This is a genomic window from Thiovibrio sp. Mzg5 (genome assembly GCF_055379285.1).
The window spans coordinates 1,370,911-1,427,808 of the sequence record NZ_AP022872.1 but is presented as its reverse complement, the minus strand read 5'-3'; the positions used below and the strand labels follow the sequence as shown (position 1 = coordinate 1,427,808).

Genomic DNA, 56,898 nt, shown 5'->3' with positions numbered 1-56,898 from the left:
GACCATTGTTTTCGGGGGCAAGGCCGCACCTTCGTATTTCAAGGCAAAACTGATCATCAAGCTGATCAATTCGGTGGCCGAGGTGGTCAATCATGATTCACGGGTGGAAGATCGGCTCAAGGTGGCGTTCATTCCCAACTACGGCGTCTCTGTCGCCGAAAAGATCTTTCCGGCCTCCGATCTTTCCGAGCAGATTTCCACCGCAGGCACCGAGGCCTCCGGCACCGGCAACATGAAATTTTCCCTAAACGGCGCCCTGACCATCGGCACCCTGGACGGCGCCAACATCGAGATCCGCGAGGAGGTTGGGCCTGAGAATATCTTCATCTTCGGCATGACCACGGAAGAGGTCGAGGAAGCCAAGCGCAATCCCCGCCGCAACGCCTTTGACGTGTATCGCGACAATGCAGAGATAAAGCGCACCCTGGACAGCATCCGCAGCGGCTATTTCAGCCGGGGCGACACCTCCCTCTTTGCCCCCATCGTCGAGGGGTTGCTCAATCTCAACGACCCCTACCTGCTGTTGCTTGATCTGGAGGATTATCTCCGCTGTCAGAAAGAGGTGGGCGATCTGTATCGCGATCAGCCGAACTGGATCCGCAAGTCCATCCTCAATGTGGCTCGCATGGGCAAATTTTCCAGCGATCGAACCATCCGCGAATATGCCCGGGATATCTGGGGAATCCCCGTAGATTGACGTAACTGTCCAGCAGCACCGCATCTGCGTTGTCATCGGCCTGCTTGTTGCACCAGCACACTTCGCAGACCTCTTCCTAGCAGCTGCACCACTGCTGAACAGTTACGGTTTTTTCGTGTTTCGTGGCGAGTCATTTTACAGCGGTCACGGGATGCGCTCTCCCCAAAATACATTGACTTTTCGCCCCATTGTTGATAGCTAACAGGATGCTAAAAAAGCTGTATTTTGCTTTTTTAGCATCCTGTTTTGCAATCAGGCGTACAACACGCGCCATTCCCGAGACTGGACAAGACTATGACTCAAGACAACCTATCCTCCCGCTTCCAGGCAAATGGCCTGGCGACCCTCATCGGCAGCCTGCCGGTTACCGATCATAAGGAGGCGTTTGCCCTCATCTTCGCGCACACCCCGGACATTCCCCTGTGGCCGCAATTGCCGAGCAACCCCAAGGAAGGGATGCTCAGTCAGTTCAGCGAAGGGATGCCCGGCATCATCGAAGAGGGGGGACGGACCTATTTCGATATCGAGACCGAGACCTTTGCCGAGGAGATGCTGGCCTATTTTGAGCAGTATCTTGCCGCCCTCGAGGACCCGAGCCTTCTGTCGGACTCGCCCTTTGCCGTGAGCCCGGATAGGGCCCAGGGCCTTTTTGCCCTTAAGGAGGCGGTGGCCGGCAAGGCCGTGACCGCGGTCAAGGGCCAGATGACCGGGCCGTTCACCCTGCTCACCGGGCTCCACGACCGGGAGGGAAGGGCGGCTTATTACGAGCCGACCATCCGGGAACTGGTGGTGAAGGGGCTTTCCCTTAAGGCTGCCTGGCAGGTCCGGTTTCTCGCCCAGTCCCAGGCCCCGGTCATCCTCTTCATCGACGAACCGGCCCTGGCCGGTCTTGGCTCCTCGGCCTTTCTCAGTGTTTCCCTGGACGAGCTCGGCCAGGAGCTCAATGAGATCATCGGCGCGGCCCAGGCAGCGGGCGGGCTGGTGGGCGTCCATGTCTGCGCCAATACGGACTGGGAATTTCTCCTTTCCACCTCCCTGGATATTGTCAGCTTCGACGCCTACGGCTTTTTCGACAAGCTGGTCGCCTGCAAGGAGGTGCTGTACGGATTTTTGGAACGGGGCGGCATTATTGCCTGGGGGATCGTGCCCACTTCGGAGAAGGAATATATAGAACAGGAAACAGCAGAGTCTCTGCTGGCGCGCTGGGAGGCACAGGCTGCCCAGCTGGTCAACGGCTCCTGGGATTATCAATCCCTGCTGCGGCAGACCCTGATCACCCCAAGCTGCGGAACCGGCTCTCTGCCTCTGGTCCACGCCAAAAAGGTGCTGGCTCTGACCCGGGATCTTTCCAAGCTGTTGCGGGACAAGTATCTGTAGACGCGGGCATTGGTCGGCCTTTTTTTATCCAACCACTATTAAAAAGTTTGAGTATTGATGCTATGGAAGAACTGAATCAGGTGTTGACGCAGCGTCGTCAAAAGGCCCAGGAGCTGGCAGAGCTGGGCGTTAATCTCTATGCCAACGATTTCAAGCCCGCCCACCGGATCTGCGATGTGCTGGCTAAAAACGACAACCCGGACGCGCCCTTGGAAGAGGGGATCAAATCCGTGGCCGGCCGGATCATGGCACTACGCAAGTTCGGCAAGGCCGCCTTTGTCCAGATCCAGGATGAAACAGGCCGCATCCAGGTGTATGTCAAGCGCGATGAGCTCGGGGTGGAGGTCTACCAGATCTTTAAAAAACTCGATGTCGGCGACATCGTCGGTTTCGGCGGGGCACTGTTCCGCACCCAGACCGGCGAGCTCACCATCGATGCGGCAACCCTGAAGCCGATCACCAAATCCCTGCGGCCCCTGCCGGAGAAATTCCACGGCCTCACCGATGTGGAAACCCGCTACCGGCAGCGTTATGTTGATCTGATCATGAATCCGGAGGTGCGCGACACCTTTCGCAAGCGGGTGGAGATCATCCGACTGATCCGCGATTTCCTGGTGAACCGGGGCTTCATGGAGGTGGAAACTCCGATGATGCAGGCCATTGCCGGCGGGGCCACGGCCAAGCCCTTCAAGACCCATCACAATGCCTTGGGCATGGATCTCTACCTGCGGATTGCCCCGGAGCTCTATCTCAAGCGGCTGCTGGTGGGGGGGTTTGAAAAGGTTTTCGAGATCAACCGCAATTTCAGAAACGAGGGCCTTTCCACCCGGCACAATCCCGAATTCACCATGCTCGAATTCTACCAGGCCTTTGCCACCTACGAAGATCTCATGGACCTCACCGAGGAGATGGTTTCCTACATCGCCGCCGAGGTCACCGGCTCCATGGTCGTCAGTTACCAGGGGCAGGAGGTTGATCTTTCCCCGCCCTGGAAGCGCTACACCATGGACGAGGCGCTCATCGAGGTGGGCGGGGTTGACCAGGGTGTTCTCGTCGATCCAGCCCTTACCCGGCAGCTCGCCAAGGAAAAGGGCATTGCCCTTGAGCCCATGGCAGGGCACGGCAAGGCCAAGACCGAACTGTTTGAACTGCTGGTGGAAGAAAAGCTGATCAATCCCACCTTTGTGACCCAATATCCCACCGAGGTCTCGCCCCTGGCCCGCCGCAACGAGAAGAACCCCGAGGTCACCGACCGATTCGAGCTTTTCGTGACCGGCCGCGAAATAGCCAATGCCTTCAGCGAACTCAATGATCCCATTGATCAGAAAGAGCGGCTGACCAAGCAGATTGCCGAGCGGGGCAATGATGAGGAGATCTTCCCGGAGATGGATGAGGATTTTGTCCGGGCCCTGGAATATGGCATGCCTCCCGCGGCAGGGGAAGGAATCGGCATCGATCGCCTGGTCATGCTGTTGACCGATTCTGCCTCGATCCGGGATGTTATTCTCTTTCCGCATCTGCGCCCGGAGAGCAAATAATCCGTGTAACCGTCCAGGAGCACGTCATCTGCTTTGTCATCGGCCGGCTCATGTGCACCAGCACACTTCGCCGGCCTCTTCCGCGCATCTGCGGCGCTCCTGAACGGTTTACACCTCCCGAGGAGCCGGGAACCTCGCCGATCCGTCTTTTTGTTCCAGAGAGAGACGGCGTTACCCGCTGAGACATTGCCGAAGGCAAAAAAGTCCCCTCTCCCCTTGCGGGAGAGGGATAGGGTGAGGGGGAAGGTGCATGAGGTGATGCTGTCGGCAACGTCACCCACCCCCAACCCCTCCCGTCAAGGGAGGGGAGATACAGAATCTTGACCGGCCACTACTGGGAAAAAGAGGGAAATTGTGAATTTTGAATGGTTTGTTTGCCTGCGATACCTGAAAGCCAAGCGCAAGCACGGTTTCATCTCGCTTATTTCCTTGATCTCCATTGCCGGGGTCATGGTCGGGGTTATGGCCCTTATCGTGGTGCTGGCGGTGATGACCGGTTTTACCTCCGAGTTCCGGGACAAGATCCTGGGCATTAACTCCCATGTGGTAGTCCAGGATTACACCGGCAATATCAGCGACTACGAACAGGTCGCCGCCAAGGTGCGCGCTGTTGAGGGGGTAAGCGGCGTCACCCCCTATCTCTACAGCCAGGCCATGATCACCGGTGGCGAAGGCGGCACCGGCGCCGTGTTGCGCGGCCTTGATCCTGCCACTGCTCAGGGAGTGCTCAATCTGGGAAAGAATCTGCGCACAGGCTCCATCGCGGATTTGTCGCCTGTTCCGGGTGATGGCGCGAGAAGGCTGCCCGGCATCATCCTGGGCAAGGAGCTTGCCGCCCAGTTGCATGTCTCGGCCCATGATCGGGTGCGGCTGATCTCGGCTTCAGGCCCCCTCACCCCCATGGGGATAATGCCCAAGGTCTCCACCTGTCAGGTGGTCGGGATTTTTGAAACCGGCATGTACGAGTATGATTCCGCCCTGGCGTATGTTTCCCTGGAAACGGCGCAGCGCTTCTTTGACCTGCCCGGCGCGGTGCATGGCCTGGAGGTGAAAACCACCGATCTCAATCAGGCGGACCAGGTTGCCAAACGGATCGAGCAGGCCCTGGGGCCGAATTATTTCGCCAAGGACTGGATGCGGATGAACCGGAACATCTTTTCCGCCCTCCAGCTGGAAAAGACGGCTCTCTCCGTAATCATGGCCCTGGTGGTGATGGTCGCCGCCTTCAATATCGTCAGCACCCTGATTATGGTGGTCATGGAAAAGAACAAGGATATTGCCATCCTGAAATCCATGGGCGCCACCTCCGGCAGTATCATGCGGATTTTTATCTACGAGGGGCTGGTTATCGGTCTTGCTGGCACTTTTCTCGGGGTGCTGGGGGGCTTAGGCCTCTGCGCGATCTTGAGCCGCTACCAGTTCATCAAGCTGCCAGACGTCTACCCGATTTCCACCCTGCCGGTGCTGGTCCTGCCTTCGGACGTCATTCTCATTGCCCTATCGGCAACGGTTATTACCCTGGTCGCCACCCTGTATCCTTCCTGGCAGGCGGCCAAGGTCGACCCGGCCGTGGCCCTGCGTTATGAGTAGAGGAGACCACCCCATGGCCAGTGACGCCCAAGAACAAGCTTTCTTTTTTGAAGCGCGGGATATTTACAAGGAATACAGCGATCACGGCAGCCTGCAGGTGCTCGCCGGGGTAAATCTGCGGCTGGTTGCCGGGGAAATGGTTGCGGTGGTCGGCGCTTCCGGCACCGGAAAAACAACCTTGCTCCATATCCTGGGCGCCCTTGATCAACCCAGCCAGGGGCAGGTTTTTTACCGGGGCGAAAATGTTTTTGAGAAAAACGCTGACCAGCTGGCCCTGTTCCGCAACCAGGTTATCGGGTTTGTTTTTCAGTCCCACCATCTGCTCCCGGAGTTCAACGCCCTGGAAAACGTCCTGCTGCCCGGGCTCATCGCCGGGAAGAAACGGGCAGAGCTTACTGGGTATGCGGAATATCTCCTGGAGCGGGTCGGAGTATTGAATCGCGCCACCCACAAGGTGGGCGAGCTTTCCGGCGGCGAACAGCAGCGGGTCGCCCTGGCCCGGGCTCTGATCATGAAGCCGGCGGTTCTTCTGGCTGATGAGCCCACCGGCAACCTTGATCCTAAAACCGGGCTCAAGGTTTTTGAGCTTATTCAGGAGTTGAGCGAGACCCTCTCCCTGGCAACGGTCATGGTGACGCACAACCTGGAGCTGTCCCGGCGGATGAGCCGTTGTCTCACCTTGCGGGACGGGGGCTTACACGAAACTCGGGATGAGAGCAAAGATTCTTGACAGTAGGTTCAATGCCTGATAATCCTGATACGCTCAATTAACAGATCGCCGACACGTCCGCATCCTTGGGGCGGTCACTCAAGTCTCCTTTACAGCAAAAGCGAGAGTATGAAACAAAACAACTCAGCCCGGCACATAGCACGCTCCTGCGGTTTTTCGAGGTCCATGAAGATTGTGGTTACCGCCCTTGTCCTCGTTGTGGTCCAGAGTTTTCTGCCTTTGGCAGGGGAGGCATTTGGCGCGGGGACCGAGTCGAATACGGTCATGGTTCCCCCCAAGATCAATGCCCAGACAGGGGTTGATCAGCTTCTCGCCTTAAGCGACAAGACCTTGCAGGAGGTCGTGCAGAGCAAAGGGTTGGCGATGCTCTCCAGGGAGGAAGTGCAACGAAAGCTCGGCTATGCGCAGTGGCCTCCCAAGGTAGAGGCCCTGAAACCTTTGATCACCTCCCCGGCGGTCAACTATGTGGCGGTGGGCAGTATCACCAAACTTGGCGAGCAGCTCAGTCTGGATTTCGTCGTCCATGACATCCTCGGCAATAGCCCGCCCAAATTTTATTATCAGGTCAGCAATAACGAGACCGAGCTGCAGAAATCCCTGAATCAGATGGTCAACGATATTCTTGCCAGCACCGGCCAATATTTTCTCATCCAGTCCATTGGCGTTGCCGGAAACACCCGCGTAGATTCCGGGGCCATCATGCGTCAGGTAAAAAGTCAAGCCGGGGAGCGTTATGCCCCGGAACTTTTACGGGCGGACCTGAAAAATATCTTTCAGATGGGCTATTTTGACGATGTGCAGATCCTGGTCACCGATACGGAAAAAGGCAAGGACATCATCTTCCAGCTCACGGAAAAAGCGGTAATCGGCCAAGTTCTTATTAATGGCGAGAAAGAGCTTGACGAGAAAGATGTAAAAGAGGTGGTGAGCATCTCCCCCAATACCATCATCAACACCAAGGAGGTGCAAACCTCCGTTGAAAATATCCGCAAGCTCTATAAGGATAAGGGCTTTTACCGGACCACCGTCGCCGCCAAGCTCAACTATGCCACGCCTGACAAGGTGGATGTCACCTTTGACATAGAAGAAGGCATCAAGATGTATATCAAGGGCATCCGTTTTGTCGGCAACAAGGCCTTCAGCGAGAAGGAATTGCGCAAGGAGATGACCACCTCGGAAAAAGGGTTGCTCTCCTGGTTTACCGAGTCCGGTAAGTTGAAGCGCGATCTGCTTGAGCAGGATCGCTCCCGGATCGGCGCCATGTATCACAACAGCGGCTACATCGAGGCCAGGATCAGCGAGCCGGAGATAAGCGATGAAGGCGACTGGCTCTACGTTACCTTTGATATTCAGGAGGGCGACCGTTACCGGGTCGGCACCATCGAGATCGAGGGGGATATTGTTGGTGATAAAAATGAACTGTTCAGCCTGATCGAGCTGAGCAAGGAGAAATTTTTCAGCCGCAAGATTTTGCGGGATGATGTTCTGCGCCTTACGGACCGTTACGCGGAGAGCGGTTACGCTTTTGCCGAGGTGGACCCGAAACTCAGCAAAAATGATGAAGACAAGCGCATGGATCTGTTGCTCAAGATTTCCCAGGGAACCTTGGTGCACATCAACCGGATCAATATCAAGGGCAACACCAGGACCCGGGACAAGGTCATCCGCCGGGAAATGCAGGTCAAGGAGGGCGGCCTGCTCGATGCAAGCGCGGTGAGAAAGAGCAGCGAGCGCTTGCAGCGGCTTGAATTTTTTGAAGAGGTGAACGTCACCCCCGAGGCCACGGTGCAGGACGGCTTGATGGATGTCGTGGTCGATGTGAAGGAGAAGGCCACCGGTACCTTCAGCATCGGGGCCGGATACAGCTCGGTGGACAATCTGATGTTCATGGGTGAGGTCAGTGAAAACAACTTTCTCGGCAAGGGCCAGCGGCTCTCCCTGCAAGCCAACATGAGCTCCCGCAGCAGCCGCTACAACTTCAGCTTTACCGAGCCCCATCTCAACGACACCAAGCTGCTGTTCGGCTACGATATTTACAACTGGTCCAGACAATACGACGATTATACCAAGGATTCCACCGGTGCTGCCCTGCGCTTTGCCTATCCGGTCTGGAACAAGTGGAGTCTCGGTTGGGGGTATGGCTTTGATGACACCAAGATGACCGATGTGGTGGTGACTAATGTCCCACAAAGTTTACTGGATTCCATGGAGATTGAGACCACAAGCTTTGTCCGGGTCGGTCTTTCCAAGGACACCCGGAACAAGATCACCGACGCCTCAAAGGGCTGGCTCACCAACTACTCCATCAAGCAGGCGGGCGGCCCCTTGGGGGGAGACAGCGCCTTTACCAAGTACGAGGCCACTTCCGGCTGGTACTATCCCTTGCTGTGGGACACAACCTTCCATGTCAAGGGCTCCATTGGCTATGTTATTGAAAACGAAGAGAAAAAACTGCCGGTGTATGAAAAGTTCTATCTGGGTGGGCTCAACACCATCCGGGGCTTTGACAGCGGCAAGATCAGCCCTCTGGAAAAAAATCCCGATGGTGTTACCTATTCACGGGTGGGTGGCGAAAAGATGTGGTACGGCAACGTGGAATGGATATTCCCCATTGTCAAGGATATCGGCCTGAAAGGCTTGGTGTTCTTTGATCTGGGCAACGTCTACACCGATTCGGAGACTTGGAGTGTCTCAGATCTGCGCTACAGCACCGGCCTGGGTTTCCGCTGGATGTCACCCATGGGTCCTCTGCGCCTTGAATGGGGCTGGAATCTTGCTCCGGAAGAGGGAGAGAAACAGGGCGTCTGGGATTTCAGCATTGGCGGGGCTTTCTAAGAAATGGCTGCATCCGCAAATGTGTCGGTTTTCCCCTGCTTTTCCACCCTCCTCAAGATAAAAAATGGACAATAGGTTGACGGCCCTCTTCACCGAGGGCCGTTCCGTTAACATCATCGGCCTGCGGGGAAGCGCCCCTGCCTTTCATCTTGGCCGCACAGCCCGGCTTGGGCAACGCCCCATTCTCTGTCTCGCGCCAAGCGAGACCGCGGCCCAGCATCTTGTCCAGGATCTTGCTCTTTTTAGCGACACCCCGGTTCTCTATTTCCCTAGTCAGGAAATCCCTCCTTATACCCCGTTGTCGCCGGACAGCCGGACCGTGGCCGAGCGCCTTGCCACCCTGTTTCAGATCCACAGCGCCGACAAGCCATTTATCCTGGTCATGTCCATTGAGGCCTTACTGAGAAGGGTTCTTCCCCGCGCCTCCCTTGCAAATCTGGCCGAGCTGGTCATGCGCGGCGAAGATACCGATCTTGACGGGTTGGTCGCCTCGCTCACCGCCTCTGGTTATGATGCGGCGGCTCTGGTGCAATCCGTGGGCGAGTTCAGTCTGCGTGGCGGTATTCTGGATATCTTTCCCACTGGTTTTGAGATGCCGGTTCGTCTCGATTTTTGTGGCGATACCGTCGAATCCATCCGCAAATTCGACCCCATCAGCCAACGCTCGGTAGAGGATCTCGAAGAGATTGTTCTCCTGCCGGTAAGCGATATTCTCTATCCTGCCACGGAGCAGGAATTGCGGCAATTGGTCGATCGCTTCCATGCCTTTGCCGAGAATCTCGTCTGGGATAATGAGCGGGCCGGGGTGATGGCGGATTGTCTCCAGCATCGCCAGCGCTTTCCCGGGGTTGAATTTTTGTTGCCGCTCTTCTACGAAACGTCGACCGTGCTTGATTATCTGCCGGACGATACCATCGTCTTTTTCTCCTCGCCAACCGCCATTATGGAAAGCCTCGCCCTCTGCCGGGAAAGGATTGAGGCTAATTTTATCGAGGCCGCCGGTGCTCGTCTGCCCGTCTTGCCGCCGGAACAGATCTTTCTGCCGGAAGATGAATGGCAAGAACGGCTGGCCCGTTTCCAGCAGGGGCGGTTCTACGATTTTGCCCATCCGGACATGGAAGAGGGCGAAACCCTGGAGATAGCCTGCGGCAATCATGTCCTGCTCAAGCAGCAGCTTGAGCTGCAACGGAAGAATCAGGGGATGATGCCCGAGCTGGCCAGGCAGCTGCACACCTGGCTTGAGGCCGGAGATGCGACCTTTTTTGCCTGTCGGACCAAGCGGCATGCGGAGCACATGGCGGAGCTGCTCCATCAATACGATCTGCCGGTTGCCATAACCGAAGCCCCGGTGCTGGAAGCCGCTTCTGCCAGCCGAGAGATTATCCTGGTGGATTCGCCGCTGGCCGCAGGTTTTGATCTGCCGGGCGCGCGGCTGCATTGGGTTTCGGAAAGCGAGCTTTTCGGCGAGCTGCGCCTGGGTGCGGGCAAAAAGAAAGGCGTGCAGCGAAGCAGGCCAGCGGTGAGCTTTGCCGAGCTTACGGTTGGCGATATTGTGGTGCACACGGCCCATGGTCTTGGCAGGTACGAAGGGCTGATCAATATCGTGTTGGGCGGCATCGCCAATGATTTTTTCCAGCTGGTTTACCGTGACGGCGACAAGCTTTACGTGCCGGTGGATCAGCTCAAGGTGATCAGTAAGTACCAGGGACTCTCCGACACCGAACCGAAACTCGACAAGTTGGGCGGTAAAGTCTGGCAGACCCGGCGGGAAAAAGTCAAGGAAGAGGTCTGGAAGGTGGCCCAGGACCTGTTGGGTCTTTATGCCCGGCGAGCCATGGTGGAGGGGTATGCCTTTTCGCCGCCGGACGAGTTGTTCCATGAGATGGAAGAGTCTTTTCCCTATGACGAGACAGCAGGGCAGCTCAAGGCGATCAACGAGGTTCTCGACGATCTGACCTCGCCCAGGCCGATGGACCGTCTGGTCTGCGGGGACGTGGGTTACGGCAAAACCGAGGTCGCCATCCGGGCTGCCTTCAAGGTGGTGGCCGACAATTTCCAGGTCGCCATTCTGGTGCCGACCACGGTATTGGCCGAGCAGCATGCCGCCACCTTCCGTGAACGGTTGCAGGGTTTCCCGGTTCGGGTGGAAAGCCTGACCCGTTTTCGCAGTCCGGCAGAGCAGAAACAGATTATCCAGGAACTGGGCCAAGGGAGGGTCGATATTGTTGTCGGCACCCATCGGCTGTTGTCCCAGGATGTGGCCTTCAAGCGTCTCGGGCTCCTGATTATCGACGAAGAGCACCGATTCGGCGTTTCCCACAAGGAAAAACTTAAAAAACTCAAAAGCCAGGTGGATGTCCTGACCCTGACCGCTACCCCGATTCCCCGCACCCTGCAACTCTCCCTGCTCAGTATCCGCGACCTTTCCGTGATCAGCTCACCGCCCGAGTTTAGGCGACCGGTGAAAACCTTTGTCGCCCGCGATGACGAACTGGTGATCAAGGAGGCGGTGGTGAAGGAGCTGCAACGGGGCGGCCAGGTTTTTCTCGTCCATAACCGGGTGCACTCCATTCAGGAAATGGCTTCCCAGGTGCAGAAGCTGGTCCCGGAGGCGCGGCTGGCCGTGGCCCACGGTCAGATGCCGGGAAAGGCTCTGGAAGAGATCATGGTCCGTTTTGTTAAGCGGGAGATCGATGTGCTGGTCTGCACCACTATTATTGAATCAGGCCTGGATATCCCCAACGCCAACACCATTGTCATCACCAGGGCGGACCGGCTTGGCCTGGCGGAAATCTATCAGCTCCGCGGCAGGGTGGGGCGTGGGCGGGAGCAGGCCTATGCCTATTTGCTGGTGCCCTCCCTGGACGGCTTATCCAAGGATGCCCAGCAGCGTCTGCGGGCGCTCATGGATTACAACGAACTCGGCGGCGGCTTCAAGCTGGCAATGAGTGATCTGCAGATCCGGGGGGGAGGTAATATCCTGGGGATCTCGCAAAGCGGCAATATTGCCGCGGTGGGCTATGATCTGTACCTGGAGTTGTTGCAACAGACGGTTCTCGACTTGAAGCGGAAAGGCGCCGCAGTGGAACAACCGCCTGAGCAGATAGAGCCTGAAATCAATCTCAAGATCTCGGCCTTTCTGCCGGAGCGCTATATTCCTTCGACAGAACAGCGTTACATCGCTTACCGCCGCCTGACCAATGCCGAGCAGGTGGAAGAGCTGCTGGATCTGAAGGATGAATTTGCCGACCGCTACGGCCCGCTTCCCGAGGAGGCGCTTAACCTGTTTGAGGTGCTGGCCCTGAAAACCTTACTCAGGCGGTTGTGGATCAGCAAGCTGGAGCAGGGGCCTGCTAACCTGGTTTTCTCCTTTCATGAGAAAACGCCGGTGACTCCGGAGAAGATCATGCGTCTGCTGGGAAAATATAAAAATCGGGCGCGCTTCACCCCTGAATCCCGGTTGATCGTCATGACCGAACCCGGTGCTTTGCCGGGGCAAACATTCCAGAATGCGCAAAATATCCTTGCCTTGCTCACGGAAGATGACATTTGAAAATGACTGTGGTAGAATTTGTCGGCTATAAAGTCGTATAAGATTAAAAACAATATTTTCAACCTGTTATGAGTGGATCGGTGAAATTTTCCTTACATGTTTTATGTGTGGCCCTGTGTCTTCTTGCTTTTTTCCATCCGCCTGTTGCCCGGGCGGAGATGGTCGACCGTATCGTCGCCATTGTCAACGATGATGTTATTACCTTCTCCGATCTCAATCGGGAAGGGGCGGCGCTGTTCCGCCGGATCACCCAAGAGGCTCCGCCGGAACAGGTTGAGCGAACCCTGCTCAAGGCCAGGGAGGAGATGCTCTCCAGCCTCATTGACAAGCTCATCGTTGCCCAGCGGGCCAAGAAACTGGGGATTTCGGTGGCCGACGCCGAGGTGGACACCGCGATCAGCAGAATCATCGAGCGCAACAAAACCACTGCAGAAAAATTCTGGAAGCAGATGACGCTCATGGGCTCCAACGAGCACGACTACCGGGAGCTCATCCGCAGCCAGATGCTGCAGGAAAGATTGATCGATTACGAAATTCGTTCCCGGGTTGTGGTGAATGAGGAACGAATACGTGAATTTTACGAAAAAAATTATGCCCAGAAAATGAAGGAAGATGCCTATCATGTTTTGCAGATGGGTTTTGCCTGGAAAGAAAACACCCAGGCGGCAAAGGATGATGCGCGGCGACGGGCGGAAGAGGCGCGGCAGCAGGCTCTTGCCGGGCAGGATTTTCGCACCCTGGCCCGGCAGGCTTCTGACCTGCCTTCGGCCAAGGATGGTGGCGATATCGGGGTTTTCAAAAAGTCGGAAATGGCTTCCTACATGAAGGCCAGCATTCTCGGTCTGCAGCCGGGACAAATCAGCGCCATTCAGGAGACTTCGGCCGGGTACCAGTTTTTCAAGCTTCTTTCCGATCGGGGAGATGTAGGCCTGCAGGCTTCCTACGAGACGGTGAAAGAGCAGATCAGGCAGCGTCTGTATGAGGAGGCGTTGAACAGCCAGTTTCAGAAATGGGTAAAAGAGCTCCGCGATCAGGCGTATATCAAAAAAATACTATAAGTCTAATCTGTCCCAATAACCTCTGGATAAGGGATGTCTCTCATGACCAAGGACTCGCCATCTGCTGATGATGCAACCGGCCAACCTGCAGCCTTATCACGATCCGATGAAACCCTTGGCAGTTTTCTGAAAAGGCATCGGCAAACCCAAGGGAAAGACCTCGAAGAAATTGCGAAAAAGACGCGCATTCATGCTTCAACTCTTCGGGCTATTGAGGAAGACAATCCCAAGGCTCTGCCCGCGGAGGTTTTTGCCCGGGGGTTTGTGAAAAATTATGCGCAGTATCTTGGTCTTGATCCCAACGAGGCCTTGGCCTGGTATATCGAACAGAATGAAGGAGAAGCCAGGCCAACGGAAAAAATCAATGTCCAGGAGGTTCTTGCCGGCGAGGCCATGGCCGAGGCACGGACTTTTCCGGTGGGACGGTTTGTCATCTTTTTTATTGTCGCGGGCGTTCTGTTTCTTGCCGGGTATCTGGTCTTGAGTTTTTTAAATTCGTCCGGCCCGCCAGCCGATATTGCCACGAAAGACGCGATTCCCCAAGCCCAGGTTGAACAGCAACCGCTGCCGGCCGCTCCGGTGACAGGCGAGCCAGGCACAGAGGGTGTGGGGACAGAGCAGGCACCGCCTGTGACGCAGGGGGGAACACAGGCCCCGGTTCTTCCCCTGCCTGGGTCCGTCCCTGTAGCACCAGGACAAGAAGAGAAGAAGGCCTTATCCCCGCCAGAAAAGGCAGGACAGTTAGGGGAACCCCAGAAGGTTGGCGGGGAACAGGTTAAAAAAAAAACAGATGACGGAAAGCCCATAATTTATCCGCAGGCACTCAAGGAAAAGCCGGTCCAGAACCCGGAGCCTCAGGAAGTTGCCAAACCAGCGCCCGTATCGGCTGTTTCGTCACCGCCTTCCACGGTAAAAGCCCCGGGGATGAATTATGTTCTGGAGGCGAAGTTCACCGAGTCGACCTGGCTCTCGGTGCAGATAGACAAGGAAAAAAAGAAGTCAGCCATTTACCAGCCTGGGGATCACCTGGTGTGGCAGGCGGAAAAAAAGATTTCTCTTTTTGTCGGGAATGCCGGCGGCATCGTCCTCACCCTGAACGGCAAGCCGGTACCTTCCCTTGGCAAGTCAATGGACAGCGCCCGAATTACTTTCCCGACGGAGTAAATGCTGAACTCGCAAAAAAGGGAAAGAGGCCACAGGTCCGTAGCTCAAAAGCAAAGAGTTACAAAGCACTAACCGTTGTAATCGCGGCTTTTCGAACTCTGCGCTTATCTGCGATTGCAACAATAGTCACAGCGAGAGCAGATGTCCTTGCAGCAAAGCCTGGCCGTTGTGCTTCAGGTTAAAGATCACGGTGATTCCGACAAGATTGTCACCCTGTATACCCTGGAACACGGCAAAATCGTGCTTATCGCCAAGGGCGCCAAGCGCAGCAAAAAACGTTTTGTCAACAAGCTTGAGCTCTTTTCCCTCCTCTCCATCCAATTTGCTCCAAGCCGACACAGTTCGCTCATGCGTCTGGATCAGGCCGATTTGCTGGACCCTTTCCCCAGGCTGCGGGAAAACTACGAACTGTATATCGGTGCTTGCCTCCTGTGCGAACTTGTCCTGCACTGGACCAGGGAGCAAGACAGCGACGAAGAGCTTTTCCGCTTGCTTGCCTGGGCGTTGGAGGGGTTGGCTGCGGCGGGGGGGAGTGTCAACCGCACGATCATTTTCTTCCATGTCAAAATGCTGGATATCCTCGGCTATCGTCCCGATCTGACAGGCTGTCTCGATTGCCGTGTCCTTGGCGCACCTGGGGTCTTGTACCGTTTTAGCCCCCTGCGCAACGGGTTGGTTTGCAGTCGTTGTGAACCCCAGGCCACGGCGAACTCTCAGCCGCTTTCCATCCAGACCATCCAATTGTTGCGCAGGGTTCAGGACATGGAACAAGGCAAATTGGAACGGCTCCATTTTTCCTTGGCTGCCACGCGGGAGGCCATTGCCCTGCTGAAACGGTACGACAGTCATCTCTTGCAGCGGGAAGTGCAATCCTGGAATTTTTTGGGCTGAGGGTAGCTGTTCTGCAGCACCACACCTGCTTCGCAGTCTCGCTCATGCTCTCGCTTAGCTGTCATCGGCCTGCTCGTGTGCAACAGCACACTTCGCAGACCTCTTCCGCGCATCTGTGGCAGCAGTGAAACGGCGCGGCAGAACAGCTACCGTTTTGGGACTGCCTTGGGCCGGCTAGGTTCTGGGCTGACTGCTTATTCCGCTTTCATTTTCTGGAGGAGCCAGGCCATGTTGCTTCCCAGATCGCGCATGGTTTTCATACCTTCCTCGTCGTTGGCCACCTCGCCCGGTTCCCGGCCGACGCCGATGTTCCAATACGAGGAACCCACCACGATCATCTGACCGATCAGAAAAAAGGCGTTGAGGGAGTTGAATACCTGAATGGCCCCGGCTCTGCGGACCGCGACCACCCCGGCCCCGGCTTTGCGTTTGAACAGATCGCCGTTGGCCCGGGAAACCATGCCGCACCGCTCGATTAAGGCTTTCATCCCTGCGGAGACATCGGCGAAGTAGGTGGGGGATCCCAGGAGAATGCCATCCGCCGCGATCATCTTGGCAAGACAATCGTTGATGATATCCTTTTCCACGGCGCAGCGGTTATCTTTGTTTTTGAAACATTGATAACAGGCGATGCAGCCGGAAACCGGCTGGCCGGATAACTCCACCAGCTCCGTGTCGATCCCTTGTAGAGACAACTCTTCCAAAGCGGTATTCAGCAATTTTGCGGTATTCCCTCCCTTGCGGGCGCTCCCGTTAAAAGCGACGACTTTCATGGCATTCTCCTCGGGTGTTTTCATTTTACGGGGTTGGGGTCGTTGTGCTGCGGCGTTCAGTGGCGTGCAGACCAGAATATTGTAATCGAGATTGGCGAGGACGGGAAGGATTTCGGGAAAGCGCCAGCCGGGGCTCTCCCGGCTGGCGCTTGTGAGAAAAGATTACTTCCAGCAATAGGACATTTCCGTTTCGGTCCGCCAGCTGTCCCAGAGATAAGCCTCCTCCCGTTGTTGGGAGATGATCCGGAAGGCATGGCGCACCTGCGCCTCAAAAAAGCTGCAGTAAGTACTCGGCGCATTGATGTCGCCGGAGACCTTGTAAATTTCGGCCGGGCATGGCGCCCCGCAGAAATGCCGGATGGCGCATCCGGCGCAGGGCAGAATTTTTTCCACCTTCCTGTTGGTTACTTCCTGGAAGGGTTTGCTGGCAAGAATATCGGCAGGATCATCCCGGAAGATGTTGCCGCCGGAAAACTCGTTCATGCCGATGAATTCACTGCACGGCACAACCTCGCCGTCCGCGGAAACGGCAAAGAAGCAACGACCGCCGCCGCAGGGAGAGATGTCGCACATCAGCCTGCGGCCGGTCGGGCCGATAACTCCGGCCAGCACATTGGCGAAGTTGGCGATGACCAGTTTTCTGCCGGTTTGCTCAAAAAGCTCAAAAGAGCGGTCCAGCGCCTTGAAGAAAGACTCGGCAAGGACCTGGTTGTCCGGTTTCAGGTCCATTCCGCCCTGGCGGGTGCAGCGCACCGGATTGAGCATGACCACCCGCACCCCCAGCCCGTGGTAAAAGTCCACCATCTCGGTCAGGGTGTGCACGTTGGCCTGGGTTACGGTGGTGATGACATTGAGGGCCGGATAATCAACGAGTTTTTTGATCACCGCAACCACGGTGTCGTAATAACCGTTGCCCTGCCAGTTTTTTCGGGTGCGGTTGGCGACCTCCGCGGTGGGGGCATCCAGGGACAGGCCGATGCCGACGTGGTGCTCCCTTAAAAAGCTGATTGCCGTGTCGTCGAGCAGGGTGGCGTTGGTCTGGATGCCGAAATTAAAGTCGTCTCTAAAACGCGTAATTGCAGCAAACACCGCCTCCCTGGCCACCATGGGTTCGCTGCCGTGGAAGATAAGCTGCGGTTTTACCCCCTCCGGCAATATCTTCCGGAAGTGTTGCAACAGCCGCTCGAGGGCGAGCATCAGCTTTTCCTCGCCCATGTCGATGCCGTTTTTGCGCATCTCTTCGGGGAGGTAGCAGTAGCTGCAGTTCAGGTTGCAGCGTTCGGTGGGGTTCACATAAGCGGCGGAGAGCTGCAAGCCCGTGCGGAGGTGATTCATTTCCGTCTGAAACTCCGGGGCGCGGGCCAGGAAGTCTTCGACCATGGCGCCAGCCAAAGCCTGGGGCAGCTCATGACGATCAACCAGAGCCCAGTAGGCCGTGTCCGCCTCGACAACCGCAACCCGTTCCGGATCGCCGATCTCCAGCACGGAAAAGTTCGGGCCCTGGCCGGTGTTGGCGAAAATGGTCGCCGCTGTCTGTTTGCGTGCTTGTGCCATTACTTGCCGCCGTCCTTTGCTGTTGTGTCCGCATTGGGGGCGAGCAGGATATAATGGGAAAGGCCGGTTCCCTGGCCGATCAGGTTGCAGCGCCGACGGTACGAAATGATCTGTTTCTGTGCTTTCATGGTGTTCTCCTGTTATTGTTGACCTGCGTGCATAAAAAAACCCGGAGCAGCTCCATAGGAGCCACTCCGGGTTCTGTTTCCATTAGAATCCCCAGACGACGGCAATACATACGTGAGAAACATTATCACCAGGTCTTCTGACTTTCGGATCGTCTGCTGGTCTGCTGCCTTCCCCCCACAGTTTACGCTCTGGGAGTGACCGGGAAATTCCCTGTGCCGACCAGCATCCCCGATTACAGCGGCGGGACCGCCACGGATTTACACCGTGTTCCGGGATGATGCAATGTTTGTTCTTTTTTTGCTTTTAAACCCTTTTTGTCCTGGCTTGTCAAGTGGGGTTGCAACGAATTCCAGGAATGAAAATGCGGAGATCCGTATTTGTTTTTTGAAAAGGTTTGGGTTATACGCCCACGGCGGAAAAGCGGTCCGTTATCCTCTCGCCTCGGGGGATAATTGGCTTTAAATCGGGATAAAATCGCAAGCCGTCCTTGACTGTAATACGAAAGTTGGTTATTTTTCCATGTTCAAGCGAGAGTGGCGGAATTGGTAGACGCACTGGTCTTAGGAACCAGCGCCTTTGGTATGGGGGTTCGACTCCCCCCTCTCGCACCAACAAGAAAACAGCTCCGACTCGAAGGCCGGGGTATAGGCAAATATCTCATCCATACCGTGGGGAGAGAATCTCGAAGACGTTCCTTCACTGTATGACTGTGTTGTTGAAAATGTTTGAAACAAGGAAGGTGTTGCATGCAGATCAATGTCGAAGATGTAAGTCAGCTTACCAAAAAAATGACTATCACTCTGCCGGAAGCGCAGGTTGTCCAGGAGTTGGAGTCCGCCTATAAGAAACTGAACTCTGAGGTTTCCCTAAAAGGGTTTCGCAAGGGCAAGGTACCCCGTCAGGTGCTGGAGAAAAATTATCGACCCAAGGTTGAGTATGAGGTGGCGGAAAAGTTGATTCAGGGCACTTATTTTGACGCTCTTGAGAAAAGCAAGATCGATGCGGTTGTGCATCCGGATATCCGCGAACAGAAATTTGCCGAAAACGGCACCTTTGTCTACACCGCAGAGGTGGATGTTCGGCCCCAGTTTGAACTGGCTGAGTATAAGGGCCTTGAGATCGAACAGGCCCCACTTGAGGTGACAGACGAGGAAATCTCCCAGGAGCTTGAGGCGCTGCGCAAGCAAATGGCTCCCCTGCAAAGCGTTGAAGACCGCGCCATTGCCAAGGGACACCTGGCTGTGGTTGATTTTCAGGGCTACCATAACGGCAACCCCATCAAGCAGGTGGTCGGAGAAAATTATTCGGTTGATGTGGGGTCAGGTCAGTTTGGCAACGAGTTTGAAGAGAAACTTCTTGGTCTGAAAAAAGGCGAGGAAACTTCTCAGGAAATAGATTTTCCGGCAAATTTCGCCAATCCGATCCTGGCGGGCAAGAAGGTGGAGTTTAAAATCAATGTCAAGGATGTCAAAGAAAGGGTGTTGCCCGCTCTTGATGATGAATTTGCCAAGGAGGTAAGCGAGGCTTTTGCCGACCTGGAGGCGCTCAAGGCCCATATCCGTGAAAAAAAGCTGCAGGCCAAGAAGGATGCCCAGCGTGGTGATCTCACCGACAAATTGATGCGGGTGCTGATTGAAACCCATGAGTTTGAGATTCCGCCTCGGCTGGTGGCCTATGAAATCGAGGCAATGATCAAGGAACTGGAAAGCAACCTGGAGCGGCAGGGGATGACTCTGGAAGCTGCCGGGTTCAACAGGGATGCCTTGGTGGAACAGTATAAGCTTGCGGCTCAGGCCCGGGTTAAGGGCGATTTTCTTTTGAAAAAGGTGGCGGAAAAGGAAGGGCTCAAGCTGGAAAACGAAGACATCGACAAAGGCTTTAAGCGCATCTCCGAACAGTACAACATGCCGGTCAGCGAAGTGAAAAAATATTTTTCCAGCAGGGATGACCTGCTGCCATTCATGGCAGAACTGTTGAACGAAAAAATCTTAAGTTTCCTGCTTGACGCAGCCAAGATGAAAATTGTGCCGGCTGCTGCCTAGGGCGTGAGTGATCCCACAGTAACTTCTTGAAGGAGCATGTTTATGAATCTCGTCCCCATGGTTGTTGAACAGAGCCCCCGCGGAGAGCGGGCCTATGATATCTATTCCCGGCTGTTGAAAGAGCGGATTATTTTTTTGGGATCGGCCATCAATGACGATGTAGCCAACAGCATCATCGCTCAGATCCTCTTTCTGGAGGCCGATGATCCGGACAAGGATATCACCTTTTATATCAACTCTCCTGGGGGGGTGGTGACGGCTGGCATGGCTATTTATGATACAATGCACTATGTGAAGTGCGATATCGCCACCCTGTGCATGGGGCAGGCGGCCAGCATGGGCGCGGTGCTCCTTGCCGCCGGCACCGAGGGGAAACGGTATGCGCTGCCGAACTCCCGGATCATGCTGCATCAGCCCATGGGTGGCTTTCAGGGGCAGGCCTCCGATATTGACATCCACGCCAAGGAGATTCTGCGGATGCGGCAGGCCCTAAACGGCATTTTGGCGCATCATACCAAGCAAAAAATCAAGAAGATTCAAGTTGATACAGACCGGGATTTTTTCATGGGCGCCGAGGAAGCCAAAGCTTATGGCGTAATTGACAAGGTGCTGGTGAAGCGGACGAATCCTGACGAGGAGAGTGGGCATGGCAAAAGATCATAACGGCGAAGTGGAAGTCACCTGCTCCTTTTGCGGTAAGAGCCAAGATGAGGTCAAGAAGCTGATCGCCGGGCCGACGGTGTATATCTGCAACGAGTGCATCGACCTGTGCAATGAGATCGTCAGCGAGGACCGGCAGCAGGCGTTGGAGTCGCAACTGGAGGCTTCTACCCTCAAGCCCCATGACATCAAGGCCCACCTTGATGAATATGTGATTGGTCAGGACAGGGCCAAGAAGGTCCTTGCGGTTGCGGTGCATAATCATTACAAACGAATAGAGGCCCAGGGGAGTGGCGACGGCAGCGAGGTTGAATTGCAGAAAAGCAATATCCTGCTGGTTGGCCCGACCGGCTGTGGCAAGACGCTGCTGGCCCAGACTCTGGCGAAGATCCTCAATGTTCCTTTTGCCATGGCCGACGCCACCACCCTGACCGAGGCGGGTTATGTCGGCGAAGATGTGGAGAACATCCTGGTCAATCTTCTCCAGGCCGCGGATCACGATATCCAGCGGGCCAGTCGCGGCATCATCTATATCGATGAAATTGACAAGATTGCCCGGAAATCAGACAGTGCTTCCATCACCCGTGATGTCTCCGGTGAAGGGGTGCAGCAGGCACTGCTGAAGATCATCGAGGGAACTGTGGCCAGTGTTCCCCCCAAGGGTGGGCGCAAGCATCCGCAGCAGGAATATATCAAGATTGATACCACCAATATTCTGTTTATCTGCGGCGGAGCCTTTGTCGGGCTCGACGGCGTGATCAAGCAGCGAACCGGCACCAAGTCCATGGGGTTTGGGGCCAAGGTCGTTGGCAAGCCGAAAAAGACGGTGGGAGATATCCTGGCTCAGGTGCAGGCGGAAGATCTCCTGCGTTTTGGCCTGATTCCGGAACTGGTTGGTCGTCTGCCGGTGGTGGCGACCATGGAGGAGCTGGATGAGGAGGATATGATCCGCGTTTTGCGTACGCCAAAGAACGCGCTGACCAAGCAGTATGAGCGTCTTTTTGCTTTTGACAATATCCGGCTGCGCTTCACCGAGGGCGCGCTCAAGGCCATCGCCCAGCAGGCGATCAAAAGAAAGTCCGGAGCACGGGGCTTGAGAACGGTCATGGAGCAGGCAATGCTTGATATCATGTACGAATTGCCTTCCAAGGAAAATGTGCGGGAATGCGTGATCAGCGAACAGGTGGTGCTGAACGGCGATTATCCGGTGATTTTGTACGATAACGACGCGGAATCAAAGAAAAGCGCCTGAGCCGACGAGCAGTCGGTGTAGGCGCTTTTACGGCCTTTTATAATATTATTTGTCACTGCTGTCAGTTATGCCATCTGACTGGCATGATCATTTGAAGACAACGGCTAACCCATCACGAGTGTTTTAACCATTATGGTTGAGTCTGATCCCGAACAGAAAATTGCCTATCCGATGATGCCCTTGCGGGACATCGTGATCTTCCCTTACATGGTGGCGCCGTTGGTGGTTGGCCGGGAACGCTCTATAAAGGCGCTTGAAGAGGCAATGGCCAAGCGTTCTGAAATCTTTCTCGTAACCCAGAAAGACGCGGCTGAGGATGATCCAACCGAGGAGAGCGTGCATGCGGTGGGAACCGTTGCCACGGTCATGCAACTGCTCCGGCTGCCGGATGGCACGATCAAGGCTCTGGTCGAAGGTAAAAGAAGGGGCAGGATCGTAAAGCATCTGCCCAATCCCGACTATTTTGTTGTGCAGCTTGAAGGCGAAGAGGCAGAGGACGAGGGCGGTCTTGAAGCAATCGCCTATGTCCGGGAGATCCAGACAAGTTTTAAGGAGTATGTTAAATACAACAAAAAAGTGCCGGCCGAGGTTATAAAATCCTTGGCCCGCATTGAGCGGCCTGCAAAATTTGTCGATGTCCTGGCCGCACATCTGCCCCTGAACGTGCAGGAAAAGCAGGGCATCCTGGAGAATTTTTCGGTTGTTGCGCGCCTGGAACAGGTGTTGGCCCTTATCCATAAGGAAATTGAGATCGCCGAGCTTGAGGAGATTATCCGAGCCCGGGTGAAGAAAAAAATGGATAAGACCCAGAAGGATTATTTCCTGGCGGAGCAACTTCGCGCCATCCAGAAAGAGATGGGGGGCGCCGAGGATGCTTCTTCCGAGCTCGAGGGGCTCGACAAGGCTATTCAGGAGAAAAATTTGCCCGAGGCGGCTCGCGCCAAGCTGGAGCAGGAATTCAAGAAGCTGAAGATGATGCCGGCCATGTCGGCCGAGGCCACGGTGGTTCGCAATTATATCGACTGCATTCTCAGTCTTCCTTGGCGGGAAAAAACTGAAGAGAAGATCGATATTCTGGAGGCGGAGGAAATCCTTGCCCAGGACCACCATGGTCTTTTGAAGCCTAAGGAACGAATCCTTGAATATCTTGCCGTGCAGGCCCAGGTTGAAAAAATCAAGGGGCCGATTCTCTGCCTGGTTGGTCCTCCCGGTGTTGGCAAAACCTCATTGTGCAAGTCCCTGGCCCGCGCCATGGGGCGCAAGTTTGTTCGGCTCTCCCTCGGCGGGGTTCGTGACGAGGCTGAGATCCGAGGGCACCGGCGCACCTATATCGGGGCCTTGCCAGGCAAGATTATTCAGTCCATGCAGAAGGCGAAGGTCGTGAATCCGGTTATCTGTCTTGATGAGGTGGACAAGATGAGTATGGATTTCCGGGGAGATCCTTCTTCCGCCCTGCTGGAGGTGCTGGACCCGGAGCAAAATGTCGCTTTCAACGATCATTATCTTGATCTCGACTATGACCTGTCCGGGGTTTTTTTCGTGACCACCGCCAACAATCTCCACGCCATCCCGGCGCCGCTCCAAGATCGGATGGAGATAATCAAGCTCAATGGCTATACGGAAGAGGATAAGCTGAACATCGCCCAGGGCTTTCTGGTGCCGAAACAATTGGAGGCAAACGGTTTCGGGCCGGAGGATATTACCTTCAACGATGGCGCGATTCTTGAGATTATCCGGAGATACACCCGCGAAGCTGGGGTGCGCAATCTTGAGCGCAGCATTGCCTCGGTCTGTCGCAAGGTGGCCCGGGACCGGCAAAAGAAAAAGACGGACAAACGATATCGGTTGAACGATGCGGCCATTGCCAAGTATTTGGGTGGGGTCAGGTATCGTTTCGGTCTGGCCGAAGAGCGGGATAAGATTGGCCTTACCACCGGTCTTGCCTGGACCGAGGTGGGAGGTGAGTTGTTGCAGATCGAGACGGCCCTGATGCCTGGGAAAGGGAATCTGACTGTGACCGGAAAGCTCGGTGATGTCATGCAGGAATCCGCCCAGGCGGCCTTGAGCTACGTGCGGACTCGAGCCTTGCAGCTTGGCCTGTTGCCGGACTTTTATCAGAAACTTGATATTCATATCCATGTGCCGGAAGGGGCCATTCCCAAGGATGGGCCGTCTGCCGGGATTACCATGGCGACCTCGATGGTTTCCGCCTTGCTCAAGCTTCCGGTCCGGCGGGATATCGCCATGACCGGCGAGATTACCCTGCGCGGCCGAATCTTGCCCATTGGGGGTCTCACCGAAAAACTTCTTGCCGCGCGACGGGGGAATATCAAGCATGTTCTGATCCCTCGGGAGAATGAAGTCGATCTTCACGAAATCCCGGCAAAGATTCTCAAGGGGCTCACGGTGGAGCTGGTTGAGCATGTTGACGAAGTCTTGGCGAAGGCATTGGTCCTCCAGGAGGGGGATACCCTTTTCAAGGACATTCCCTTTGGCGAGTTTGGCGGGGATGGTGTGCTTTCCTCGAACAATGTGGCTCATTAGCAGAGGGTGTGACTCTGTCTGCAGACGGAAAAAGAATTCAGCATAATTCGCAGCCATCATTTTTGGAATGCGGTAAGTTTTTTGCTTGACGGATGAGGGGTGGCAAGGGTATATCTTGCCACACTTCATGTGGGGCGAATAGCTCAGCTGGGAGAGCATCGGCCTTACAAGCCGAGGGTCACAGGTTCGATCCCTGTTTCGCCCACCACAAGAGGAGTGGTAGTTCAGTTGGTTAGAATACCGGCCTGTCACGCCGGGGGTCGCGGGTTCGAGCCCCGTCCACTCCGCCAAAAGAAAAATTAAAGGGATTAGCGATTACTGCTAATCCCTTTTTTTTTAAATTATCTGTGCCAGATTCGCGGTTTTCTTTGGAGCAAGTGCTTGACACTGCCTGTGTCCCATGAGTAACATAAAAGTTTTATGGGATGGCGTAATCGAATAACCGGCTAACGCATGGAGTTTGCTATAATGGTTTGTTGTGAAACGTGTTTCTGCGCAAACCCATGCCCGAGGAGCCTATGATCCGTTACCTGGAAGAAATAGGACGCAATACCATCTGGCTCCTGGAAGATCTGGGACGCATGGGTTCGTTTCTGGCTTTGGGTCTTGGCGGCGTTTTCAAAAGACCGTTTCGATTTTCCGCCATGATTCGCCAGGTCCGCCTGATCGGCGCCAATTCTTTCTGGGTTATATTTTTTGTGGCAGGGTTCACCGGGATGGTCCTTGGCTTACAAGGATATTATACCTTGCGTAAATTCGGCTCGGAAGGGGCCTTGGGGTCGGCGGTTTCCCTGTCTCTGCTCCGTGAGCTTGGCCCGGTTTTGACGGCCCTGATGGTTACCGGGCGGGCCGGGTCGGCTATGTGCGCCGAAATCGGGATCATGCGCAATAGCGAGCAGCTTGACGCCTTGGAATGTATGGCCATCGACCCTTTCCGTTATCTCATCACGCCAAAGTTTCTTGCCACGCTCATCTCGGTTCCGATTCTCACCATTTTTTTCAATGTTGTCGGCATCTTCGGCGGATATCTGGCCGGTTGCGGCTTATTGGGGGTCAATCCCGGGGCGTATTGGGCTGGCATGGAGCAGAGTGTTGTGAATCAGGATATAAACATGGGCATCATAAAATCTTTTGTTTTTGCCCTGGTCATCGTTTGGGTGTGTGCGGGGCGAGGGTATTTTGTGCACGTCATCCGGGGGGCCGGTTTTGGCGCTGAGGGCGTGAGCAAGGTCACCACCCAGGCAGTTGTTCTTTCCTCCGTCGCGATTCTTATCTGGGATTATTTGCTTACGGCGATACTGTTATGAATCAGGCGGTTATCGAGTTTAAAGATGTTGTGAAATCCTTTGGCAAGCAGACCATTCTTGACCGGGTGAACCTGACGATCAATTCCGGCAAGACTACGGTTATCGCCGGACCGAGTGGCCAGGGGAAAAGTGTGACTATGAAGCTTATCCTGGGGCTCTTGCGTCCGGATTCCGGGCAGATCCTGGTGGATGGGCAAGATATCTCCAAGATGCGCGGCAAAGCGCTGAATGGGATTCGGACAAAATTTGGCGTCCTTTTTCAGGGGTCGGCGCTGCTTGATTCCTTGAGTGTTTTTGCCAATGTGGCTCTACCCCTTGAAGAGCGGACAAGGTTAGGGAGCGAGGAGATTCGGACGCGGGTGCTTGCCACCCTGGCGCAACTTGGTCTCACGGGGCATGAGGAAAAATATCCGGCTCAGTTGAGCGGTGGTATGAGAAAGAGGGTGGGGCTTGCCAGGGCGTTAATGTTGCAGCCGGAAATAATGCTGTTTGATGAGCCGACCACGGGTCTTGATCCTGAGAAATCCTTGGAGATTTACAAACTTTTTCTGGAGACCCAGAAGAAATTCGGATATACGTCCATTATAGTCAGTCACGATATCCCTAAAATCTTCAATCTGGCAGATCAGGTCATTTTGATCAATAAGGGTAAGTTCAACACCTTTGCCAGTCCTGAAGATATTCAACAGAGTGAACTTCCCGAGATTCAGGACTTTGTACAGAACACCATGGGGAAGGTTTATTTAAGCAGGGAGATGGAATAAAGGGTATGAAGAAGATAAATGTTGATGCGATTGTTGGTCTCTTTGTTCTGGCAGGTTTTCTGGCTTTTGCTTATATGTCTCTGCAATTGGGCGAGTTTTCAGTGTTCTCAATGGAGAAGACATATTCCGTGCGGGCGACATTTGGCAATGTCTCCGGCCTTAAGCGCGGAGCCCTAGTGGAAATGGCCGGAGTTAATGTCGGCAAAGTAAGCAATATCTCGTTGGGTGAAAATGATCGGGCCCAGGTTGAGCTTCTGATCAATAGCGGGGTAAAGATTACCGATGATGCAATTGCCTCTATTAAAACCCAGGGGATTATCGGGGATAAATATATTAAAATTTCCCAGGGCGGTTCGGAAGAATTGTTGGTTGATGGGGGTGTTATCACGGAAACAGAATCCGCGCTTGATCTTGAGGAATTGGTGAGTAAGTATATATTCGGCAAGGTCTGATCACCCTTAATACCTCGGGTTGTGGGCGGTTTTTGGAAATTATTTAAAAAAAGAACAACGTATCTGGCAGACATAAAATAAGTTGTTTTTTTGTTAGCTCCTGTTTGTGTGTCCTGTTCAGTTTGGCTTGGCGACAACGAGCTCTTCGGCCTTCAGCAAATTGGGTTACAGAGGACGACCATGAAAAATCGTGACAGTTTCCCGCTTCAATTGTACAGAATATGTTTCTGTTGCCTGGCAATCTGGCTGGGGTCTATGACCATTGCCTTGGCGCAGGATGTGGCGGTTGACGATGAACCGGATTTCGGGGAAGAGCGTGATATTGGTCTGGCCTCGGATCCTCTGGAGTCGATCAACCGTGGTTTTTTTCATTTTAACGACAAACTTTATTTTTGGGTGGTTAAGCCGGCATCCCAGGGATATGCGTATTTTATCGCCGAAGACGTGCGGATGTGCGTGCGGAGTTTTTTTAAAAATCTTCTGGCTCCGGTTCGGATTGTGAACAATCTTCTGCAGGGGAAAGTTGCGAACAGTGGGGTTGAATCCGCCCGTTTTGTTATCAATTCCACCCTTGGCATTGCCGGTCTGGCCGATCCTGCCAAAAATGAGTTCGGTTTGTCTCCCAAGGATGAAGACCTGGGGCAAACCATTGGGGTGTATGGATTTGGAGAAGGCATTTATCTTTGCTGGCCCTTCTTTGGCCCCTCGAATGTGCGTGATACCATCGGGTTGGCTGGGGATTTTTTCTTGAGTCCAGTGTCCTATCTTGCCATGTCTGATTCGGGTGCAGGGATGGCCGTTGAGGCTGGCCGAGAGGTGAATAACACCTCCCTTACCCTAGGGGATTACGAAGATTTCAAAGAATCCGCCATTGATCCGTATGTGGCCCTGCGCGATGCATATCGTCAGTATCGGCAAAAGAAAATACATGATGTTGCCGGGGGGAGTGAATCGGTGTACATGTCCTCATTCGACAGGATTGAAAAAAAATATGCCCAGAATATGCCTGGGCCGGTTTCGGTTGACACCTCGGTTGATGCTCAGTAGGCATCGGTGATGCGGTAAACTGTGCTTGCCATGAATACGGCGGCGTGGTCAAGGTGTCGTCTGGTCGGGGAGGTTCTGGCTTTGACGCTCTGCAAGGGCCTGTGAAAAAAAGTTTAAGCTCGCCAAGCAGGAAGAGTAAAGGCTCTGTGTCGCTGGATTGAGCGAAACCAGAGTTATTTAATAATTTTATCTTTTCAGCGAATGATTGTAGAGGCAAAAATGAAAAACAGGAACAGATGGTGTCTGAAGTTTCTTCCGGTAATTATTCTGACAATTGCTATCCTCGTTATGTCTCAGGGTATTTCCTGTGCTGCTACTGACCCGGTTGTCTTCGTAAAGGATGCCGTTGACGAGATTATTTCTATTCTTCAGGATGAAAAGCTCGCCGTGCCGACTCGCAGGGCGGAGAGGAAAAATCGGGTGGTAACTATTGTCGAAAAGAAATTTGACTTTCGAGATATGTCCATGCGTGCGTTGGCCAAGCACTGGCGGGAAAGAACTCCTGAAGAGCAGGATCGCTTTGTTTTCTTGTTTAAGACGCTATTGGAAAACACATATATAGCCAAAATAGAAACGTATTCAGGGGAAAAAGTTGTCTTTAAGAAAACAGAAATGCAGGGGAATAAGGCCATTGTTTATAGTGACCTGATTCGAAAGAAGGTGGAAACGCCGGTTAATTACAAGCTCAAAAATAACGATGATCGCTGGCTGGTTTATGATGTAGAGGTGGAGGGGGTAAGCCTGGTGAATAATTACCGGACCCAGTTTGCCAGTATTCTGAACAAGGAGAATTTCGCCGGACTTATTGCCAGGCTTGAAGAGAAGGTCAATAAGGGGGCGACTGAATAAACGCAAATGGGTACCGTTGACGAAATGCTTTTTGGGAGATATCGGCCTGAGGAGTTACATGATATATTTTCTTTTTTATCCGCTGATGAGATGCTGGAGTTGTTTGCGTATCTTGAGTTCAGAGAGTGGCAACCAGCGGAAATTGTGACGAAAAGCGGGGATCCTGGCGATTTTATGGGGTTTCTGGTTGAGGGAAAACTGGCCGTTAAGATGGATGCGATTTTCCCTGGTAAATTCATTCTGGTTGCCGTGCTTGAGCGGGGAAGTCTGGTTGGTGAGATTTCTGCTGTTGAGGGGGGGGACCGACATGCAACCGTTATCGCCACGGAAAAGAGTCGTCTCCTGATCCTCTCTCGTGAAAAGCTGGAACAGCTGCTGATACAGGCCCCTGTGCTTGGCCTGAAACTTTTACGGCGGATTATTCATGTGCTTGGTCACCGCCTGGGTAAGGCGAGCGACCGGCTAGCCCGATTGTTGTAACCCCTTGTAAGCCAGTTTTTGTTCAAGTCATAGTCCTCCTGTTTGTCGAAGATCCCCTGTTGAGTGTGCACGCCAACGAGAAAAAAAGGTCTGGCGGTGAATTAACTTGACAATAAGCCGTGTTTATTTATATTGATCTGTTCCATTTTTTGCATTGTGAACAGGTGATGCGTGCGGATCAAGTGGGAAGAAATACCAGCGGACGGCCTTTTTTTCAGTGTTGACGATGATTCCTGGGTTCCTGGTGAAGAGGTCGTCTGTGCAGGACCGGGAGTGTGCACCTTTTCTTTGAGAAAAGAGGGCGGGCGGGTGATTTTTGCTGGTATCATGCGCCTCCCCGTTCTTCTCGATTGCGATCGCTGTCTTGAGTCTTTTGCCTATACCTTGGCGGAAGAGTTTGAGATTGTTTTTGAGTTGTTTGTCAAACAGGACGAGGCAGGTCTTGCTGCGGAATACTTTTGCAAGAGTAGTGACCTGGATGTTGTGTATCTTGCGGAGCCGGTTGTGGATGTTTTTTCCGTGCTTGCCGAGCAGGTGTATCTTAGCCTGCCAGAGAAAAGACTCTGTAACGATAAGTGTTTGGGGCTCTGTCCGAAGTGCGGGGCGAACTTGAGTCGTTGTCCGTGTGATTGTGCCAGAGGTACAAGCGTATCTCCATTTAATGTTTTGGCAAAGTTGCAGGATCAGTAGCAGGGTAATTTGCCGAAGCGATCTCTATCGAAACGCTTCAGCTTATTGGCTTTGCGGAACAAAAACTGATTCATTTGTGTTGAACCTGTTGAGTTTTTTTGAGAAACCCGTTACAGACAACAAGCTGTAACCGAGATCTTTCCAATTGGAGGAAAAGTAATGGCCTTACCGAAAAGAAGACATTCGCATGCCCGTACCAGAATACGTCGTTCACATGATGCTCTGTGTGGCATAACCGTTTCCACCTGCTCCGAATGTGGCGAGCCGAAGCTCTCGCACCGTCTGTGTCCTGGCTGCGGGTCATACAAGGGCCGTACTGTTGTCAAGTTGACCGCAGAGTAATAGAGTTACGCCATGGCGTTGCATATTGCCTTGGATGCCATGGGCGGGGACCGAGGCCCGGAAGAACTGGTTTCCGGGGCAGTCCTGGCTGCGTGCGACTCTAACCTTGAGATCAGCCTGATTGGTGATCAGACCCGTCTCGAGGCTATTCTCGCAACCCATGGCACTCCTTCACCCCGGATTCATCTGGTGCATGCCTCCCAGGTTGTTGACATGGATGAATCCCCCTTTGACGCCATCCGCAGGAAAAAAGACTCATCCATCATGAAGGCCTTTGCCCTCCACAAAGAGGGCAGGGTTGACGCTGTTGTCAGCGCCGGCAATTCTGGGGCGACACTGGCTGCAGCCCTCAAGTTGCTTGGCCGTCTGGAGCATGTATCCCGGCCTGGAATCGCGGGTATTTTCCCTACCTTGAAAGGGCCGGTGGTAATGATGGATGTGGGCGCAAACGTTGATTGCCGCCCTGAGCATCTCTTTCAATTCGGGGTTATGGCCACCGCTTTTTCTCAAATACTCTTTGGCCTGGACCGGCCCCGTGTCGGTCTGCTCAGTATCGGCGAAGAGGGGGGGAAAGGCAATGCCCTGGTGAAAAAATCCCACGAACTGTTTCAGCAGAGTTCCTTGAATTACATCGGCAATGTCGAGGGCCGCGACACCTTTCAGGGGGATGTTGACGTCATGGTCTGTGACGGATTTGTTGGCAATGTCTGCCTGAAACTGAGCGAGGGTTTGGCCGAGGCGGTCATGGGCATGCTGGGTGAGGAGATTGCAAAGAGTTTTAAGGCAAAGCTTGGCTATCTGCTTGCCAGGGATGCCTTTGTTTCTTTTAAAAAACGGGTTGATTATGCCGAGTATGGCGGCGCCCCCTTGCTCGGTATCCGCGGCAACGCCATTATTTGCCATGGGCGTTCAAACGCCGTGGCAATAAAAAATGCCATCCGGGTTGCCTCCGAAATGGCCCGCAATAAAGTCAATGACCGCATCCTTGAGCTTTTTTCCCTTGATCATCTTCTGGTGCAACAGGATGATTCCTTGTCGGCGGAAGTCGCTGTTTCCGGAGTAGCCCCATGAGCCGTGCGGTTATCATCGGGACCGGATCCTGCCTGCCGGAAAGGATCCTCACCAACGCGGATCTTGAGAAGATGGTTGATACCACCGATGAGTGGATTACCACCAGAACGGGGATCAAGACCCGGCATATTGCCCGGGCAGGGGAAGAGACTTCCAAGCTCGCCAGCGAGGCAGCCCGCCGCGCCTTGGACATGGCCGGGGTGACCCCGGCGGAAGTCGACATGATCGTCCTCGGGACGATTTCCTGTGAAAAGGCCATGCCTTCCTGCGCCTGTCTGGTACAGAAGGAGCTGGAGGCCGTCAATGCCTTCGCCTTTGACATCAACGCCGCTTGTTCCGGCTTTCTCTACGGCCTTGACCTGGCCGACAAATACATCCATCATACCCCGGACATGAAGATTCTGGTGATCGGCGCGGAGAATCTTTCCAGCCGGACCAATTGGCAGGACCGCAATACCTGTGTGCTTTTCGGCGATGGAGCCGGGGCCTGTCTGGTGACCGGCAACGATCAGGGGCGGGGAATTTTGGCCAGTCAGCTCTATGCGGATGGTCGGTTATGGGAGTTGCTCCATATGGACAACGCTCCCAGTTTGAACCCGGACCTCTGCACCCAGCCAAGCGATGGCCCCTTCATCAAAATGGTGGGGAAGGATGTTTTTCGCTACGCGGTCCGGGCCATGGCGGATGCCATCACCGCCGTCCTTGAAAAAGAAGGCCTTGCCCTCGCGGACATCTCCCTTATTGTGCCCCACCAGGCAAATATTCGTATCCTGAAAAGCTTGGCCGATCACCTCCGTGTGCCCCTCGAAAAAATCTATATTAATGTACACAAATATGGTAATACATCGGCGGCGACCGTGCCGATTGCCATGGACGAAGCGAACCGGGAAGGCCGATTGCAGCAGGGAGATCTGCTTCTCATCTGCACTTTTGGCGGGGGCTTTACCTGGGGCGCAGCCGTGGTCAGGTGGTAGGCACAGGGCGCGCTATTTTCAACCGCATATCAAAGTAATTGAGGACAAGGGGGCAGAGTGGATTATTTCTTGAGCGAAGAGCAGCAGATGATCGTCGATGTTGCTCGGCAGATTACCGATGAAATGATTGTTCCGCAAAGGTCGGAATTGGATGAAACCGAAGATTATCCCCGTGATATCTTAACCGCCATCGCCAAGGCTGATTTGTATGGCCTCTATATTCCTGAAGAATATGGTGGTTTGGGCGGGGGGTGTTTTGACATTGTCCTCGCCCTTGAACAGTTTGCCCGCGGCTGTACCGGGGTGGCCACCGCCTTTGCCGCCAGTGCCCTGGGCGCCTACCCGATTCTTATCTCCGGCAGCGAAGAACTGAAGCAGAAATATATGCCTCTCATCGCCAGCGGCGAGAAATTGGCGGCGTTTGCCCTTACCGAGGCCAATGCCGGCAGCGATGCCTCCGGTATCCAGACCACCGCCGTGCTCGATGGCGACGAATGGGTCCTCAACGGCACCAAACAGTGGATTACCAATGCCGGCGAGGCTCAGATCTATACGGTTATTGCCATCACCGACAAAAGCAAGGGGCCCCGCGGCGCCACCATGTTTGTGGTCGAGGATACCGATCCTGGTTTTTCCTACGGGGTCAAGGAAAAAAAGCTGGGTATCCGCTGTTCTTCCACCCGGGAGCTGATCTTCAAGGACTGCCGTATTCCCAAGGACAGGGTGATCGGTCGGATCGGCATGGGCTTTATCACCGTGATGAAGACCCTGGATCAGTCCCGTCCGGGGATCGCCATCCTCGGCGTTGGCCTGGGGCAGGGTGCCTTGGATGAGGCGGTTACCTACGCCAAGCAGCGGGTACAGTTCGGCAAACCCATTATATCCTTCCAGGCCGTACAGCATATCCTGGCCGATATGGCCATCCAGGTCGAGGCGGGCCGCGCCTTGGTCTACTCGGCAGCCAAGCATATCGACGCCCATAAGAATGACATGTCCAAGGCCTCCTCCATGTGTAAGGTGTTCGCCACCGACATGGCGATGAAGGTTACCGTCGATGCGGTTCAGGTCCTTGCTGGTTATGGGTATATGCGTGATTACCCGGTGGAGAAGATGATGCGTGACGCCAAGATCCTCCAAATTTACGAGGGCACCAATCAGATCCAGCGGAATGTTATTGGTCAGGAACTGAACAAGGAGTACATGAGGTCCTCATGAAGATCATCGTTTGCGTAAAACAGGTGCCGGACGCCAAGGATGTCCGCCTGGACCCCAAGACCAACACCCTGTCCAGGGAAGGGGTGCAAGCCATCATGAACCCCTACGACCGCCATGCCCTTGAGGAGGCGGTTCGCCTGAAGGAGCAGCACGGCGGCATGGTAACCGTGCTCAGCATGGGGCCTCCCCAGGCAGAGGAGATGCTGCGCGAGGCGGTGTCCTGCGGGGCGGATGAGGCGGTGCTTGTTTCGGATCGCGCCTTTGCCGGAGCGGACACCTGGGCCACCACCTATACCCTGTCCCAGGCCATTAAAAAGATAGATGATTTTGATTTGATCCTCTGCGGCAAGCAGGCCATTGATGGAGATACCGCCCAAGTAGGGCCCGGCTTGGCAGAACGCCTTGATATCCCTTTTGTCGCCTATGTGCGCAAGATCAATGACTGTACCGCCAACACCATTAAGGCAGAGCGTTTGATGGACGACGGTTACGACCTGGTGGAGGTCCCGTTGCCCGCGCTGTTCACCGTGGTTAAAGAGATCAACGAGCCCAGAATTCCTTCCCTCAAGGGGAAGATGAAGGCGAAAAAGATCGATATCACCAAGCTGACCGCAGTGGATATCGAGGCAGACCCGGAGCAGTTGGGGCTCAAAGGTTCCACCACCCAGGTGGTCAAGGTCTTCTCTCCGGAATTGCGGGGGGAGCGGTGCATGCTTGGTGGCACCCCCAGTGAGCAGGTTGCCCAGTTGTATGAGAAATTGTCGCCTCTCCTGTAGACTTTAGGAGCCGTAACGAAATAACTATTAGATTTTTAGTTATTTCGTTACGGCTCCTTATGCCGGGATGACGACATTTTAATATTACGGTTATTTTAAAAACAACGGCTCAGACGAACGGAATTCTCCATGTTACAGATTGATATAGAAGCCTGTATTGGTTGTGGTGTCTGTGAAAGTACCTGCACCTTCGGGGCCATCAAGGTTGAAGGCGGGGTCGCCGTGGTCGGTGAGACCTGTACCCTGTGCGGCAGTTGCGTGGATGTCTGCGAGGTCGGCGCTCTTTCCATCAAGCGGGAGGAAAAGGCAACCCAGGGCAACTTGGGCGATTGGTCCGGGGTCTGGGTTTATGCGGAATGCCGACATGGCAAACTCGCCCCCGTTGCCTTGGAACTGCTTGGGGCCGGGCGTAAGCTGGCCGAAAAAAGAGGGGTTCCCCTTTCCGCTGTTCTTTTGGGCGCAAAAGTCGAGGGCATGGCCGAAGAGCTTATTGCCTGCGGCGCAGACAAGGTGTTTGTCGTCGATGATCCGAATCTGGCCTCTTTCACCGATGACGCGTATGGCAACGCCTTGAGTGCGCTGGCCAAAAAACACAGGCCCGAGATTATTCTTGCCGGTGCCACGGCCATCGGTAGATCATTTATCCCCCGGGTTGCCACCACTTTGGCCACCGGTCTTACCGCCGATTGTACGGATTTGGCGATCCGTGATGAGGATGGTGCGCTGCTCCAGACCCGTCCGGCCTTTGGCGGCAACATCATGGCCACCATTGTTTGCCCGCATACCCGCCCGCAGATCTCCACGGTGCGGCCGCTGGTGATGAAGCCCCTTACCAGGGATGCGGGGCGCAAGGGGGAAATCCTTAAGGTGAATCTGGAGCCGGCCTTGCTCAAGCCCCGGGTGAAGGTGCTTGAATCCGTGGTGGAAGATCTTGACCGGGTGAACCTCAGCGAGGCCGATATTGTCGTGGCCGGCGGTAGGGGCTTGGAAAACGAAAAGGGCTTTGCCATGATCCGGGAACTGGCCGATGTTCTGGGCGGGGCGGTTGCCGCTTCCCGGGCCGCAGTGGACAGCGGCTGGATTCCCTATCCCCATCAGGTTGGGCAGACCGGCAAGACCGTGGCCCCCAAAATCTATATTGCCTGCGGGATATCCGGTGCCATCCAGCATCTGGTGGGGATGCAGTCCGCCGACACCATCATCGCCATCAACCGTGACGCCGATGCCCCGATCTTTGACGTGGCCACCTACGGCATTGTCGGGGATGTCTTCGAGATTGTGCCCATGCTTATCGCGAAATTCAAGGAAAGGAAGAGCGCATGAGTCTGAGCGGAAAAATCGCCGTAGTCACCGGAGGCAGCAGGGGCATTGGTCGGGCTATCTGTCAGCGCTTGGCAGCCCAAGGCGCCACAGTCATTGTCAACTATGTGAGCAATCCCTCTGCCGCCGAAGAGACGGTGCAGTCCATTTTGGGCGCAGGCGGCAAGGCCGAAGCGGTCCAGTTCAACGTTGCCGTTGCCGAGGAGATCGAAGCGGCTTTCAAGAAGATTCTTGATACCCATGGCCGGGTGGATATCCTGGTGAACAACGCCGGCATCACCAGGGACGGCCTGCTCATGAAGATGAAGGATGAGCAGTGGGACGAGGTCCTCAACACCAACCTCAAGGGAGTGTTTCTCTGTACCAAGGCGGTGAGCCGGGGCATGATGAAACAGCGTTGGGGAAGGGTCATCAATATTACCTCGGTGATCGGTTTTGCCGGCAACGCAGGCCAGGCCAACTATGCTGCCGCCAAGGCAGGGATCGTCGGTTTCACCAAATCCGTGGCCAAGGAGCTTGCCTCCCGCGGGATCACGGTGAACGGGGTGGCCCCCGGCTACATTGTCACCGACATGACCCGCGACCTTGCCGAAGAGGTTACCAATACGATCAAGGCTGAGATCCCCATGGGGGTGTTGGGCGAGGCGGAGGATATTGCCGGGGCTGTTGCCTATCTGGCTTCTGACGATGCGCGCTATGTGACAGGGCAGTTTATCCATGTCAATGGCGGCATGTTCATGTGATATATATTGTAAGAGCAAAACTTGGTAAGATGTTACCGTAAACAAGCAAGGAGAAAAGACATGTCTGTACAGGAAAAACTCATTGATATCATTGCCGAGCAGCTGAGTGTGGACAAAGACAAGGTTGTGCCGGGGGCTTCTTTTATTGATGATCTGGGCGCTGACTCCCTTGACCTGGTTGAGCTGATCATGGCCATGGAAGAGGCCTTTGATATCGAGATCGCCGATGACGTTGCCGAAAAGATCACCACCGTTCAGAACGCCATCGACCATATCAATAAGGTTACCGGTTGAGCCGAACAGTTTTTTGTCGGCAGCAGGTACCTAGCAGGAACAACTGAGGGCGGACCTTGGCGGGATATTTCCTGCCAAGGCCTTCCTTTCTCTGCAAACAGATTGTGAGGATCAGCGTGGGCAGAAGAGTCGTGGTCACAGGAGTTGGACTGGTTACTCCCCTGGGAACAGGCGTGGAGAAAACCTGGAGTGCGCTGTGCGCAGGCAAGAGCGGCATCGGCCCGATTACCCGGTTCGACGCCAGCGAGGTCGGCGTCAACATCGCTGCCGAGGTCAAGGATTTTCAGGTTGAAGACCATATTGACAAAAAGGTCGCCAAGCACCTCGACCTCTTTGTGCAATACGCGGTCGCCGCAGCCGGGGAAGCCCTACGCAACGCCGATCTGCAGATTACCGAGGAAAACGCACCCCGGATTGCCAGTATCATGGGCTGCGGCCTCGGCGGCCTGCCTACCATCGAAAAATACCATCAGGTGGCCATGGAAAAGGGGACCAAGCGTATCACCCCCTTTTTTATTCCCATGGTTATACCCAACATGGGCGCCGGCCAGATCTCCATTATTTACGGCACCAAGGGGCCGAACCTGTGCCTCACCACAGCCTGCGCCGCCGGTACCCATGCGGTGGGCGAGGCGTTTCGCTCCATCGTTAACGATGAATGTGATGTGGCCATCACCGGCGGCAGCGAATCGGTGATCTGTCCTCTGGCCGTCGGCGGTTTCCACGCGATGAAGGCGTTGTCCACCCGCAATGACCAGCCGGAAAAAGCCTCCCGCCCCTTTGACCGGGACCGGGACGGCTTTATTATTTCCGAAGGGGCCGGCGTACTCATCCTCGAAGAGTTGGAGCATGCCCTGGCCCGTGGCGCCAAGATCTATGCCGAGGTTGCCGGCTACGGGTTGAGCAGCGATGGTTACCACATGGCCGCCCCTCCCGAGGATGGCAACGGCGCGTCCCGCTGCATGCAGATGGCCCTCAAGGATGCGGGCATGCGCCCGGAAGATGTTGACTATATCAACGCCCATGGCACCTCAACCCCGTTGAACGATGTCGTGGAAACCCGGGCCATTAAAACGGCTTTCGGCGACCAGGCCTACAAGCTGGCCATCAGCTCGACCAAGTCCATGACCGGCCATATGTTGGGCGGAGCAGGGGGCATCGAAGCGGTCTTTACCGCCCTGTCCATCAAGCATCAGATTGCTCCGCCGACCATGAATCTGGAAAATCCCAGCCCTGAGTGCGATCTGGACTATGTCCCCAATCAGGCGCGCAAGATGAAGATTCGGGCGGCGATGTCCAATTCCTTTGGCTTCGGCGGGACCAACGCGGTGTTGATCATGAAGCAGTACGAGGGCAACCCGTGAAGATTGCCATTGGTTGCGATCATGGCGGCATCAGCCTCAAGGCTGAGATTGTTCCGCTGCTTCAGGAGCTGGGGCATACGGTGGATGACAAGGGCTGCTATTCCACCGAGTCTGTCGATTACCCTGATTTTGCCAAGGCTGTTTGCACTCAGGTGCAAAACGGCGCTTGCGAGCGCGGGATTCTGATCTGCGGCACCGGGGTCGGGATGTCCATGGTGGCCAACCGCTTCGAGGGAATCCGGGCGGCTCTGGGCAACGAGCTGTTTACCGCCCGGATGAGTCGGGAGCACAATGACGCCAACGTCCTTTGCCTCGGCGCCAGGGTTGTCGGCCCCGGTCTGGCCGTGGAAATAGTCCGGGCCTGGGTCAGCACCGAATTTGCCGGAGGCAGGCACCAGCGGCGGATTGACATGTTCTAGATAAACGGGTCTGCCCCCTGTTTGCGGGCCCCCCATGCACGATTTTTTTTGCGCGGCCGGAATTACCTGGAGTAATTTTTCGGCCGTGATTATTTCGCCTGATCCATAACCATGAAGGATACTGCTGTGTCGTATTTGAAAGAGAGTGATCCGGATGTGTACAGTTCCATCCGCCATGAGTTGGCCCGCCAGTCCAATCAGCTTGAACTGATTGCTTCCGAGAATATTGTCAGCGAGGCGGTGCTTGAGGCCCAAGGCTCCATTTTTACCAACAAGTATGCCGAAGGCTATCCTGGTAAGCGCTACTATGGCGGCTGCGAATACGCTGACCAGATTGAATCCCTGGCCATCGAGCGGGCCCTGAAGATTTTTGGCGCCGAATACGCCAATGTTCAGCCCCATTCCGGCAGCCAGGCCAACATGGCGGTCTATTTTTCCTCGCTGCAGCCGGGAGATACGGTGCTGGGCATGGATCTGGCCCACGGCGGCCACCTCACCCACGGATCAGCGGTGAATTTTTCCGGACAGCTCTATAAATTTGTTTCCTACGGGGTGAACCGGGAAACCGAGCGCATCGACATGGCCGAGGTGGAGCGCATTGCCCTTGAACAGAGACCGAAGATGATCGTGGCCGGGGCGAGCGCCTACCCTCGGGTTATTGATTTTGCCGGGTTCCGCGCCATAGCCGACAAGATCGGCGCCCTGTTCATGGTGGATATGGCCCATATCGCCGGACTGGTGGCGGCCGGGGTCCATCCTTCGCCGGTGCCCTATGCTGATTTCGTCACGACCACCACCCACAAGACCCTGCGCGGTCCGCGGGGCGGCTTGATCCTCGCCAAGGCTGAGTTCGGCAAGAAGTTGGACAGCAAAATCTTCCCCGGCATCCAAGGTGGGCCATTGGTGCATGTCATCGCCGCCAAGGCCGTGGCCTTCAAGGAGGCCATGGGAGAGAAGTTCAAGCAGGATCAGGTCCAGGTGGTGAAAAACGCCCAGGCCTTGGGGGCAGGGTTGGTTGGCCACGGTTTCCGCCTTGTTTCCGGCGGCACCGACAATCATCTGCTCCTGGTTGATCTGAGCAACAAGGGGGCAACCGGCAAGGAGTCGGAAGAGGCCTTGGAAGAGGCCGGTCTTACCGTGAACAAAAACGCCATCCCCTTTGACCAGCAGAGCCGCTTTGTCACCAGCGGGGTGCGCATCGGTACTCCGGCTGTTACCACCCGGGGGCTCAAGGAACCGGAGATGGCCAAGATTGCCGACTGGATCAACCGGGCCATCGAGAACCGGCAGAACAAGGAAGCCCTGAACGCTATCCGGCTCGAGGTTCGCGCCCTGTGCGATACTTTTCCCCTGTATCCTGACATGGCGCGGGACAACGAGTAACCGATCATGACAGACACCCGCCCGTCCTGGGACGAATATTTCATGGGTATCACCGAGATGGTGGCCCAGCGCTCAACCTGCCTCCGCCGCAAGGTGGGCGCCATTCTGGTGCGGGACAAGCGCATCATCGCCACAGGCTACAACGGAGCCCCGGCCAAGGTCAGCCATTGTCTTGATATCGGCTGCCTGCGGGAGCAGCAGGGGATTCCCTCCGGGGAGCGGCATGAACTGTGCCGTGGCCTGCACGCCGAGCAAAACGCCATTATCCAGGCGGCGCTGCACGGTTTCAGCGTTGAGGGGGCTACCCTGTACTGTACCAATATGCCCTGCTCCATCTGCAGCAAGATGCTGATCAATGCACGAATTGAAAAAATCTATTATAAAGAGGGATATGCCGACAGCCTTTCCTCCTTGCTGTTGGCCGAAGCCAAAGTTCCTGTTGTCCAACTGGGGTAGCGGTAAGTGGCCGCAATGTGCCCCGGCGCAAATATCGTTAAGGCGAAGTTATGAAATGTCCGTATTGCGGTCATCTGGAAAACAGGGTTGTTGATTCCCGCCTGAACAAGGACTTTACCATCACCCGTCGTCGCCGGATGTGCGATGCCTGTAATCGCAGGTTTACTACCTACGAACGGCTTGAAGTGACCATGCCCATGCTGATCAAGAAGGATGGGCGCCGTGAGGCCTGGGACCGGCACAAGGTGGTGGAAGGTCTGCAAAAGGCCTGCGAGAAGCGGCCGGTCAGCATGGAGCAGATCGATGAGTTTGTCGATTCTCTGGAACGGGAGCTGCAGGATATGGGCGAACGCGAGATCCCGGTGAAGTTGGTCGGGGAGCGGGTCATGGACGGCTTAAGGAAGCTCGACGGCGTGGCCTATGTGCGTTTTGCCTCCGTGTATCGGCAGTTCAAGGATCTGAGCGAGTTCATGTCTGAATTGAAGGACATGTTGGGCGGACCGGAAGAAAAAACGGAATGAAAGACGACCGCACCTGGATGCAGCTGGCCATCAGGGAGGCGCGAAAAGGGCTGGGACGCACCTCGCCCAATCCCTGTGTCGGCGCGGTGGTGGTCAAAAATAACCGGCTCATTGCCACGGGATTCCATGCCAAGGCCGGAACCCCCCATGCCGAGGTGCATGCCATCCGGGCTGCAGGGGCAAAAGCCAGGGGCGCCACGATCTATGTGACCCTGGAGCCTTGCAACCATACGGGACGGACTCCGCCCTGCACCCAGGCCATTCTCGCGGCAGGGATCAAACGGGTGGTGGTCGGCATGCTCGACCCCAATCCGCTCGTTGCGGGAGGGGGGTGCAAGACCTTGGCTTCTCATGGCCTTGAGGTCACGCAGGGCGTGTTGGCCGAAGAATGCTCCAGCCTGAATCGCCCCTTCAGCAAGCATGTCACCACCGGGTTGCCTTGGGTGATCATGAAGGCCGGGATGAGTCTGGATGGGAGATTGGCTCTCGCCTCCGGCCAGTGCAGTTGGATTACCAATGAGCAATCCCGGCGGCAGGTGCATCGGCTGCGGGATCGGGTGGATGCCATCCTCATCGGCAGCGAGACAGCCCTGTGCGATGATCCCGCCCTCACGACCAGGGTGCCGGGCCGCAGGGGCAGGGATCCGTTGCGGGTTATTCTGGATACCGCGCTCAGGTTGCCGTCCATTGCCAAGATGTTGCAACAGGCTTCCTCTGCCCCAACCTGGATCTTTTGCGGGCCGGATGCGGATGTGAAACGGGCCGAGGCCCTGGTTGCGGCAGGCGCGGTCATCAAGCAGGTCCGGCTCGATGACGCAGGCCAGCTTGATCTTGGTGCGGTGCTCTGCGAGCTTGGCCGAGCGCAGCTCACCAGTGTGCTGGTCGAAGGGGGCAGCCGGGTGCATGGCGCTTTTTTGCGGGCCAATCTGGTGGACGAGGTGAATATCTTTGTGGCCCCGATCTTTATCGGCGACGACGGGGTGCCTCTTGTGGACTCCCTTGGCCTGCAAAAGATTGCGGAAGCCCCCGGCTTTAAGGTCACCAAGGTGCGGCGGTTAGGCAACGATGTGCTGATCGAAGGGTTGATAGAGAAACAGCTTATAGCTCGCAGCTGATAGCTGACTGCTTAGGAAAGAATATGTTTACCGGGATCATACTGGGGCAAGGCAGGATACTGGAAAAAAGACCGGTTGGTGGCGGGATGCTCTTTGCCATTGGCGCGGACTTTGATCTGCCCGAGCCTGCGGAAGGCGAGTCCATCGCGGTCAACGGGGTCTGTCTCACGGCCAAGGAGATCAGCGGTCGCCGCTTTCTCGTCGATGTGTCGCCGGAAAGCCTGAACCGCACCAATCTCGGGCAGCTGGCCGTCGGCAGCGTGGTCAATCTGGAACGCGCCCTGCGCCTCAGCGACCGGTTGGGCGGGCATATGGTCAGCGGGCATGTGGACGCCACGACCCCCATGCTCACCCGCCAGCCCCTGGGGGATTTCGTGCTTTTCAGCTTCCAGGTTCCGGCTGGGTTTGGCAAGTATATCATCGAAAAAGGCTCCATCGCCATTGACGGCATCAGTCTTACCGTCAACAGTATCGACGATAAGGCCTTTTCCGTTTCCATCATCCCCCACACCCTCGGCATCACGACCCTGGGTGCGCTGCGGCAGGGGAGCGTGGTGAATATTGAAGTGGATTTGATCGGCAAATATGTGGAAAAATTGCTCTCCGCCAAGGACGCTGACGGCGGGGGTGGGGAATCAAGAATCAATTCCGCTTTTCTGGCAGAGCACGGCTTTTTGCGATAACAGTGCCCGGCCTACAGGCGGCGAAAGTTTTGAGGTGAAGACCATGGCGGTAAGTTCCATTGAAGAGGTGATTGACGAGATCCGGGCCGGGAAGATGATCATACTGGTCGATGACGAGGATCGCGAGAACGAAGGCGATCTCTACATGGCCGCGGAAAAGGTCACGCCCGAGGCGATCAATTTCATGGCCACCCATGGGAGGGGCCTCATCTGCCTGACCCTGACCCCGGATCATCTGGAGCAGTTGCAGATCCCCATGATGGTGCAGAACAACAAGTCGCCCTTTGAAACGGCCTTCACGGTGAGCATCGAGGCCACCACCGGGGTCACCACCGGCATCTCCGCGGCGGACCGAGCCCGAACCATTCTGGTGGCCGCCGATCCCAAGGCCAAGCCCAGCGATATCGTCAGCCCGGGGCATATTTTTCCCCTGCGCGCCAGGCGCGGCGGGGTTTTGGTCCGCACCGGCCAGACCGAGGGGTCGGTGGATCTCTCCCGCTTGGCCGGATTGCATCCTTCCGGGGTGATCTGCGAGATCATGAAGGAAGACGGCACCATGGCCCGGATGCCCGATCTGGAGATCTTTGCCAAGGAACATGGGCTCAAGATTGCCACCATCGCCGATCTCGTTGCCTACCGGACCCGCGAGGACAAGCTGGTCCACCGGGCCGCCGAGGCCAAAATCCCGACTCTCTACGGCGATTTTCGGACCATTGTCTACACCAATGATGTGGACGAACTCGAGCATGTTGCCCTGGTCAAGGGGGAGATCGACCCCAACAAAGAGATCATGGTCCGGGTGCATTCCTCCTGCTTGACCGGCGATGTCTTCGGCTCCAAACGCTGCGACTGCGGCGGGCAACTGCACAGCGCCATGCGCATGGTCGAGCATGAGGGCGCAGGCATCATCCTCTACATGCAGCAGGAGGGGAGAGGCATCGGCTTGATCAACAAGATCAAGGCTTACGCCCTCCAAGAAGGCGGGATGGACACGGTGGAGGCCAATGTGCATCTGGGTTTCAAGGCCGATCTGCGCGACTATGGGATCGGCGCCCAGATCCTCCGGGATTTGGGGGTCCGCAAGATGCGATTGCTCACCAACAATCCCAAGAAGATCATCGGCCTTGAAGGCTATGGAATTAAGGTCACGGGCCGTCTGCCCATTGAGATGGAACCGAAGCCGGAAAATATCGATTACCTGAAGGCCAAGAAGGATAAGCTTGGCCATATGCTGGATCTGTTCACCGGCGGCAAGGATACGAAAAACACCTAAGTCTTTGTTCACTTTTTGGAGGAAGCACGATGCCCAAATTTTTTGAAGGAAAGCTGCAGGCCGAAGGGAAGAAATTCGGGATTGTCATTGCCCGGTTCAATTCGTTCATTGCCGAGCGTCTGCTGGAAGGCGCCCTGGACACCCTGATGCGTTCCGGGGTGAAGGACAAGGAGATCGAGGTGGCCAGGGTTCCCGGCGCCTTCGAAATCCCCCTGGTTGCCCAGAAGATGGTCAAATCCGGCCGCTATGACGCAGTGATCTGCCTCGGCGCGGTGATCCGCGGCTCCACCCCCCATTTTGATTTCGTGGCCAACGAGGCGACCAAGGGGATTGCCCAGGCCAGCATGGAGTCCGGGGTGCCCATCATCTTCGGCGTGCTGACCACCGACTCCATCGAGCAGGCCATCGAACGGGCCGGCTCCAAGGCCGGGAACAAGGGCTCCGAGTGCGCAGCCACCGCCATCGAGATGGTCAACCTCCTGCCGCAGCTCGCCTGATCATTCATGGGAAACCGACGCAAGGCAAGAGAGCTTGCCCTCAACGCCCTCTTCCAAGGGGAGATGACCGCAACCTCCGCAGTGGAGAACTTTCCGCTGCTCTGCGAGAATTTTGAGATCAATAAAAAGGCCATCCCCTATGGCCGGGAGCTGGTTTACGGCATCACCGACAAGCGGGACGAGCTCGACGCCAAGATCGAGGGAAGCGCGGTGAACTGGCGGGTCAGCCGGATGTCGGTGCTGGATCGCAACATTATCCGGCTGGCAGCCTATGAAATGATGTTCAAGGAGGATGTGCCGCCCAGGGTCGCCATCGACGAGGCCATCGAGCTGGCCAAGCGTTACTGTGGCGAGGATTCTCCTGGTTTTATCAACGGGATTCTCGACGCTATTCTAAAAAATATCGGCAAGGAAAAATAGCGTCTACTGCAGGGATGCCTGCGCTTCCATCACCGGAACCGATCTGCGAGCATAATGGCATCAGGGAACAAGAAGCAGGAAAAACCAACACTGGGGCGAGAGATACTTTCCGTATTCGGGGTGTTTGCCGCCCTTTTTCTGCTCCTCTGCCTGGTCAGCTATAGCTCGGTGGAGCCGCTGATCCAGACAGCCCCGGCCAACTGGGGCGGGTCGGTGGGCCAGTTTGTCGCCGGCCTGCTCATGGATCTGCTGGGGATCACCTCCCTCTGGTTGCCCGTTCTTCTGCTTTTTTTTGCCATCCGCCTGTTCTCGCCGGATTTCAGCCTGGAAACCATCCCCCAGATCGTCTTTGGCTGCACCGGCATTCTCCTGGCCAGCGCCGGACTTTCCGGCGTCACCTTCCTGCCTTCCTTCACTGTTTTTGAGCACACCTATCCGGTGGCCGGATTCCTGGGTACCCTGCTGGCCCAGTATGGCCAGCTGTTCTTCGGTGGCCCCGGCTCCTTGCTCTTGTTTGTCGTAGTCCTGGTTATCTCCCTGATGCTGATCAGCAGTTTCTCCCCCTACTCCCTTGGCCGTCGGCTGTGTGCTTTTCTGGCCTGTCGCTGGGCGGCGAGGAAAGCGGTCGAGGCCAACGGTTCGGCTGGGCAGGGCAAGAAACAGGCAATCGCTCCCCTGGTAACCGAGACCGAGGCAAGCCCGGAGGAAGATGACTTTGTCGTGCCCAAGGTGCATGCGCCGGTGAAGCTTGAGGCCGGGGGAGAGGACGAATCCTTCCGCCTCCTGCCCGTGGCCAGCGGCGAATACCGGCTGCCGCCCTTGTCCTTGCTGGATAAACCGGAAAACACCGAGGTGGTCGTGGACCGCGAGTACTACTATGCGGTCAGCGCCGAGCTGGAGGAAAAACTTAAAGATTTCGGGGTGGTGGGCAAGGTGGTCGGCATTTCCCCAGGCCCGGTGATCACCACCTATGAATTTTCCCCGGCGCCTGGGGTCAAGATCAACAAGATCATCGCCCTGGCCGATGATCTGGCCCTGGGACTCAAGGCCGAGAGTGTGCGCATCGTCGGCTCCATTCCGGGCAAGGCCGCGCTGGGCATTGAGATCCCCAACCCGACCCGCAATATCGTCTATGTCCGCGATATCTTTGCCCATGAGAAATTCCAGAAGGCGGCCTCCCGGCTCACCATCGGCCTGGGCATGGATGTGGTGGGCAATCCGGTGATCGCCGATCTGGCGCGGATGCCCCATTTGCTCATCGCCGGGGCAACCGGCTCGGGCAAGAGCGTGGCGGTCAACACCATCATCTGCTCGATCCTTTTTCGGGCCACCCCCGAGGAGGTCCGGTTGCTGCTGGTGGACCCCAAGCGCATCGAGCTTTCCTGCTACGAGGACATCCCCCATCTCCTCCACCCGGTGGTCGTTGACCCCAAGCTGGCCAGCCGGGCCCTATTGTGGGCAGTGCGGGAGATGGAGCGCCGCTACCAGCTGATGGAAGAGGCCAAGGTCAAGAGCCTGGCCAGCTACAACGCCGAGGCCGTGGACAAGCTGCCCCTGATCGTCATCATCATCGACGAGCTGGCCGACCTGATGATGGTTTCCTCCCGCGAGGTCGAGGATTCCGTGGCCAGATTGGCCCAGATGGCGCGAGCCGCGGGGATGCACCTGATCCTCGCCACCCAACGGCCCTCGGTGGATGTGCTCACCGGTCTGATCAAGGCCAACTTCCCGACCCGGATGTCGTTCAAGGTCTCCTCCAAGATCGATTCCCGCACCATTCTGGACGGGAGCGGGGCCGAGCACCTGCTGGGCGCCGGCGACATGCTCTTCATGCCGCCTGGCACCAGCAAGCTGCAGCGGATTCACGGCGCCTATATCTCGGATAAGGAAACCGAGCGGATTGTCTCCTTTCTCAAGGAGCAGGGCGCTGTGCGCTACGATGAATCCGTGCTGAAGCTTGCCGAGGAAGCCGAGGCCGGCGAGGGCGACGAGGGTGGGGAGTCGGACGAGAAATATGACGAAGCCGTGGCCCTGGTCTGCGAATCGGGCCAAGCCTCCATCTCCATGGTGCAGCGGCGACTGCGGGTGGGGTACAACCGGGCGGCCCGGATGATCGAACTCATGGAAAAGGAAGGGGTGGTCGGCCCGGCGGACGGCTCCAAGCCCCGCGAGGTCTTGGCTCGGAAAAGTTATTAATTATTTGTTACCGGCGGCTTGCCATAATTTAATGAATGACTAAATTACAGAGCAGAGATGTTCTGTTTTTTTATGGGATGAGTGTGAGGAATGAATATGAGAGTGGCTGGATCGCCCATTGATATAACCAAGGTTCGGACGGTTGTGTACCACATGCCGGACGGCCAGCAGTTTTCCATCAACATGGAAGGCATTGAGCAGTTTGTCGAGCTCGGACCGGGTCGGATTTGCGACACCTCGGATATCGACGGGGTGCTGCATTTCTTCCCCCGCGGCAACGCCTAGTTTTCGAGCAAATTCCTTTTCCGGCAAACCGATGCTGATCAACCCCAAGAGCGACGGCCATGTCCACACCCGGCTCTGCCACCACGCCACCGGCGAGATGGAGGAGTATGTGGTCGCGGCCATCGACAAGGGGCTTGAGGAGCTGGTCTTTCTGGAGCATCTGGAATGCGGCATCCGCTACCGCGAAGACACCTGGCTTTCCGAAGAGGATTTTGCCGCCTACCACCGCGAAGGGCAGCGGCTGCGGCAGGTTTATGGGGACAGGATTTCTATCGGCCTCGGGGTGGAGGTGGGCTACAACCCCAAGCAGGTCCCTGCGATTCTTGATTTCCTCCAGCAGTACACCTGGGACCGGGTCGGTCTCTCCTTCCATTACTACGAGATCGACGGGCATCATTACAACGTGGTGAGCCGTCGCAAGATCAACCTGGAGCCCTTGGGCAAGCAGGGGGTGGAGCGGGTGATCTCCGACTATTTCGCCACTCTGCTGGAGGCGGTTGAGGTTCTGCCCGGCACGGTGCTTTGCCATCTGGACGCTGTGCTGCGTCATCATCCCGAGGTCCATTTTACCGGGGCGCACCGGCGGCAGATCGGGGAGATTTTTCAGAGGATGCTGAGTAAGGACATGGCTTTGGAGGTGAATACCTCCGGGTTTTCTCATCGGGGGGAGCAGTATCCGGTGCGCTCGCTGATCGACGAGGCTGTTGCCTTGGGAGTCCCGCTGGTGGCTGGGTCGGATGCGCATCGGCCTGGTGAGGTGGGGCGGTTTTTTGAGAGGTTGTTGGGGTAGGGGTGTTTGTTCATTTCTTTGCTTGCCCAAAGAAACGAACCAAAGAAAAGGCACCCTGTGTCACTTGTCCCGCCGAAGGCGGGATGCCCTGCGCTCCTCAAAGCTGCCGGGATGTTGCAAACTCGCTGCGCTCAAACAGTGCAACCTCCCGTTTCGGCAGCTTTTCCGGTGCTCGGCTGCGTGCCAATGGGGAAATCCTCATGTGGCGAAGGAAACGTTCTCGTTGAGTAATTTGTTAGGGCCACATTGCATTGTTTTTATTTCTAACTACTTCAAATTTCCTGAATCCTGCTCTAGCCTTAAATGTCTCTATATTTTTACCCAAGCTTCCAAGTGCATCAGAAATTTGGGCGCGCGTAATTTCTGATTGGTCTCCGACGATGACGCGTTTTAGTGTAAACGTGCTTGAGAATTTCGTATAATATAATCCATTAATTTCCTGATTCAGCTCCATGTAGGCTCTATATTCTTGTTCATACTCCCAATGCGAAAATTTCGTAAATAATAACTTTTCCATGAAAGCTTCATCGGGAACATCTGGGGGTAGTAGAAGTCGAGAATCTATGTAGTCAATTTTTTTGACAGCGCCACGAGGCACTTTAAATCCGAGGCAAACGCCTTTGTGTTTGTCTGCGTAGTGCCCCCAAAGAACAGGGTTTTTCCATGTCTTGCTGAAGCAAAGGAGGCCTTTAGTTTTTGAAATTGTTGCTTTTGTCGCTTTCAGCGCCTCACGAAATTTTCGGTCAGAAAGATCAACACCAAGAAACTCAAATGGATCGTTCAATTCCATAATTCGTGCGATCTTGAGTCGACGGTCCTTCAGGGCTTTAAGCCCGTAATGTGCATTTAGAAAGTGATATACGAGCATCGGAACTGAGCCTAGCAAGTTGTTCCACGGTTCTGGCAATCATGCCGAAAATAATAATGGACAGAAATAGATTCCCCATCATCCCAAGCTAATCATCAGCGGAATAACATGCAGCTTTTTGGAAACGGTCTGGGTGGTGCCGAGCTTCCAGTCGGTGCAGGTGGCTTTGTCGCCTAGGAGTGCGTCGATCTCCGCCGTCAGACCCTTGATATTGATGATGGGGTGGCGGCTGAATACCTCGGGCAGGCCGTAGGTCAGGTTGCAGGCCAGGCATTTGCCGGGGCGCTCGTGGAGTTCCAGCGCTAGGGTGAGGGTGTTTGCCGCCTGGCCCTTGAAAACGAGGCGGATGTCGTAGGCTCCGTCTTCGGCGTCGCCGAACAGGGCGTCGAAGAAGGCGTTGGCCCGTTCGGGCGGAAAGAGGGTCTGCAGGGTTTCCTGGGTGAAAATATCCTGTGCGTTGTTCATTTCTATTTCCTTGGATTTATGTAAAAAGTTGTCTTGCTGGTGTCTGATTTTTGTAACAAGCTATTCTACCAGCCAGGCATGAAAATTAAAACTTTTTTGTCGAAAGCCCACCTGCTGTTGTGTTAGAGTTGCCGCCATGCAACCCACCCTATTTCCCATGACGCCAAAGCCCCAGCCCGCCCGCTCCGCCAGCCAGATCAGCCGCAAGGCCTTGAACGAGGCGCAATACGAGGCGGTGACCACCGTATCAGGTCCGGTGCTGGTCATTGCCGGGGCAGGTAGCGGCAAAACCCGCACCCTGGTCTATCGTCTGGCCCATCTTGTCGAGCAGGGCGTGCCTCCGGAGCAGATTTTGCTGCTCACCTTTACCCGCAAGGCCGCCCAGGAGATGCTGCACCGGGCCAGCCTGTTGCTCGATGATTCCTGTCGGCGGGTGATGGGCGGCACCTTCCATGCCACGGCCAATCTGCTGCTGCGCCGTTATTGCCGCCATCTCGGCTATCAGGCCAACTTCACCATCATCGACCAGTCCGATGCCGAGGGCATCGTCAATCTGCTCAAATCCTCCCTGAACCTGGGCGGCGAGAACAAGCGTTTTCCCTCCAAGCGGGTGGTGATCTCCATCCTGAGCAAGTCGGTGAACAAGGGCCTTGGCATCGAAGAGCTGATCGAGGCCGAATACGGCCATTTTCATGATTTTGCCGACGATCTCCAGACCATTGCCCAGCATTATCGGCGGTTCAAGCTTGAGCACAGCCTCATGGATTACGACGACCTGCTGGTGAACTGGCGGAGGGTTCTGGAGGAGTTTCCCGAGGTGCATGCAGAGCTGGCCAACCGTTTCAGCCACATCATGGTGGATGAGTACCAGGACACCAACCCCATCCAGGCGGCCATCGTCCGGCTGATGGCGGCCAAGCACAACAATGTGATGGTGGTGGGCGATGATTCCCAGTCAATCTACAGCTTCCGGGGCGCTGATTTCCGCAACATCATGGAGTTCCCTTCGCTGTTCCCGGACACCCGACTCATCCGCTTGGAAGAGAACTACCGCTCCACCCAGAAGATTCTCGATTTGACCAACGCCATCATCGAAAAGGCCCAGGAGAAATACACCAAGACCCTGTTCACCAACATCACGGGCGGGGAAAAGCCCGTGGTCTACGGGGCCAGGGATGAGGCCACCCAGGCCCGTTATGTGGCGGAAAAGATCGTGGCCCTGCACAAAGCGGGCGAGCCGTTGGATGAGATGGCGGTGCTTTTCCGTTCCGGTTTCCATTCCTACAAGCTGGAGCTGGAGCTGACCCACCGGCAGATCGAGTTTGACAAGCGCGGCGGCCTCAAGCTCAACGAGCTGGCCCATAACAAGGATGTCATTTCCTATCTGCGGGTGGTGGCCAATCCCCATGACCATCTCTCCTGGAACCGGCTTCTGCTGCAGCTCGACAAGGTGGGACCCAAGACGGCCCAGAACATCCTGAGCCGGGTCAAGAGCGCGGACGATCCCCTGGCGGCGCTGAAGGAATACCCGGCCGGTAAAACCTGGAAAGAGGGTTTGACTGATTTACTGGAGATGCTTGAGGCGCTTCGGCAGCCGGGCATGAGCCTGGGCCAGATGTTCGAGCGGATCATGGATTACTACGAGCCGATCTTCGAGCGGCTCTACCACGACGATTATCCCCGCCGCCGTCGGGATCTGGACGAGTTGGGCCGGGTGATGGGCGGGTACGGCGAGCTGCAGACCTTTCTAGACGACGCCTCCCTCGATCCGCCCCAGGCCGGGGCCCTGGAAGAGGATGGCGGCAAGCGGCTGGTGCTCTCCACCATCCATTCGGCCAAGGGATTGGAATGGGACACGGTCTTTATCATCAACCTTGCCGAGGGCCGCTTTCCCTCAGCCCAGGCCGTGCTGCCCGCCCACCGGGAAGAGGAGCGGAGGTTGCTTTATGTGGCCGCGACCCGGGCCCGCAAGCAGCTCTTTCTGGTCTACCCGCAGGAGATCATGTCCTACGATTCCTCCTCGGCTGCGGGCGGGCCTTCCCCGTTTTTGCAGGAATTGCCCCATGCCCTGACTCAGTCGCCTGTCGCCCCGGCCTGGCAGCCCCAGTCCTCCGCCTATGATGCGGAGCAGGAAGAGCGGCCCGATTACAGCATCCCGCCGCTGAGGTCTTCGTATCCGCCCGGTCTCCCCAGCTCGGCTGCGGCTGCCCCGGCCCCAAGTATCAAGCTCGGCAACCGGGTGCGGCATCCTTTTTTCGGGGAGGGGGTGGTGGAAAAGGTGGTCAGTCCCAAATCGCTGGAGGTTCTCTTTGCCCGGCACGGCCGGAAGACCCTCCATCTTGACTATGCCAAGCTGGAACTGTTGCCATGATGAATTATGAGGAGGCGTGGAGTTTTCTCGACAACCTGCAGTTTTTCAAGATCAAGCTGGGGTTGGAGAGCATGAGCCAGTTCTTGGAGGCGGTGGGCAACCCGCACCGGGGCCTGCGGTTCGTGCATGTGGCCGGCACCAATGGCAAAGGCTCTGTTTCCACGACCCTGCGGACCATCCTGACCAGGGCCGGCTACAAGGTCGGGCTCTACACCTCGCCGCACCTGAGCTGCGTGCGGGAGCGGTTTCGCATCGATGACCGCTTTATCTCCGAAGAGGCCTTCGCCCGCCAGGCCAGTGCGATTCGCAAGGCCCTGGGCGAGCGGCAGATCACTTATTTCGAGTTCGCCACCGCCCTGGCTCTGCTCTGGTTTGCCGAGGAGCAGGTGGATGTGGCCATCCTGGAAGTCGGCATGGGTGGCAGGTTGGATGCCACCAACGTGATCACCCCCCTGGTCTCCGTGATCACCAATGTGAGCATGGACCATGAACAGTACCTGGGCAACACCCTGGCTGCGGTGGCCTTTGAAAAGGCCGGAGTTGTCAAACCCAAGGTGCCGGTGGTTGCCGGGCTGGCTGCGGACGAAAGCCTGACGGTGGTGGCGCAGGTGTGCGAGGAGCGTAAGGCCCCCCTGTTTCTGCTGGGTCGGGAGTTTGCCGCGGTCCGTGGCCCGGAGGGAAGCTGGCAGTACCGAGGTATCGACCCCACCCATTCCCTTGGCGATCTCCATTGTCGTTTGAAGGGCGGGTACCAGATCGGCAATGCCGCCCTGGCCCTGGCCGCGCTGGAAACCATCTCTAAAACCTTGCCGGTGGACGGCGAGGCGATCCGGCAGGGGCTGCTCTCCGTTACCTGGCCGGGCCGCCTCGAATATTTCTGCCTGGCGGACGGCAAGCCGGTGGAATGTCCTGCCGAGGGTGCAGCCGGACAGCCCGCTTCTTTCCGCCGCTACCTGCTGGATGGGGCCCACAACCCCGCCGGGGTGGAGAGCCTCTTGGCTGCCCTAGTCAGCGAGTTCCATTATGACCACCTTATCCTGGTCTGGGCCTGCATGGGGGACAAGGATGTGGCTGCGACCCTCACCGCCATCGCCCCCCTGGCGGACCGCATCATCTTCACCCGCCCGGAAAGCGAGCGCTCGGCCACGCCGGAGCAGCTGGCCGCCATCCTGCCCGAGGAAGAACGCCCCAAGGCGCAGGGTGCGGCAACGGTGGCCGAGGCCCTGGCCCTGGCCGGTGATCTGGCGCAAAGCGGGGATCTGATCTGTGTGGCCGGTTCTCTCTATTTGGTGGGTGCGGCGCGGAAGATCCTGCTGGGGGAGGTGGCGCCATGAGTGCGGATCAGAATCTGTACGGCGAGGGGGTGGCTGAGGAGGATATTCGTCGCGAACGCGCCAAGGCGAGGGAAATACGGAAGAGCAGATGGTGGCAGACCAAGCTCTCCCTTGGTATCTGCTACTATTGCGGCAACAAGACCCCGGCCAAGGAGCTTACCATGGACCACATCGTCCCCCTGGCCAGGGGAGGGACAAGCTCCAAGGGGAATCTTGCCGCCTGCTGCAAGGAATGCAATAATCTGAAGAAAACCATGCTGCCCATCGAGTGGGATGCCTACATGGAGCGGCTGGAAAAAGGGTGAAGTTTGCCGCCTGTAGCTGTCAGCTTACCGCTGTTTTTTAATCCCCCAGGCAGGTGCCGATTTCCCGCGCGGTCAGGACCTTATCGCTGTCCAGGGGCACCTTCTTTCTAGCCTTGATCGCCTCGGCCAGGGGTACGGCAACAATATCCGTGGCGGACAGGGCCACCATGTGGTCGAAGACCTCTTGCTCGGCCAACCGCACTGCCGCGCCGCCAAAGCGCAGGGCCAGCATCCGGTCGAAGGTGGTGGGGGAGCCGCCGCGCTGTAAGTGTCCCAGCACCAGGGAACGGGTGTCCTTGCCGGTTTTTTCCCGAATCTGTTGTGCCACCCATTCGCCCACCCCGCCCAGGATAACCTCCTGCCGCCCGATTTCATGGGCATCCGTGGTCTTGTGGATGACCTCGGCATTTTTTGCTCTGGCTCCCTCGGCCACCACGACAATGGCGTAATGTTTGTGATGCAATTCGTTGTCGTTGATCTTGTCGCAGACCTTATCCATATCAAAGGGGATTTCCGGGATGAGGATGACGTCGGCGCAGCCGGAGATTCCGGAGTTGATGGCTATCCAGCCGGAATCGCGGCCCATGACCTCGACCACCATGACCCGGTCGTGGGATTTGGCGGTGGAATGCAGCTTGTCAAGGGCCTCGGTCGCCGTGGCCACGGCGGTGTCGCAGCCGAAGGTTCTTTGGGTGGCCAGCAGATCGTTGTCAATGGTCTTGGGAACCCCGATCACCGGCATCCCCTTTTCCGTGGCGAAACGGTGGGCAATCTCCAGGCTGCCGTCGCCGCCCACGGCAATATGGCAGAAAAAACCCATGCGGGTAAAGTTTTGCATGACCCGGTCGGAAACATCGCGGAGCAGCACCTCGCCGGCCATGTTTTCCACCGGCATGGCAAAGGGGTTGCCCTTGTTGGTCGAGCCGAGGATCGTGCCGCCGGTGGGGGTGATGTCCTCAACGATCTCCGGGGTGAGGCGGATAAGTTCGTCCGGGTCGAGCAGTCCCTTGTAGCCGCCGTGGCTGCCGTAGACCTCCCAGCCCCGGTAATGGGCGGATTTGGTCACTGCATAGATAACCGCGTTCAGGCCCGGGGCGTCGCCGCCGCCGGTGGATATGACGATTTTTTTCATCTGTTCGACCCCGCACCGTGACTGAGTAACGACCTTTGTTTATTAGGAAAACCCTTTTTTCAGTTATAGCGTGAATCAGGCAGAGATCAAAACAAAAAACCAGCCTTGACTTCTGCGGGTATATTTCTTAATTTACTCGATAAGAAAAAGATGAAATTCCATTTTTCTTACCGGCCCCCCGTGCCGGGATATTTTTTTATGAACCTTTTGATGAGGAGATCATAGGATGCTTGAAGTAACAGAACAGGCGGTTGTTAAACTGAAAGCGTACCTGGCCGATAATAATATCGATTCTGCCGTACGTGTTGCGTTGATGCAGGGTGGCTGAGCAGGCCCCTCTTTGGGATTGGCTCTGGATGAGCCAAAAGAAAATGATGCAACGTTTGAACATGGCGGAATTAAATTCTTGCTGGACAATAATCTCAGCAATCAGTGCGGAGTCATCAAGGTAGACTTCATCGAGGCCGGACCCCGTTCCGGTTTTGGCATCTCCTCGGCCAAGCCTCTCGGTGGCGGTGGCGGCGGGAGCTGCGGCAGTTCCTGCGGGAGCGGCGGCGGTGGTTCTTGCGGTTGCTGATTATCTTGTTTTGAATGTGTTGTAAAAAAACCCTGGCTTTGGCCGGGGTTTTTTTATTGGGGCTTGGTGCTGTTGTCCCGGATGAAGATGGGCAGGTAGGCGAGAAGATCGTTCATCTCCTCGCCCTTTTCCGGGATGTCCTCGCCGCGCAAGGCCACCTCGATGCAGAAATTGATCACCCCGGCAAGGGTGCTAACGGGGTTACCCATGACCAGATATTGCTCTCGGTTCAGGGTTTTCGGGCTGAGATCCCGGCCATCTTCATGGCAGGTGAGGCAGGTCTTGCCGGAGGTGCCGCCTCCGAGAGCAGGGCTTGCAAAGAGCAGCTTTCCGTTTCGGGCATCCGCGCCCAGGCAGCTGCCGGTGGCGAGAAGAAAAACGCTGCCTGCCGCCATCAGCCTGATGATTGTTTTCATGCGGTGCCGTTTCCCCTTGCAGAAAAGTGTTATGTTTTTCTCGGTTTTCAAAGATACTGTACTATGGAAAGGGTGCGGAGAGAAATACAGAACAGAGGAGCGGGCCATGGCAAGGCATGAAGGCGCAGAGGCTGAGGGGCTGAGAGAAGAGCAGGGGAAAGCGCTGCTTTGGCTGGCGCGGGAGACCATCGGCCGGCAACTCGGCATGCAGGCTCGGGAGCCGGGCACTGATATTGCGGCCCGCTTGCTGGATGCTGAGCTGCAGCGCAAGCGGGGAACCTTTGTCACCCTGAAAGAGCATGGCGAGCTGCGCGGCTGTATCGGCAGCCTTGCCGCCCTTGATTCCATTGTCGAGGGGGTGAAGCGCAATGCCCTCCATGCCGCTTTTGACGATTCCCGCTTCAGGCCGGTGGAAAAAAACGAACTCGCCGCAATCGAGGTGGAGATCAGCATCCTCACCGAGCCGACCCCCTTGGCCTATGCAAGCGCAGAGGAACTGCTCCGTACCTTGCAGGTCGGGATCGATGGGGTCATTCTCCGCAAGGGGGTGCAGGGCGCCACCTTTCTTCCCCAGGTTTGGGAGCAGTTGCCCGATCCTAAGGATTTTTTAAGCCATCTCTGCCGCAAGGCGGGGTTGCCCGCCGATGCCTGGCGATCAGGAAATTTGGAGGTGTCCACCTATCGGGTGCAGTATTTTGAGGAACACGGCTGAACGCTCCGGCAAAAAAGGCTGCGGCAGATGATGGCTTGACGGATGGCTGTTGATTTTTGCAGGGTGATATGGTACATCGCCGTTTGATCTGAGCACCATGCCTGGGTGGCGGAACTGGTAGACGCAAGGGACTTAAAATCCCTCGGGGCTTGCCCCGTACGAGTTCGATTCTCGTCCTGGGCACCATTTTTATCTGCGGTTTTTGGGCCTTGGCCATGGGAGAGGGGAGTAATGAGTGGAAAGCAGGCAACCATTGACATAATCGCCGAAATTTTCTGTCAGGCCGTCAAGAAGACCCTGGACAAGAGCACCCAAAAGGCCATCAAGTATTCAAAGACCATCCAGGTTATTCCCAAGGTGAGCCTCCGGCCGGAAGTCGGCTGTTTTGTCCAGTTCAGTGGGGATTATAACGGTTTGGTGGTGGTGAATTTTTCCGCCGGGGCTGCCATGGAACTCTACCGGAGCTACATGCTTGCCATGGGCATGCCGGAAAGCGAGCTGGCCAAGGATTCGACCTCCGCCGAGGTGGTTGACACCATGGGGGAGATGACCAACCAGTTCATGGGCAAGGCCATGCAGATGGTGGAAGGCAGGTTCGATCTCAC

General features: G+C 56.0%; 55 protein-coding genes, 4 tRNA genes and 1 riboswitch (2 of these 60 cut by a window edge). Of the genes, 52 read left to right on the top strand and 7 right to left on the bottom strand.

Translation table 11 applies throughout. The features are described from left to right. From ACZ46D_RS06465 to recO, 10 genes are all read left to right on the top strand, one after another. Positions 1–697: the 3' portion of a glycogen/starch/alpha-glucan phosphorylase gene (locus tag ACZ46D_RS06465; RefSeq protein WP_464929213.1), read on the top strand. It extends 1,778 nt beyond the left edge of the window; only the last 697 of its 2,475 coding nucleotides appear in the window; its start codon lies beyond the left edge, outside the window; the stop codon is at positions 695–697. 294 nt (positions 698–991) lie between these two features. After that, the gene (locus ACZ46D_RS06460) at positions 992–2,074 is read left to right on the top strand and encodes a uroporphyrinogen decarboxylase/cobalamine-independent methonine synthase family protein (RefSeq protein ID WP_464929212.1); all 1,083 of its coding nucleotides are present in this window, start codon (positions 992–994) and stop codon (positions 2,072–2,074) included. Positions 2,075–2,136: 62 nt separating this feature from the next. Next, on the top strand, positions 2,137–3,612 hold the full coding sequence (gene lysS, locus ACZ46D_RS06455; protein ID WP_464929211.1) for a lysine--tRNA ligase: 1,476 nt from the start codon (positions 2,137–2,139) through the stop codon (positions 3,610–3,612). A gap of 354 nt (positions 3,613–3,966) precedes the next feature. Beyond that, complete coding sequence (locus tag ACZ46D_RS06450; protein ID WP_464929210.1) at positions 3,967–5,202, top strand: lipoprotein-releasing ABC transporter permease subunit; 1,236 nt, start codon at positions 3,967–3,969, stop codon at positions 5,200–5,202. A 13-nt stretch (positions 5,203–5,215) separates the two neighbouring features. Continuing rightward, entirely contained in the window at positions 5,216–5,932 is a 717-nt protein-coding gene (locus tag ACZ46D_RS06445; protein ID WP_464929209.1) for an ABC transporter ATP-binding protein, read from the top strand. Positions 5,933–6,097: 165 nt separating this feature from the next. Further along, on the top strand, positions 6,098–8,767 hold the full coding sequence (gene bamA, locus ACZ46D_RS06440; RefSeq protein WP_464929208.1) for an outer membrane protein assembly factor BamA: 2,670 nt from the start codon (positions 6,098–6,100) through the stop codon (positions 8,765–8,767). Positions 8,768–8,831: 64 nt separating this feature from the next. Then, entirely contained in the window at positions 8,832–12,320 is a 3,489-nt protein-coding gene (gene mfd / locus ACZ46D_RS06435; RefSeq protein ID WP_464929207.1) for a transcription-repair coupling factor, read from the top strand. 80 nt (positions 12,321–12,400) lie between these two features. Continuing rightward, positions 12,401–13,378: a peptidylprolyl isomerase gene (locus ACZ46D_RS06430; protein WP_464929206.1), complete on the top strand. Its 978-nt coding sequence runs from the start codon at positions 12,401–12,403 to the stop codon at positions 13,376–13,378. A 33-nt stretch (positions 13,379–13,411) separates the two neighbouring features. Then, the gene (locus ACZ46D_RS06425; protein WP_464929205.1) at positions 13,412–14,542 is read left to right on the top strand and encodes a helix-turn-helix domain-containing protein; all 1,131 of its coding nucleotides are present in this window, start codon (positions 13,412–13,414) and stop codon (positions 14,540–14,542) included. A gap of 141 nt (positions 14,543–14,683) precedes the next feature. Further along, positions 14,684–15,433: a DNA repair protein RecO gene (gene recO / locus ACZ46D_RS06420; RefSeq protein ID WP_464929204.1), complete on the top strand. Its 750-nt coding sequence runs from the start codon at positions 14,684–14,686 to the stop codon at positions 15,431–15,433. Positions 15,434–15,627: 194 nt separating this feature from the next. On the opposite strand, the gene ACZ46D_RS06415 is transcribed toward recO, so the two are convergent. The 3 genes from ACZ46D_RS06415 to ACZ46D_RS06405 form a co-directional block, all read right to left on the bottom strand. Then, positions 15,628–16,206 (bottom strand): flavodoxin family protein, encoded by a 579-nt coding sequence (locus tag ACZ46D_RS06415; RefSeq protein WP_464929203.1) that lies wholly within the window; start codon positions 16,204–16,206, stop codon positions 15,628–15,630. Positions 16,207–16,368: 162 nt separating this feature from the next. Further along, positions 16,369–17,760 carry a peptide-modifying radical SAM enzyme CbpB gene (gene cbpB / locus ACZ46D_RS06410; RefSeq protein ID WP_464929202.1) on the bottom strand — a complete coding sequence of 464 codons (1,392 nt, stop codon included), beginning with the start codon at positions 17,758–17,760 and terminating at the stop codon, positions 16,369–16,371. After that, entirely contained in the window at positions 17,760–17,888 is a 129-nt protein-coding gene (locus ACZ46D_RS06405; RefSeq protein ID WP_464929201.1) for a hypothetical protein, read from the bottom strand. Before ACZ46D_RS06405 ends, cbpB begins: the two co-directional genes overlap by 1 nt. A 132-nt stretch (positions 17,889–18,020) precedes the next feature. Beyond that, positions 18,021–18,160, bottom strand: a riboswitch (cobalamin riboswitch). Positions 18,161–18,416: 256 nt separating this feature from the next. Here ACZ46D_RS06405 and ACZ46D_RS06400 point away from each other — a divergent pair. From ACZ46D_RS06400 to ACZ46D_RS06230, 35 genes are all read left to right on the top strand, one after another. After that, positions 18,417–18,500, top strand: a tRNA-Leu gene (locus ACZ46D_RS06400). Between the two features lie 135 nt (positions 18,501–18,635). After that, positions 18,636–19,931, top strand: a complete 1,296-nt coding sequence (tig, locus tag ACZ46D_RS06395; RefSeq protein ID WP_464929200.1) for a trigger factor — start codon at positions 18,636–18,638, stop codon at positions 19,929–19,931. A gap of 42 nt (positions 19,932–19,973) precedes the next feature. Next, entirely contained in the window at positions 19,974–20,594 is a 621-nt protein-coding gene (clpP, locus tag ACZ46D_RS06390) for an ATP-dependent Clp endopeptidase proteolytic subunit ClpP (RefSeq protein WP_464929199.1), read from the top strand. Further along, complete coding sequence (clpX, locus tag ACZ46D_RS06385; RefSeq protein ID WP_464929198.1) at positions 20,578–21,843, top strand: ATP-dependent Clp protease ATP-binding subunit ClpX; 1,266 nt, start codon at positions 20,578–20,580, stop codon at positions 21,841–21,843. Before clpP ends, clpX begins: the two co-directional genes overlap by 17 nt. Before the next feature lie 132 nt (positions 21,844–21,975). Further along, entirely contained in the window at positions 21,976–24,387 is a 2,412-nt protein-coding gene (gene lon / locus ACZ46D_RS06380) for an endopeptidase La (protein ID WP_464929197.1), read from the top strand. 132 nt (positions 24,388–24,519) lie between these two features. Continuing rightward, positions 24,520–24,595 (top strand) — tRNA-Val (locus ACZ46D_RS06375). A gap of 5 nt (positions 24,596–24,600) precedes the next feature. Continuing rightward, positions 24,601–24,677 (top strand) — tRNA-Asp (locus ACZ46D_RS06370). A gap of 228 nt (positions 24,678–24,905) precedes the next feature. Beyond that, positions 24,906–25,694 (top strand): MlaE family ABC transporter permease, encoded by a 789-nt coding sequence (locus ACZ46D_RS06365; protein ID WP_464929196.1) that lies wholly within the window; start codon positions 24,906–24,908, stop codon positions 25,692–25,694. Next, a complete protein-coding gene (locus ACZ46D_RS06360) occupies positions 25,691–26,458 on the top strand; it encodes an ABC transporter ATP-binding protein (RefSeq protein WP_464929195.1) in 768 nt (255 codons plus the stop codon). Before ACZ46D_RS06365 ends, ACZ46D_RS06360 begins: the two co-directional genes overlap by 4 nt. A gap of 5 nt (positions 26,459–26,463) precedes the next feature. Continuing rightward, positions 26,464–26,910, top strand: a complete 447-nt coding sequence (gene mlaD / locus ACZ46D_RS06355) for an outer membrane lipid asymmetry maintenance protein MlaD (protein WP_464929194.1) — start codon at positions 26,464–26,466, stop codon at positions 26,908–26,910. A gap of 90 nt (positions 26,911–27,000) precedes the next feature. Then, positions 27,001–27,957: an MlaA family lipoprotein gene (locus ACZ46D_RS06350; RefSeq protein WP_464929193.1), complete on the top strand. Its 957-nt coding sequence runs from the start codon at positions 27,001–27,003 to the stop codon at positions 27,955–27,957. 219 nt (positions 27,958–28,176) lie between these two features. Continuing rightward, positions 28,177–28,806, top strand: a complete 630-nt coding sequence (locus ACZ46D_RS06345; RefSeq protein WP_464929192.1) for an MlaC/ttg2D family ABC transporter substrate-binding protein — start codon at positions 28,177–28,179, stop codon at positions 28,804–28,806. A 6-nt stretch (positions 28,807–28,812) separates the two neighbouring features. Then, positions 28,813–29,286: a cyclic nucleotide-binding domain-containing protein gene (locus tag ACZ46D_RS06340; protein WP_464929191.1), complete on the top strand. Its 474-nt coding sequence runs from the start codon at positions 28,813–28,815 to the stop codon at positions 29,284–29,286. 171 nt (positions 29,287–29,457) lie between these two features. Next, entirely contained in the window at positions 29,458–29,976 is a 519-nt protein-coding gene (locus tag ACZ46D_RS06335; protein ID WP_464929190.1) for a YceD family protein, read from the top strand. Between the two features lie 159 nt (positions 29,977–30,135). After that, complete coding sequence (gene rpmF / locus ACZ46D_RS06330; RefSeq protein ID WP_464929189.1) at positions 30,136–30,318, top strand: 50S ribosomal protein L32; 183 nt, start codon at positions 30,136–30,138, stop codon at positions 30,316–30,318. 18 nt (positions 30,319–30,336) lie between these two features. Beyond that, entirely contained in the window at positions 30,337–31,389 is a 1,053-nt protein-coding gene (plsX, locus tag ACZ46D_RS06325; protein ID WP_464929259.1) for a phosphate acyltransferase PlsX, read from the top strand. Beyond that, positions 31,386–32,363, top strand: coding sequence for a beta-ketoacyl-ACP synthase III (locus tag ACZ46D_RS06320; protein WP_464929188.1), 978 nt, complete (start codon positions 31,386–31,388; stop codon positions 32,361–32,363). Before plsX ends, ACZ46D_RS06320 begins: the two co-directional genes overlap by 4 nt. Positions 32,364–32,420: 57 nt before the next feature. Then, on the top strand, positions 32,421–33,578 hold the full coding sequence (locus ACZ46D_RS06315) for an acyl-CoA dehydrogenase family protein (RefSeq protein ID WP_464929187.1): 1,158 nt from the start codon (positions 32,421–32,423) through the stop codon (positions 33,576–33,578). Beyond that, positions 33,575–34,354: an electron transfer flavoprotein subunit beta/FixA family protein gene (locus ACZ46D_RS06310; protein ID WP_464929186.1), complete on the top strand. Its 780-nt coding sequence runs from the start codon at positions 33,575–33,577 to the stop codon at positions 34,352–34,354. The genes ACZ46D_RS06315 and ACZ46D_RS06310 overlap by 4 nt, the downstream gene beginning before the upstream one ends. A 129-nt stretch (positions 34,355–34,483) precedes the next feature. After that, complete coding sequence (locus tag ACZ46D_RS06305) at positions 34,484–35,677, top strand: FAD-binding protein (protein WP_464929185.1); 1,194 nt, start codon at positions 34,484–34,486, stop codon at positions 35,675–35,677. Beyond that, a complete protein-coding gene (gene fabG / locus ACZ46D_RS06300) occupies positions 35,674–36,417 on the top strand; it encodes a 3-oxoacyl-[acyl-carrier-protein] reductase (protein ID WP_464929184.1) in 744 nt (247 codons plus the stop codon). The genes ACZ46D_RS06305 and fabG overlap by 4 nt, the downstream gene beginning before the upstream one ends. A gap of 21 nt (positions 36,418–36,438) precedes the next feature. Beyond that, positions 36,439–36,711, top strand: a complete 273-nt coding sequence (gene acpP / locus ACZ46D_RS06295) for an acyl carrier protein (protein ID WP_464929183.1) — start codon at positions 36,439–36,441, stop codon at positions 36,709–36,711. Positions 36,712–36,827: 116 nt separating this feature from the next. Then, on the top strand, positions 36,828–38,075 hold the full coding sequence (gene fabF / locus ACZ46D_RS06290; RefSeq protein ID WP_464929182.1) for a beta-ketoacyl-ACP synthase II: 1,248 nt from the start codon (positions 36,828–36,830) through the stop codon (positions 38,073–38,075). Next, positions 38,072–38,494 (top strand): ribose 5-phosphate isomerase B, encoded by a 423-nt coding sequence (gene rpiB / locus ACZ46D_RS06285; protein ID WP_464929181.1) that lies wholly within the window; start codon positions 38,072–38,074, stop codon positions 38,492–38,494. The genes fabF and rpiB overlap by 4 nt, the downstream gene beginning before the upstream one ends. 126 nt (positions 38,495–38,620) lie before the next feature. Continuing rightward, positions 38,621–39,877 (top strand): serine hydroxymethyltransferase, encoded by a 1,257-nt coding sequence (locus ACZ46D_RS06280; RefSeq protein WP_464929180.1) that lies wholly within the window; start codon positions 38,621–38,623, stop codon positions 39,875–39,877. 6 nt (positions 39,878–39,883) lie between these two features. Further along, entirely contained in the window at positions 39,884–40,333 is a 450-nt protein-coding gene (locus tag ACZ46D_RS06275) for a deoxycytidylate deaminase (protein ID WP_464929179.1), read from the top strand. A 50-nt stretch (positions 40,334–40,383) separates the two neighbouring features. Next, on the top strand, positions 40,384–40,854 hold the full coding sequence (nrdR, locus tag ACZ46D_RS06270) for a transcriptional regulator NrdR (RefSeq protein WP_464929178.1): 471 nt from the start codon (positions 40,384–40,386) through the stop codon (positions 40,852–40,854). After that, positions 40,851–41,969 (top strand): bifunctional diaminohydroxyphosphoribosylaminopyrimidine deaminase/5-amino-6-(5-phosphoribosylamino)uracil reductase RibD, encoded by a 1,119-nt coding sequence (gene ribD, locus ACZ46D_RS06265; protein WP_464929177.1) that lies wholly within the window; start codon positions 40,851–40,853, stop codon positions 41,967–41,969. The genes nrdR and ribD overlap by 4 nt, the downstream gene beginning before the upstream one ends. 23 nt (positions 41,970–41,992) lie before the next feature. Then, the gene (locus ACZ46D_RS06260) at positions 41,993–42,652 is read left to right on the top strand and encodes a riboflavin synthase (RefSeq protein WP_464929176.1); all 660 of its coding nucleotides are present in this window, start codon (positions 41,993–41,995) and stop codon (positions 42,650–42,652) included. A 43-nt stretch (positions 42,653–42,695) separates the two neighbouring features. After that, positions 42,696–43,925 carry a bifunctional 3,4-dihydroxy-2-butanone-4-phosphate synthase/GTP cyclohydrolase II gene (locus tag ACZ46D_RS06255; RefSeq protein WP_464929175.1) on the top strand — a complete coding sequence of 410 codons (1,230 nt, stop codon included), beginning with the start codon at positions 42,696–42,698 and terminating at the stop codon, positions 43,923–43,925. Between the two features lie 29 nt (positions 43,926–43,954). Beyond that, on the top strand, positions 43,955–44,422 hold the full coding sequence (ribH, locus tag ACZ46D_RS06250; protein ID WP_423123735.1) for a 6,7-dimethyl-8-ribityllumazine synthase: 468 nt from the start codon (positions 43,955–43,957) through the stop codon (positions 44,420–44,422). A 6-nt stretch (positions 44,423–44,428) separates the two neighbouring features. Continuing rightward, positions 44,429–44,842: a transcription antitermination factor NusB gene (gene nusB / locus ACZ46D_RS06245; RefSeq protein WP_464929174.1), complete on the top strand. Its 414-nt coding sequence runs from the start codon at positions 44,429–44,431 to the stop codon at positions 44,840–44,842. A 54-nt stretch (positions 44,843–44,896) separates the two neighbouring features. Then, entirely contained in the window at positions 44,897–47,038 is a 2,142-nt protein-coding gene (locus tag ACZ46D_RS06240; RefSeq protein WP_464929173.1) for an FtsK/SpoIIIE family DNA translocase, read from the top strand. Positions 47,039–47,134: 96 nt separating this feature from the next. Further along, a complete protein-coding gene (locus ACZ46D_RS06235) occupies positions 47,135–47,323 on the top strand; it encodes a hypothetical protein (protein WP_464929172.1) in 189 nt (62 codons plus the stop codon). Between the two features lie 31 nt (positions 47,324–47,354). After that, entirely contained in the window at positions 47,355–48,113 is a 759-nt protein-coding gene (locus ACZ46D_RS06230) for a histidinol-phosphatase (RefSeq protein WP_464929171.1), read from the top strand. 235 nt (positions 48,114–48,348) lie between these two features. Here the strand turns inward: ACZ46D_RS06230 and ACZ46D_RS06225 are convergent, their stop codons facing one another. Next, on the bottom strand, positions 48,349–48,903 hold the full coding sequence (locus tag ACZ46D_RS06225) for a DUF2971 domain-containing protein (RefSeq protein ID WP_464929170.1): 555 nt from the start codon (positions 48,901–48,903) through the stop codon (positions 48,349–48,351). Positions 48,904–49,059: 156 nt separating this feature from the next. Then, positions 49,060–49,452 carry a pancreas/duodenum homeobox protein 1 gene (locus ACZ46D_RS06220; RefSeq protein WP_464929258.1) on the bottom strand — a complete coding sequence of 131 codons (393 nt, stop codon included), beginning with the start codon at positions 49,450–49,452 and terminating at the stop codon, positions 49,060–49,062. 130 nt (positions 49,453–49,582) lie between these two features. Between ACZ46D_RS06220 and ACZ46D_RS06215 the strand changes: the two genes are divergently transcribed. From ACZ46D_RS06215 to ACZ46D_RS06205, 3 genes are read left to right on the top strand one after another with little or no spacing between them, the layout of a single operon-like run. Further along, positions 49,583–51,817, top strand: coding sequence for an ATP-dependent helicase (locus ACZ46D_RS06215; protein ID WP_464929169.1), 2,235 nt, complete (start codon positions 49,583–49,585; stop codon positions 51,815–51,817). Then, positions 51,814–53,151 (top strand): bifunctional folylpolyglutamate synthase/dihydrofolate synthase, encoded by a 1,338-nt coding sequence (locus tag ACZ46D_RS06210; protein WP_464929168.1) that lies wholly within the window; start codon positions 51,814–51,816, stop codon positions 53,149–53,151. The genes ACZ46D_RS06215 and ACZ46D_RS06210 overlap by 4 nt, the downstream gene beginning before the upstream one ends. Then, positions 53,148–53,456, top strand: a complete 309-nt coding sequence (locus ACZ46D_RS06205; protein WP_464929167.1) for an HNH endonuclease — start codon at positions 53,148–53,150, stop codon at positions 53,454–53,456. Before ACZ46D_RS06210 ends, ACZ46D_RS06205 begins: the two co-directional genes overlap by 4 nt. 37 nt (positions 53,457–53,493) lie before the next feature. On the opposite strand, the gene ACZ46D_RS06200 is transcribed toward ACZ46D_RS06205, so the two are convergent. After that, positions 53,494–54,588, bottom strand: coding sequence for a 6-phosphofructokinase (locus ACZ46D_RS06200; protein ID WP_464929166.1), 1,095 nt, complete (start codon positions 54,586–54,588; stop codon positions 53,494–53,496). Between the two features lie 226 nt (positions 54,589–54,814). Between ACZ46D_RS06200 and ACZ46D_RS06195 the strand changes: the two genes are divergently transcribed. Further along, positions 54,815–55,165, top strand: a complete 351-nt coding sequence (locus ACZ46D_RS06195) for an IscA/HesB family protein (protein WP_464929165.1) — start codon at positions 54,815–54,817, stop codon at positions 55,163–55,165. Positions 55,166–55,218: 53 nt separating this feature from the next. Here ACZ46D_RS06195 and ACZ46D_RS06190 read toward each other — a convergent pair whose 3' ends face one another. Continuing rightward, the gene (locus ACZ46D_RS06190) at positions 55,219–55,581 is read right to left on the bottom strand and encodes a hypothetical protein (protein ID WP_464929164.1); all 363 of its coding nucleotides are present in this window, start codon (positions 55,579–55,581) and stop codon (positions 55,219–55,221) included. A gap of 106 nt (positions 55,582–55,687) precedes the next feature. Between ACZ46D_RS06190 and amrA the strand changes: the two genes are divergently transcribed. The 3 genes from amrA to ACZ46D_RS06175 form a co-directional block, all read left to right on the top strand. Then, complete coding sequence (gene amrA / locus ACZ46D_RS06185; RefSeq protein ID WP_464929163.1) at positions 55,688–56,293, top strand: AmmeMemoRadiSam system protein A; 606 nt, start codon at positions 55,688–55,690, stop codon at positions 56,291–56,293. A 99-nt stretch (positions 56,294–56,392) separates the two neighbouring features. Then, positions 56,393–56,479, top strand: a tRNA-Leu gene (locus ACZ46D_RS06180). Positions 56,480–56,524: 45 nt separating this feature from the next. Continuing rightward, positions 56,525–56,898, top strand: the 5' portion of a protein-coding gene (locus ACZ46D_RS06175; protein ID WP_464929162.1) for a DUF3334 family protein. It continues 160 nt past the right edge of the window; only the first 374 of its 534 coding nucleotides appear in the window; it begins with the start codon at positions 56,525–56,527; its stop codon lies off the right edge, out of view.

Coding starts and splice junctions, on each gene's coding strand:
- ACZ46D_RS06460 (WP_464929212.1), top strand. CDS start 992: ATGACTCAAGACAACCTATCCTCCCGCTTCCAGGCAAATGGCCTGGCG.
- lysS (WP_464929211.1), top strand. CDS start 2,137: ATGGAAGAACTGAATCAGGTGTTGACGCAGCGTCGTCAAAAGGCCCAG.
- ACZ46D_RS06445 (WP_464929209.1), top strand. CDS start 5,216: ATGGCCAGTGACGCCCAAGAACAAGCTTTCTTTTTTGAAGCGCGGGAT.
- bamA (WP_464929208.1), top strand. CDS start 6,098: ATGAAGATTGTGGTTACCGCCCTTGTCCTCGTTGTGGTCCAGAGTTTT.
- mfd (WP_464929207.1), top strand. CDS start 8,832: ATGGACAATAGGTTGACGGCCCTCTTCACCGAGGGCCGTTCCGTTAAC.
- ACZ46D_RS06425 (WP_464929205.1), top strand. CDS start 13,412: ATGTCTCTCATGACCAAGGACTCGCCATCTGCTGATGATGCAACCGGC.
- recO (WP_464929204.1), top strand. CDS start 14,684: ATGTCCTTGCAGCAAAGCCTGGCCGTTGTGCTTCAGGTTAAAGATCAC.
- ACZ46D_RS06415 (WP_464929203.1), bottom strand. CDS start 16,206: ATGAAAGTCGTCGCTTTTAACGGGAGCGCCCGCAAGGGAGGGAATACC.
- cbpB (WP_464929202.1), bottom strand. CDS start 17,760: ATGGCACAAGCACGCAAACAGACAGCGGCGACCATTTTCGCCAACACC.
- ACZ46D_RS06405 (WP_464929201.1), bottom strand. CDS start 17,888: ATGAAAGCACAGAAACAGATCATTTCGTACCGTCGGCGCTGCAACCTG.
- tig (WP_464929200.1), top strand. CDS start 18,636: ATGCAGATCAATGTCGAAGATGTAAGTCAGCTTACCAAAAAAATGACT.
- clpP (WP_464929199.1), top strand. CDS start 19,974: ATGAATCTCGTCCCCATGGTTGTTGAACAGAGCCCCCGCGGAGAGCGG.
- clpX (WP_464929198.1), top strand. CDS start 20,578: ATGGCAAAAGATCATAACGGCGAAGTGGAAGTCACCTGCTCCTTTTGC.
- lon (WP_464929197.1), top strand. CDS start 21,976: ATGGTTGAGTCTGATCCCGAACAGAAAATTGCCTATCCGATGATGCCC.
- ACZ46D_RS06365 (WP_464929196.1), top strand. CDS start 24,906: ATGATCCGTTACCTGGAAGAAATAGGACGCAATACCATCTGGCTCCTG.
- ACZ46D_RS06360 (WP_464929195.1), top strand. CDS start 25,691: ATGAATCAGGCGGTTATCGAGTTTAAAGATGTTGTGAAATCCTTTGGC.
- mlaD (WP_464929194.1), top strand. CDS start 26,464: ATGAAGAAGATAAATGTTGATGCGATTGTTGGTCTCTTTGTTCTGGCA.
- ACZ46D_RS06345 (WP_464929192.1), top strand. CDS start 28,177: ATGAAAAACAGGAACAGATGGTGTCTGAAGTTTCTTCCGGTAATTATT.
- ACZ46D_RS06340 (WP_464929191.1), top strand. CDS start 28,813: ATGGGTACCGTTGACGAAATGCTTTTTGGGAGATATCGGCCTGAGGAG.
- rpmF (WP_464929189.1), top strand. CDS start 30,136: ATGGCCTTACCGAAAAGAAGACATTCGCATGCCCGTACCAGAATACGT.
- ACZ46D_RS06320 (WP_464929188.1), top strand. CDS start 31,386: ATGAGCCGTGCGGTTATCATCGGGACCGGATCCTGCCTGCCGGAAAGG.
- ACZ46D_RS06310 (WP_464929186.1), top strand. CDS start 33,575: ATGAAGATCATCGTTTGCGTAAAACAGGTGCCGGACGCCAAGGATGTC.
- ACZ46D_RS06305 (WP_464929185.1), top strand. CDS start 34,484: ATGTTACAGATTGATATAGAAGCCTGTATTGGTTGTGGTGTCTGTGAA.
- fabG (WP_464929184.1), top strand. CDS start 35,674: ATGAGTCTGAGCGGAAAAATCGCCGTAGTCACCGGAGGCAGCAGGGGC.
- ACZ46D_RS06275 (WP_464929179.1), top strand. CDS start 39,884: ATGACAGACACCCGCCCGTCCTGGGACGAATATTTCATGGGTATCACC.
- nrdR (WP_464929178.1), top strand. CDS start 40,384: ATGAAATGTCCGTATTGCGGTCATCTGGAAAACAGGGTTGTTGATTCC.
- ribD (WP_464929177.1), top strand. CDS start 40,851: ATGAAAGACGACCGCACCTGGATGCAGCTGGCCATCAGGGAGGCGCGA.
- ACZ46D_RS06260 (WP_464929176.1), top strand. CDS start 41,993: ATGTTTACCGGGATCATACTGGGGCAAGGCAGGATACTGGAAAAAAGA.
- ACZ46D_RS06255 (WP_464929175.1), top strand. CDS start 42,696: ATGGCGGTAAGTTCCATTGAAGAGGTGATTGACGAGATCCGGGCCGGG.
- ribH (WP_423123735.1), top strand. CDS start 43,955: ATGCCCAAATTTTTTGAAGGAAAGCTGCAGGCCGAAGGGAAGAAATTC.
- nusB (WP_464929174.1), top strand. CDS start 44,429: ATGGGAAACCGACGCAAGGCAAGAGAGCTTGCCCTCAACGCCCTCTTC.
- ACZ46D_RS06240 (WP_464929173.1), top strand. CDS start 44,897: ATGGCATCAGGGAACAAGAAGCAGGAAAAACCAACACTGGGGCGAGAG.
- ACZ46D_RS06235 (WP_464929172.1), top strand. CDS start 47,135: ATGAGAGTGGCTGGATCGCCCATTGATATAACCAAGGTTCGGACGGTT.
- ACZ46D_RS06230 (WP_464929171.1), top strand. CDS start 47,355: ATGCTGATCAACCCCAAGAGCGACGGCCATGTCCACACCCGGCTCTGC.
- ACZ46D_RS06225 (WP_464929170.1), bottom strand. CDS start 48,903: ATGGAATTGAACGATCCATTTGAGTTTCTTGGTGTTGATCTTTCTGAC.
- ACZ46D_RS06215 (WP_464929169.1), top strand. CDS start 49,583: ATGCAACCCACCCTATTTCCCATGACGCCAAAGCCCCAGCCCGCCCGC.
- ACZ46D_RS06210 (WP_464929168.1), top strand. CDS start 51,814: ATGATGAATTATGAGGAGGCGTGGAGTTTTCTCGACAACCTGCAGTTT.
- ACZ46D_RS06205 (WP_464929167.1), top strand. CDS start 53,148: ATGAGTGCGGATCAGAATCTGTACGGCGAGGGGGTGGCTGAGGAGGAT.
- ACZ46D_RS06200 (WP_464929166.1), bottom strand. CDS start 54,588: ATGAAAAAAATCGTCATATCCACCGGCGGCGGCGACGCCCCGGGCCTG.
- ACZ46D_RS06190 (WP_464929164.1), bottom strand. CDS start 55,581: ATGAAAACAATCATCAGGCTGATGGCGGCAGGCAGCGTTTTTCTTCTC.
- amrA (WP_464929163.1), top strand. CDS start 55,688: ATGGCAAGGCATGAAGGCGCAGAGGCTGAGGGGCTGAGAGAAGAGCAG.